Annotated in this window: 53 protein-coding genes and 1 pseudogene (2 of these 54 cut by a window edge); 30 read left to right on the forward strand and 24 right to left on the reverse strand. The window is 72.8% G+C overall.

The window, feature by feature from the left end:
• The 4 genes from ACFYXA_RS10390 to ACFYXA_RS10405 all read right to left on the reverse strand — a co-directional run.
• Positions 1-773, reverse strand: the 5' portion of a protein-coding gene (locus ACFYXA_RS10390) for an electron transfer flavoprotein subunit alpha/FixB family protein (protein WP_351088966.1). Its footprint begins 190 nt before the window's first position; 773 of the gene's 963 nt are visible here — the first part of the coding sequence; its start codon is at positions 771-773; the stop codon falls past the left edge of the window.
• A 48-nt stretch (positions 774-821) separates the two neighbouring features.
• A complete protein-coding gene (locus ACFYXA_RS10395; RefSeq protein ID WP_351332618.1) occupies positions 822-1,610 on the reverse strand; it encodes an electron transfer flavoprotein subunit beta/FixA family protein in 789 nt (262 codons plus the stop codon).
• 221 nt (positions 1,611-1,831) lie between these two features.
• Entirely contained in the window at positions 1,832-2,341 is a 510-nt protein-coding gene (locus ACFYXA_RS10400; RefSeq protein WP_389030566.1) for a flavin reductase family protein, read from the reverse strand.
• Positions 2,342-2,549: 208 nt separating this feature from the next.
• Complete coding sequence (locus ACFYXA_RS10405; RefSeq protein WP_389030569.1) at positions 2,550-2,963, reverse strand: thioredoxin family protein; 414 nt, start codon at positions 2,961-2,963, stop codon at positions 2,550-2,552.
• Positions 2,964-3,038: 75 nt separating this feature from the next.
• Here ACFYXA_RS10405 and ACFYXA_RS10410 point away from each other — a divergent pair, with 75 nt between their 5' ends.
• Together ACFYXA_RS10410 and ACFYXA_RS10415 are read left to right on the forward strand one after the other, a co-directional pair.
• The gene (locus ACFYXA_RS10410) at positions 3,039-3,455 is read left to right on the forward strand and encodes a DUF4395 domain-containing protein (RefSeq protein WP_352247004.1); all 417 of its coding nucleotides are present in this window, start codon (positions 3,039-3,041) and stop codon (positions 3,453-3,455) included.
• A 189-nt stretch (positions 3,456-3,644) separates the two neighbouring features.
• Positions 3,645-4,373, forward strand: a complete 729-nt coding sequence (locus tag ACFYXA_RS10415; RefSeq protein WP_351088959.1) for a lysophospholipid acyltransferase family protein — start codon at positions 3,645-3,647, stop codon at positions 4,371-4,373.
• A gap of 25 nt (positions 4,374-4,398) precedes the next feature.
• On the opposite strand, the pseudogene ACFYXA_RS10420 reads toward ACFYXA_RS10415, so the two are convergent.
• From ACFYXA_RS10420 to ACFYXA_RS10435, 4 genes and pseudogenes are all read right to left on the reverse strand, one after another.
• A pseudogene (locus tag ACFYXA_RS10420) lies at positions 4,399-4,971 on the reverse strand (transglutaminase family protein).
• 84 nt (positions 4,972-5,055) lie between these two features.
• Positions 5,056-6,126 (reverse strand): threonine aldolase family protein, encoded by a 1,071-nt coding sequence (locus ACFYXA_RS10425; protein WP_389030574.1) that lies wholly within the window; start codon positions 6,124-6,126, stop codon positions 5,056-5,058.
• The gene (locus tag ACFYXA_RS10430) at positions 6,123-6,869 is read right to left on the reverse strand and encodes an SDR family oxidoreductase (protein WP_351089768.1); all 747 of its coding nucleotides are present in this window, start codon (positions 6,867-6,869) and stop codon (positions 6,123-6,125) included. Before ACFYXA_RS10430 ends, ACFYXA_RS10425 begins: the two co-directional genes overlap by 4 nt.
• Positions 6,870-6,910: 41 nt before the next feature.
• Positions 6,911-8,308: a DUF6421 family protein gene (locus ACFYXA_RS10435; protein WP_389030577.1), complete on the reverse strand. Its 1,398-nt coding sequence runs from the start codon at positions 8,306-8,308 to the stop codon at positions 6,911-6,913.
• 248 nt (positions 8,309-8,556) lie between these two features.
• On the opposite strand from ACFYXA_RS10435, the gene ACFYXA_RS10440 reads away from it, so the two are divergent.
• Entirely contained in the window at positions 8,557-9,240 is a 684-nt protein-coding gene (locus ACFYXA_RS10440) for a glycerophosphodiester phosphodiesterase (RefSeq protein ID WP_389030580.1), read from the forward strand.
• Between the two features lie 48 nt (positions 9,241-9,288).
• Here the strand turns inward: ACFYXA_RS10440 and ACFYXA_RS10445 are convergent, their stop codons facing one another.
• The gene (locus ACFYXA_RS10445; RefSeq protein ID WP_389030583.1) at positions 9,289-9,828 is read right to left on the reverse strand and encodes a GNAT family N-acetyltransferase; all 540 of its coding nucleotides are present in this window, start codon (positions 9,826-9,828) and stop codon (positions 9,289-9,291) included.
• Between the two features lie 114 nt (positions 9,829-9,942).
• On the opposite strand from ACFYXA_RS10445, the gene ACFYXA_RS10450 reads away from it, so the two are divergent.
• Entirely contained in the window at positions 9,943-10,335 is a 393-nt protein-coding gene (locus ACFYXA_RS10450; protein WP_389030586.1) for a VOC family protein, read from the forward strand.
• A 40-nt stretch (positions 10,336-10,375) separates the two neighbouring features.
• Here ACFYXA_RS10450 and ACFYXA_RS10455 read toward each other — a convergent pair whose 3' ends face one another.
• The gene (locus tag ACFYXA_RS10455) at positions 10,376-10,858 is read right to left on the reverse strand and encodes a MarR family transcriptional regulator (RefSeq protein ID WP_352247101.1); all 483 of its coding nucleotides are present in this window, start codon (positions 10,856-10,858) and stop codon (positions 10,376-10,378) included.
• Positions 10,859-11,256: 398 nt separating this feature from the next.
• Entirely contained in the window at positions 11,257-12,999 is a 1,743-nt protein-coding gene (locus ACFYXA_RS10460) for an FUSC family protein (protein ID WP_389030589.1), read from the reverse strand.
• Positions 13,000-13,173: 174 nt separating this feature from the next.
• Between ACFYXA_RS10460 and ACFYXA_RS10465 the strand changes: the two genes are divergently transcribed.
• The 5 genes from ACFYXA_RS10465 to ACFYXA_RS10485 all read left to right on the forward strand — a co-directional run bounded on the left by ACFYXA_RS10465 (position 13,174) and on the right by ACFYXA_RS10485 (position 17,349).
• Positions 13,174-13,740, forward strand: a complete 567-nt coding sequence (locus tag ACFYXA_RS10465; protein ID WP_389030593.1) for a DUF5134 domain-containing protein — start codon at positions 13,174-13,176, stop codon at positions 13,738-13,740.
• 103 nt (positions 13,741-13,843) lie between these two features.
• Positions 13,844-14,779: a M56 family metallopeptidase gene (locus tag ACFYXA_RS10470; RefSeq protein ID WP_389030596.1), complete on the forward strand. Its 936-nt coding sequence runs from the start codon at positions 13,844-13,846 to the stop codon at positions 14,777-14,779.
• 83 nt (positions 14,780-14,862) lie between these two features.
• Positions 14,863-15,534, forward strand: a complete 672-nt coding sequence (locus tag ACFYXA_RS10475; protein ID WP_389030599.1) for a phosphatase PAP2 family protein — start codon at positions 14,863-14,865, stop codon at positions 15,532-15,534.
• Between the two features lie 112 nt (positions 15,535-15,646).
• On the forward strand, positions 15,647-16,339 hold the full coding sequence (locus tag ACFYXA_RS10480; RefSeq protein ID WP_389030602.1) for an HAD family hydrolase: 693 nt from the start codon (positions 15,647-15,649) through the stop codon (positions 16,337-16,339).
• A 260-nt stretch (positions 16,340-16,599) separates the two neighbouring features.
• A complete protein-coding gene (locus ACFYXA_RS10485) occupies positions 16,600-17,349 on the forward strand; it encodes a helix-turn-helix domain-containing protein (protein WP_352247015.1) in 750 nt (249 codons plus the stop codon).
• Here the strand turns inward: ACFYXA_RS10485 and ACFYXA_RS10490 are convergent.
• Positions 17,337-18,839 (reverse strand): hypothetical protein, encoded by a 1,503-nt coding sequence (locus ACFYXA_RS10490; protein WP_351332640.1) that lies wholly within the window; start codon positions 18,837-18,839, stop codon positions 17,337-17,339. The genes ACFYXA_RS10485 and ACFYXA_RS10490 overlap by 13 nt on opposite strands.
• Positions 18,840-19,038: 199 nt before the next feature.
• Between ACFYXA_RS10490 and ACFYXA_RS10495 the strand changes: the two genes are divergently transcribed.
• Positions 19,039-19,695, forward strand: a complete 657-nt coding sequence (locus ACFYXA_RS10495; RefSeq protein ID WP_389030607.1) for a DUF305 domain-containing protein — start codon at positions 19,039-19,041, stop codon at positions 19,693-19,695.
• A 250-nt stretch (positions 19,696-19,945) separates the two neighbouring features.
• The gene (locus tag ACFYXA_RS10500) at positions 19,946-21,289 is read left to right on the forward strand and encodes an FAD-dependent oxidoreductase (protein ID WP_389030610.1); all 1,344 of its coding nucleotides are present in this window, start codon (positions 19,946-19,948) and stop codon (positions 21,287-21,289) included.
• A 253-nt stretch (positions 21,290-21,542) separates the two neighbouring features.
• Here ACFYXA_RS10500 and ACFYXA_RS10505 read toward each other — a convergent pair whose 3' ends face one another.
• Both ACFYXA_RS10505 and ACFYXA_RS10510 read right to left on the reverse strand, forming a co-directional pair.
• A complete protein-coding gene (locus ACFYXA_RS10505) occupies positions 21,543-22,103 on the reverse strand; it encodes a DUF2087 domain-containing protein (protein WP_352247018.1) in 561 nt (186 codons plus the stop codon).
• A gap of 175 nt (positions 22,104-22,278) precedes the next feature.
• Positions 22,279-23,604, reverse strand: a complete 1,326-nt coding sequence (locus ACFYXA_RS10510) for a PHB depolymerase family esterase (protein WP_389030614.1) — start codon at positions 23,602-23,604, stop codon at positions 22,279-22,281.
• A gap of 374 nt (positions 23,605-23,978) precedes the next feature.
• On the opposite strand from ACFYXA_RS10510, the gene ACFYXA_RS10515 reads away from it, so the two are divergent.
• The gene (locus tag ACFYXA_RS10515) at positions 23,979-24,962 is read left to right on the forward strand and encodes a polysaccharide lyase family 1 protein (protein ID WP_389030617.1); all 984 of its coding nucleotides are present in this window, start codon (positions 23,979-23,981) and stop codon (positions 24,960-24,962) included.
• Between the two features lie 40 nt (positions 24,963-25,002).
• Positions 25,003-25,812, forward strand: a complete 810-nt coding sequence (locus tag ACFYXA_RS10520; RefSeq protein ID WP_389030620.1) for a pectate lyase — start codon at positions 25,003-25,005, stop codon at positions 25,810-25,812.
• Positions 25,813-25,928: 116 nt separating this feature from the next.
• On the opposite strand, the gene ACFYXA_RS10525 is transcribed toward ACFYXA_RS10520, so the two are convergent.
• Positions 25,929-26,672: a PaaX family transcriptional regulator C-terminal domain-containing protein gene (locus ACFYXA_RS10525; RefSeq protein ID WP_389030623.1), complete on the reverse strand. Its 744-nt coding sequence runs from the start codon at positions 26,670-26,672 to the stop codon at positions 25,929-25,931.
• A 72-nt stretch (positions 26,673-26,744) separates the two neighbouring features.
• Between ACFYXA_RS10525 and ACFYXA_RS10530 the strand changes: the two genes are divergently transcribed.
• Positions 26,745-28,406, forward strand: a complete 1,662-nt coding sequence (locus ACFYXA_RS10530) for an acyl-CoA dehydrogenase family protein (protein ID WP_389030626.1) — start codon at positions 26,745-26,747, stop codon at positions 28,404-28,406.
• 106 nt (positions 28,407-28,512) lie between these two features.
• A complete protein-coding gene (locus ACFYXA_RS10535; RefSeq protein WP_352247023.1) occupies positions 28,513-29,022 on the forward strand; it encodes a lamin tail domain-containing protein in 510 nt (169 codons plus the stop codon).
• Between the two features lie 139 nt (positions 29,023-29,161).
• On the opposite strand, the gene ACFYXA_RS10540 is transcribed toward ACFYXA_RS10535, so the two are convergent.
• Positions 29,162-29,746, reverse strand: a complete 585-nt coding sequence (locus ACFYXA_RS10540) for a hypothetical protein (RefSeq protein WP_389030631.1) — start codon at positions 29,744-29,746, stop codon at positions 29,162-29,164.
• A 277-nt stretch (positions 29,747-30,023) separates the two neighbouring features.
• Between ACFYXA_RS10540 and ACFYXA_RS10545 the strand changes: the two genes are divergently transcribed.
• On the forward strand, positions 30,024-31,109 hold the full coding sequence (locus ACFYXA_RS10545) for a WD40/YVTN/BNR-like repeat-containing protein (RefSeq protein WP_389030634.1): 1,086 nt from the start codon (positions 30,024-30,026) through the stop codon (positions 31,107-31,109).
• A 202-nt stretch (positions 31,110-31,311) separates the two neighbouring features.
• The gene (locus ACFYXA_RS10550; RefSeq protein ID WP_389030637.1) at positions 31,312-32,094 is read left to right on the forward strand and encodes a DUF1963 domain-containing protein; all 783 of its coding nucleotides are present in this window, start codon (positions 31,312-31,314) and stop codon (positions 32,092-32,094) included.
• A 219-nt stretch (positions 32,095-32,313) separates the two neighbouring features.
• On the opposite strand, the gene ACFYXA_RS10555 is transcribed toward ACFYXA_RS10550, so the two are convergent.
• Complete coding sequence (locus ACFYXA_RS10555; RefSeq protein ID WP_352247029.1) at positions 32,314-32,991, reverse strand: uracil-DNA glycosylase; 678 nt, start codon at positions 32,989-32,991, stop codon at positions 32,314-32,316.
• Positions 32,992-33,077: 86 nt separating this feature from the next.
• Here ACFYXA_RS10555 and ACFYXA_RS10560 point away from each other — a divergent pair, with 86 nt between their 5' ends.
• Together ACFYXA_RS10560 and ACFYXA_RS10565 are read left to right on the forward strand one after the other, a co-directional pair.
• Positions 33,078-34,121: an N-acetylglucosamine kinase gene (locus tag ACFYXA_RS10560; RefSeq protein WP_389030645.1), complete on the forward strand. Its 1,044-nt coding sequence runs from the start codon at positions 33,078-33,080 to the stop codon at positions 34,119-34,121.
• 159 nt (positions 34,122-34,280) lie between these two features.
• Entirely contained in the window at positions 34,281-35,204 is a 924-nt protein-coding gene (locus tag ACFYXA_RS10565) for a sirohydrochlorin chelatase (RefSeq protein WP_389030648.1), read from the forward strand.
• Between the two features lie 638 nt (positions 35,205-35,842).
• On the opposite strand, the gene ACFYXA_RS10570 is transcribed toward ACFYXA_RS10565, so the two are convergent.
• From ACFYXA_RS10570 to ACFYXA_RS10585, 4 genes are all read right to left on the reverse strand, one after another.
• Positions 35,843-37,342 carry an FUSC family protein gene (locus ACFYXA_RS10570; protein WP_389030651.1) on the reverse strand — a complete coding sequence of 500 codons (1,500 nt, stop codon included), beginning with the start codon at positions 37,340-37,342 and terminating at the stop codon, positions 35,843-35,845.
• Between the two features lie 278 nt (positions 37,343-37,620).
• The gene (secD, locus tag ACFYXA_RS10575; protein WP_389030654.1) at positions 37,621-39,903 is read right to left on the reverse strand and encodes a protein translocase subunit SecD; all 2,283 of its coding nucleotides are present in this window, start codon (positions 39,901-39,903) and stop codon (positions 37,621-37,623) included.
• A 581-nt stretch (positions 39,904-40,484) separates the two neighbouring features.
• Positions 40,485-41,150, reverse strand: coding sequence for a response regulator (locus ACFYXA_RS10580; protein ID WP_389030658.1), 666 nt, complete (start codon positions 41,148-41,150; stop codon positions 40,485-40,487).
• Complete coding sequence (locus ACFYXA_RS10585; RefSeq protein ID WP_389031681.1) at positions 41,147-42,100, reverse strand: HAMP domain-containing sensor histidine kinase; 954 nt, start codon at positions 42,098-42,100, stop codon at positions 41,147-41,149. Before ACFYXA_RS10585 ends, ACFYXA_RS10580 begins: the two co-directional genes overlap by 4 nt.
• 312 nt (positions 42,101-42,412) lie before the next feature.
• On the opposite strand from ACFYXA_RS10585, the gene ACFYXA_RS10590 reads away from it, so the two are divergent.
• The 4 genes from ACFYXA_RS10590 to ACFYXA_RS10605 all read left to right on the forward strand — a co-directional run bounded on the left by ACFYXA_RS10590 (position 42,413) and on the right by ACFYXA_RS10605 (position 44,593).
• On the forward strand, positions 42,413-42,739 hold the full coding sequence (locus tag ACFYXA_RS10590; protein ID WP_389030661.1) for a TraR/DksA family transcriptional regulator: 327 nt from the start codon (positions 42,413-42,415) through the stop codon (positions 42,737-42,739).
• Positions 42,740-42,789: 50 nt separating this feature from the next.
• Positions 42,790-43,161 carry a TraR/DksA family transcriptional regulator gene (locus ACFYXA_RS10595; protein WP_389030664.1) on the forward strand — a complete coding sequence of 124 codons (372 nt, stop codon included), beginning with the start codon at positions 42,790-42,792 and terminating at the stop codon, positions 43,159-43,161.
• Positions 43,158-43,985: a hypothetical protein gene (locus tag ACFYXA_RS10600; protein ID WP_352247039.1), complete on the forward strand. Its 828-nt coding sequence runs from the start codon at positions 43,158-43,160 to the stop codon at positions 43,983-43,985. Before ACFYXA_RS10595 ends, ACFYXA_RS10600 begins: the two co-directional genes overlap by 4 nt.
• A gap of 200 nt (positions 43,986-44,185) precedes the next feature.
• Positions 44,186-44,593, forward strand: a complete 408-nt coding sequence (locus ACFYXA_RS10605) for a VOC family protein (RefSeq protein ID WP_389030668.1) — start codon at positions 44,186-44,188, stop codon at positions 44,591-44,593.
• A gap of 11 nt (positions 44,594-44,604) precedes the next feature.
• On the opposite strand, the gene ACFYXA_RS10610 is transcribed toward ACFYXA_RS10605, so the two are convergent.
• Both ACFYXA_RS10610 and ACFYXA_RS10615 read right to left on the reverse strand, forming a co-directional pair.
• Entirely contained in the window at positions 44,605-45,267 is a 663-nt protein-coding gene (locus tag ACFYXA_RS10610; protein ID WP_389030671.1) for a phosphoribosyltransferase, read from the reverse strand.
• Positions 45,254-45,943, reverse strand: coding sequence for an alpha/beta family hydrolase (locus tag ACFYXA_RS10615; RefSeq protein ID WP_352247106.1), 690 nt, complete (start codon positions 45,941-45,943; stop codon positions 45,254-45,256). Before ACFYXA_RS10615 ends, ACFYXA_RS10610 begins: the two co-directional genes overlap by 14 nt.
• Positions 45,944-46,016: 73 nt before the next feature.
• On the opposite strand from ACFYXA_RS10615, the gene ACFYXA_RS10620 reads away from it, so the two are divergent.
• From ACFYXA_RS10620 to ACFYXA_RS10630, 3 genes are all read left to right on the forward strand, one after another.
• A complete protein-coding gene (locus tag ACFYXA_RS10620; RefSeq protein WP_352247043.1) occupies positions 46,017-46,472 on the forward strand; it encodes an archease in 456 nt (151 codons plus the stop codon).
• Between the two features lie 74 nt (positions 46,473-46,546).
• Positions 46,547-47,692 carry a CapA family protein gene (locus tag ACFYXA_RS10625; protein WP_389030677.1) on the forward strand — a complete coding sequence of 382 codons (1,146 nt, stop codon included), beginning with the start codon at positions 46,547-46,549 and terminating at the stop codon, positions 47,690-47,692.
• A 100-nt stretch (positions 47,693-47,792) separates the two neighbouring features.
• Positions 47,793-48,272, forward strand: coding sequence for an Lrp/AsnC family transcriptional regulator (locus tag ACFYXA_RS10630; RefSeq protein WP_130440345.1), 480 nt, complete (start codon positions 47,793-47,795; stop codon positions 48,270-48,272).
• Positions 48,273-48,331: 59 nt separating this feature from the next.
• Here ACFYXA_RS10630 and ACFYXA_RS10635 read toward each other — a convergent pair whose 3' ends face one another.
• Positions 48,332-49,147 (reverse strand): LysR family substrate-binding domain-containing protein, encoded by an 816-nt coding sequence (locus ACFYXA_RS10635; protein WP_389030681.1) that lies wholly within the window; start codon positions 49,145-49,147, stop codon positions 48,332-48,334.
• A gap of 58 nt (positions 49,148-49,205) precedes the next feature.
• Here ACFYXA_RS10635 and ACFYXA_RS10640 point away from each other — a divergent pair, with 58 nt between their 5' ends.
• The 4 genes from ACFYXA_RS10640 to ACFYXA_RS10655 all read left to right on the forward strand — a co-directional run.
• Positions 49,206-49,604: a DUF5997 family protein gene (locus ACFYXA_RS10640; RefSeq protein ID WP_389030684.1), complete on the forward strand. Its 399-nt coding sequence runs from the start codon at positions 49,206-49,208 to the stop codon at positions 49,602-49,604.
• A 196-nt stretch (positions 49,605-49,800) separates the two neighbouring features.
• Complete coding sequence (locus ACFYXA_RS10645) at positions 49,801-50,190, forward strand: cold-shock protein (RefSeq protein ID WP_130440339.1); 390 nt, start codon at positions 49,801-49,803, stop codon at positions 50,188-50,190.
• A gap of 264 nt (positions 50,191-50,454) precedes the next feature.
• Positions 50,455-51,309 (forward strand): DUF4132 domain-containing protein, encoded by an 855-nt coding sequence (locus ACFYXA_RS10650; RefSeq protein ID WP_389030688.1) that lies wholly within the window; start codon positions 50,455-50,457, stop codon positions 51,307-51,309.
• A protein-coding gene (locus tag ACFYXA_RS10655) for a hypothetical protein (RefSeq protein WP_389030691.1) crosses the window boundary here: on the forward strand, positions 51,306-55,606 show its 5' portion. 829 nt of this gene lie beyond the right edge of the window; 4,301 of the gene's 5,130 nt are visible here — the first part of the coding sequence; it begins with the start codon at positions 51,306-51,308; its stop codon lies off the right edge, out of view. The genes ACFYXA_RS10650 and ACFYXA_RS10655 overlap by 4 nt, the downstream gene beginning before the upstream one ends.

The raw sequence follows: 55,606 nt of genomic DNA on the forward strand, positions 1-55,606 counted from the left end.
TGCGGCGAGACCGACTTGCCGGTCTGGCCGACCTGGTTGGTGTGCGGGTACCAGCCGGCGTCGACGGCGGCGCGGGAGGCGCCGACGGCCGCGCCGAGGGAGTCGGCGAGGGCCTCGATGATCGAGAAGTTCTCCGCGCCGTTGACGCCGCGGCCGCCGGAGACGACGATCGCGGCCTCGGTCAGCTCCGGACGCCCGGTCGACTCGCGCGGGGTGCGGCCGGTGACCTTGGTGCCGGTGGCCTGGGCGGAGAAGGTCACGCTCAGCGCCTCGACGCTGCCGGCGGCCGGCGCGGCCTCGACGGCGGCGCTGTTCGGCTTGACGGTGATGACCGGGGTGCCCTTGGAGACACGGGACTTGGTGGTGAAGGACGCGGCGAACACCGACTGGGTGGCCACCGGGCCCTCGTCGCCGGCCTCGAGGTCGACGGCGTCGGTGATGATGCCGGAGCCGATGCGCAGCGCGAGCCGCGCGGCGATCTCCTTGCCCTCTGCGGAGGAGGGGATCAGGACGGCGGCCGGGGAGACGGCCTCGACGGCGGCCTGCAGCGCGTCCACCTTCGGTACGACGAGGTAGTCGGCGTACTCGGAGGCGTCGTGCGTGAGGACCTTGACCGCGCCGTGCTCGGCGAGCGCGGCGGCGGTGTTCTCGGCGCCGGCGCCGAGGGCGACGGCGACGGGCTCGCCGACGCGGCGGGCGAGCGTCAGCAGCTCCAGGGTGGGCTTGCGGACGGCGCCGTCCACGTGGTCGACGTAGACGAGGACTTCAGCCATGGGATTGCTCTCCTGCGAAACGAAGTTGAGGGGCGGTCGGCGTGGGCTCTAGATGAACTTCTGGCCCGCGAGGTAGTCGGCGAGCTGCTTGCCGCCCTCGCCCTCGTCCTTGACGATCGTGCCGGCGGTGCGCGCGGGGCGCTCGGACGCGGACTCGACCTTGGTCCAGGCGTTCTCCAGGCCGACCTCGTCGGCGTCGATGTCGAGGTCGGACAGGTCCCAGGACTCCACCGGCTTCTTCTTGGCGGCCATGATGCCCTTGAAGGACGGGTAGCGCGCCTCGCCCGACTGGTCGGTGACCGACACGACGGCCGGCAGGGAGGCCTCGAGCTGCTCGGAGGCGGCGTCGCCGTCGCGGCGGCCCTTGACGGTGCCGTCCTCGACGGAGACCTCGGACAGCAGGGTGACCTGCGGGACGCCCAAGCGCTCGGCCAGCAGGGCCGGGACGACGCCCATGGTGCCGTCGGTGGAGGCCATGCCGGAGATCACCAGGTCGTAGCCGGCCTTCTCGATGGCCTTGGCCAGGACCAGGGAGGTGCCGATGGCGTCGGTGCCGTGCAGGTCGTCGTCCTCGACGTGGACGGCCTTGTCGGCGCCCATCGACAGCGCCTTGCGCAGCGCGTCCTTGGCGTCCTCGGGGCCGACGGTCAGAACGGTGACCTCGACGTCGTCGTCGGAGTTCTCGGAGATCTGCAGCGCCTGCTCGACGGCGTACTCGTCGAGCTCGGAGAGCAGACCGTCCACGTCGTCCCGGTCGACGGTCAGGTCATCGGCGAAGTGCCGGTCGCCAGTGGCGTCGGGCACGTACTTCACAGTGACAACGATCCTCAAGCTCACGCCGGCTCTCCTACTGCAATCGTCAGTTCTCGGCTGCCTTCTTGCAGGCAGCATAGGCGCTGCAAGCGGCCGATCCCGGTCGGGGCGGCCCGCGCTCCGACCGAAATATTACTCGCCAGTACACCCAGTTCGTTCCCGCTAAGCAAGCGCTTTGAACTGTGACCTGTGCAACGCAGCGTAATCGGATCCCGGCCGCTTCGCAGACGAGCGGGCCCGCGGTGTCAGTCCCGCAGGGCCGTGAACCCGCCCTCGTGGTAGAGCAGCGGCCGCCCCGCGCCGGCCGGGTCCCCGACGACCACCTCCGCCAGCACGATGCGGTGGTCCCCGGCGGGCACGCGCGCGACGACCCGGCAGACGAGCCAGGCGAGCACGTCGTCCAGGACGGGAACGCCCTCGGGGCCCTCGCGCCAGGCGGTGGGCGCGCCGAACCGGTCGGCGCCGCTGCGGGCGAAGGTGGCGGCCAGCTCCCGCTGGTGCTCGCCGAGTATGTGCACGCCGACATGGTCGGCGCGGGAGAGAGCCGGCCAGCTGGACGCGCCGGTGCCCACGCCGAAGGAGAGCATCGGCGGCTCGGCCGAGACGGAGGTGAGCGAGGTGGCGGTGAATCCGACCGGGCCGCTCTCGCCGGGCGCGGTGATCACGGCGACGCCGGCGGCATGGCGGCGGAAGACGGAGCGCAGCAGGCCGGGTGAAGCGATCTGGGTGGTGCTGAGGCCGGACGTGGCCGTCATGAGGCAATCCTTCTGCGGGAGGGGACGAGCGGGGTCGCGGGGGCTCACCGGCCCGGACAGCGCGCGCTCGCGGTCCGCACGAGGTCGACGTGGACCCGTGCATGGAGAAGGAGTTCCTGCTGCATACGGTCAGGCTGACGATAGGTGACATGCGCAGTCAAGTCCGTCCCGGCATCCGGGAGCCGTCGCGCCGCGCCCGGCACGGGCCTCATACGGCCTCTCCGAGGGCGGCGATGACGTCGGCCTTGCGGGGCTGTCCGGCGGCCCGGCGCACCACGCGGCCGTCCGCGTCGAGGACCAGCACGGTCGGGGTCTTGAGGATGCCGAGGTCACGGACGAGGTCGAGGTGGGCCTCGGCGTCGATCTCCAGATGGGCGACGCCCGGGACCATGCCGGCGACCTCCCCGAGGACACGGCGGGTGGCCCGGCAGGGGGCGCAGAAGGCGCTGGAGAACTGCACGAGCGTGGCCCGCTCGCCGAGTTCCCCGCCGAGCCGGCCGGCGTCGAGCCGCTGTCCCTCGTCGCGTCCGCGCACGCGTACTCTCCCGTTCCGCCGTCGGTGCAGCACTCCGTAGGCGCTCGCCGCCGCGAGCACCGCCACGCACACCATGAGTCCCGTCATCCCCAGCACCAGCGTTCATCAGACCGCAAAGATTCCCGGCTCCCGGGGGTGTTCCCGTTGCGGAATGCTTGATTCATGGACATCGACGCGAGGGGGCCGCGCTTCGGGGCGGCCGTGACGACCGTGGTGCTCGCGGTCGTGCTGATCACCGGGAGCGCCTGGCTGCTGGCCTGGCAGACGCTGGCGTTCGCGCTCGGCGCGGCGGGCGGCGTCGGGCGCTCGCCGTACGGGTGGGCCTGGCGGGTGGCGGTGCGGCCGAAGCTGGGGCCGCCGACGGAGTTCGAGCCGCCCCAGCCGCCGCGGTTCGCGCAGGCGGTGGGGCTGCTCTTCGCGGGTGTCGGACTCGTCGGCTTCACACTGGGTCCCGCATGGTTGGGGCTCGCGGCGACCGCGGCGGCGCTCGCGGCCGCGTTCCTCAATGCTGCTTTCGGGTACTGCCTGGGCTGCGAGATGTACCTGCTCGTCCGCAGGTCGGCGGTACGAGCGAAGTAAAGACGATCTAAAAGCACAGGTCGGTCAGGGGGCCGAAGTGACGAGGATCTCGCGGTTCGGGGGCACCAGGGCTGGCTCCCGAGCCGTTCTTCGGGCACGATCTGCGACAAGCCGTTAACCTACGGCTGCGTAACTTTGCCCCTCGGGACACCACCCGCGGGCAGAGAGAAGGAAGGGTTCGCCCCGCCCATGGCAGAGCTTGTCTACCGCCCCGTCGTCGGCCTCGCCCAGACCTTGTTCAAGGTGTGGGACCTCAAGATCGACTGCAAGGGGTCGGAGAACATCCCGCGCTCGGGCGGAGCCGTGCTGGTGAGCAACCACATCAGCTACCTCGACTTCATCTTCGACGGCTTCGCCGCGCTGCCGCAGAAGCGTCTGGTGCGGTTCATGGCGAAGGAGTCGGTGTTCCGGCACAAGATCTCCGGACCGCTGATGCGCGGCATGAGACACATCCCGGTGGACCGCAAGCAGGGCGAGGCCGCCTACGCGCACGCCCTGGACTCGCTGCGTTCCGGCGAGATCGTCGGCGTCTTCCCCGAGGCCACGATCTCCGAGTCGTTCACGCTGAAGAGCTTCAAGTCGGGCGCCGCCCGACTGGCCCAGGAGGCGGGCGTCCCGCTGATCCCGATGGCCGTGTGGGGCACGCAGCGGCTGTGGACGAAGGGGCACCCGCGCAACTTCAAGCGCAGCCACACGCCGATCACCATCCGGGTCGGGGAGGCGATCGAGGCCTCCCGCGACAAGTACGCGGGGGCGATCACCCGGCAGCTGCGCGAGCGCGTCCAGGAGCTCCTGGAGGCCGCGCAGCGCGCCTATCCGGTGCGCCCGAAGGACTCCGAGGACACCTGGTGGATGCCGGCCCACCTCGGCGGCACGGCCCCCACCCCCGAGCAGGTACGCGCGGCCGAGGCCCGCTGACCTCACCCGCGCGCGGCGCGCCGGCTCACAACGCGGTGAGGAGCGCCTCCCAGAGGCGGGGGCGTTCCGGAGCCGCCTTCAGCACGCTCAGCACGCCCGGATGCGCAGCGGCGTACAGCACCGGGTGGTCGTACTCTCCGGCCTCGACATCGGGCGTGAAGGCCAGCTGCTCGCCGTTCAGCGAGAAGCGGGCGTTCACGCCCGGTTTGTTGCCGCGCGGGTCCTGGCGGTGCCAGGCACCGTGGAAGCGTACGGCGACCAGTCCGTGCACCACGTCGAGCTTCTGATAGCACAGCGCCGTCGGGATGTCCTCGGCCCGCAGCAGCGCGGTCAGGGCGTGGGCCTTGGCTTAGCAGACGCCGGTCCGCTGCTCCAGGACGTCGGAGGCGCGCCAGGTGACGCGCGGGTCGCCGGAGTCCTGCGAGTGGGGGATGGTGTCGCGGACGTAGGCGAAAGCCAGGCGCGCATAGGCATACGAGTCCTCCGCCTCCGCAGCGAGACGTGCGGCGGTCTCCCGGACCAGCGGATGGTGATGGTCCATGACCTCGTCCGCGGCCAGATAGGCGGACAGGTCGGGGTTCTCCTGGATCAGCTGCATGGCGCGAGAGCATAGGAGAGCGACCACCCGAAGACCAATGCTTTTTCGGGTGGTCGCATACCTATGCAGTTGTGGAGGGGCCTCTCAGCGGGCCATTTCCTCCTTCAGGGCGGCGAGGAACGCGTCCACGTCGTCCTCCGTGGTGTCGTAGGAGCACATCCAGCGGACGACGCCGGCCGGCTCGTCCCAGAAGTAGAAGCGGAACTTCTTCTGCAGCCGCTCGCTCACGTCGTTGGGCAGCTTGGCGAACACGGCGTTGACCTGGACCGGGTAGAGGATCTCGACGCCGTGCACGGAGCGGACGCCCTCGGCCAGCCGCTGCGCCATCTCGTTGGCGTGGCGGGCGTTGCGCAGCCACAGGTCCTTGGCGAGCAGGGCCTCCAACTGCACCGACACGAAGCGCATCTTGGAGGCGAGCTGCATGGACAGCTTGCGCAGGTGCTTCATGTGGCTGACGGCGTCCTGGTTGATCACCACGACCGCCTCGCCGAACAGGGCCCCGTTCTTCGTCCCCCCGAGGGAGAGGACGTCGACGCCGACCGCGTTGGTGAACGTGCGCATCGGCACGTTCAGCGAGGCCGCCGCGTTGGCTATGCGGGAGCCGTCGAGGTGGACCTTCATCCCGCGCGCGTGGGCGTGGTCGCAGATCGCGCGGATCTCGTCCGGGGTGTAGAGCGTGCCGAGCTCGGTGCTCTGGGTGATCGAGACGACCTGCGGCATCGCGCGGTGCTCGTCGTCCCAGCCCCAGGCCTGCCTGTCGATCAGCTCGGGCGTGAGCTTGCCGTCCGGCGTGGGCACCGTGAGCAGCTTCAGTCCGCCCATGCGCTCGGGCGCGCCGCCCTCGTCCACGTTGATGTGGGCGCTCTCGGCGCACACCACCGCGCCCCAGCGGTTTGTGAGCGCCTGCAGCGCGAGGACGTTGGCGCCGGTGCCGTTGAAGACCGGGAAGGCCTCCGCCGTGGGGCCGAAGTGGCTGCGGACGATCCCTTGGAGGTTCTCGGTGTAGTCGTCCTCCCCGTACGCGACCTGATGGCCGCCGTTGGCCAGCGCCAGGGCAGCCATCACCTCCGGGTGCGCCCCCGCGTAGTTGTCACTGGCGAATCCGCGGACCTGCGGGTCGTGACGGCGGCGCGCGTCGGTCTTGGAAGGGTTCACGGCTTCTCGGTGAGCCACAGACGGTGTCCGTTCACTTCGGCGGCGGACTTCTGCCAGACGTCGGCGACGGCCTCGGCCAGGTCCTTGACGTCGGTGAAGCCCGCGAACTTCGCGTTGGGTCGCTCGGCGCGCATCGCGTCGTGCACCAGCGCCTTCACCACCAGGATCGTAGCCGCGGAGGTGGGCCCTTCGGGGCCCCCGGCCTTGCGGAAGGCGTCGGCCAGCGCGAGCGTCCACGCCTCGGCGGCGGCCTTGGCGGCGGCGTACGAGGCGTTGCCCGCCGTGGGCTTCGTCGCGCCGGCGGCGCTGATCAGCACGTAGCGCCCGCGGTCGCTGCGCTGCAGCGCGTCGTAGAAGGCCAGCGAGGTGTGCTGCACGGTGCGGATCAGCAGGAGTTCGAGGAAGTCCCAGTCGTCCAGGCTGGTCTTGATGAACGTCTCGCTGCCGCGCCAGCCGCCGACGAGGTGGACCAGGCCGTCGACGCGGCCGAAGTCCTTCTCGATGTGCGCGGCCCAGTCGCGGGTGGACTGGAGGTCGAGCAGGTCCACCGGCTCACCGGTGACGCTGGCGCCACCGGAGGCGTAGCGGGCCGCGTCCACGGCCTCCGCGAGCCGCTCGGGGTCGTTGTCCGCCCCGACTACGGTCGCGCCGGCCTCGGCCAGGCGCAGCAGCGCGGCACGGCCCGCGGGTCCGCCCGCTCCGGCCACCGCGATGACCGCACCGCTGAGAGCCCCGTTCCCCATGGTCTTCGCCTCCTGAGCAGTGTTCTCGGTACGCAGGTCGCTCACGCGGCGATCCGCTCGGCGCCGTCCGCCGTGATGCCCTTGGTGGAGGCGATCACGTTCTTCAGCTTCTTGGACAGGGCCTCATAGAACATGCTCAGGGGAAACTCGTCGGGAAGCACGTCATCGACGAGCTTGCGCGGCGGCTGGCTCAGGTCGAGGGCGTCGGGACCCTTGGCCCACTTGGAGCCGGGGTGAGGGGCGAGGTAGGTGGAGACCAGCTCGTAGCCGGCGAACCAGTGGACCAGCTTGGGGCGGTCGATGCCGTCGCGGTAGAGCTTCTCGATCTCGCCGCACAGCTCGTTGGTGACCTTCGGGGCGCGCTCCCAGTCGATGTGCAGCTTGTTGTCGGTCCAGCGCACCACGTCGTGCTTGTGCAGGTACGCGAAGAGCAGCTGGCCGCCGAGGCCGTCGTAGTTGCGCACGCGCTCGCCGGTGACGGGGAAGCGGAACATGCGGTCGAACAGCACCGCGTACTGCACGTCGCGGGCCTGCGGGACGCCGTCCGCCTGGAGCTTGACGGCCTCCTTGAAGGCGGTGAGGTCGCAGCGCAGCTCCTCAAGGCCGTACATCCAGAACGGCTGGCGCTGCTTGATCATGAAGGGGTCGAAGGGCAGGTCGCCGTGGCTGTGGGTGCGGTCGTGGACCATGTCCCACAGGACGAAGGCCTCCTCGCAGCGCTTCTGGTCGTGGACCATGGCGGCGATGTCCTCGGGCAGTTCCAGGCCCAGGATGTCGACGGCGGCATCGGTCACCCGGCGGAAGCGGGCGGCCTCGCGGTCGCAGAAGATGCCACCCCAGGAAAATCGTTCCGGCGCCTCGCGGACGGCGATGGTCTCCGGGAAGAGGACGGCGGAGTTGGTGTCGTAGCCCGAGGTGAAGTCCTCGAAGGTGATGCCGCAGAACAGCGGGTTGTCGTAGCGGGTGCGCTCCAGCTCGGCCAGCCAGTCGGGCCACACCATGCGCAGCACGACCGCCTCGAGGTTGCGGTCCGGGTTGCCGTTCTGCGTGTACATCGGGAAGAGCACCAGGTGCTGGAGGCCGTCGCGGCGGTTCGCGGCGGGCTGGAAGGCCAGCAGGGAGTCAAGGAAGTCCGGCACCTCGAAGCCGCCCTCGGACCAGCGGCGCAGGTCCTTCACCAGGGCGCGGTGGTAATCGGCGTCGTGCGGGAGCAGCGGGGACAGCTCCTCGACCGCGTCGACCACCTGACGCAGAGCGTGCTCGGCGTCGGAGCGCTCGGGGGCGCCCTCGGCCGCGAAGTCGATCGACCCGTCCTTCGACTGCCAGGGGCGGATCCGCTCCACGGCATCCTTGAGCACGGGCCAGGCCGGGTGGTCCACCACCCTGACCGCGGGAGGAGCCTGGTCCTCCGAACCCACCTGCACAAGAATTTCCGTCATGTCCCATCCCTCACTGGAGAACCTTGCGTACGGACACCGTAGACATACGAGGTTTCTTCCAGCAAGAGGGAGTGCGGGAAATCATCCTGCACACCCCCATGGTCACCGCTCTTTTTCCTGTTTCCCTTCGCGTATGCCATGACTTTCGCCACGGTCGACGGGGTAGGCGACCGTCGGCGCAGACATCTGCCCGCGCCGGCGCCCGGCCGCGGGTCCCGGCGTAGCCGACGACGAAAGCGAGTCCAGTCGTGAACCTCCTCACCATCGGCCACCGCGGAGTGATGGGCGTCGAGCCCGAGAACACCCTCCGCTCGTTCGTCGCCGCCGAGCGGGCCGGCCTGGACGTCGTGGAGCTCGATCTGCACCTGAGCAAGGACGGCGCGCTCGTGGTCATGCACGACGCGGACGTGGACCGCACGACCGACGGCAGCGGGCCGGTCGCCGACCACACGCTCGACGAGCTGCGCGCGCTCGACGCGGGGCGCGGGGAGCGGGTACCGGTGTTCGAGGAGGTCCTGGAGGCGGTGTCGCTGCCGGTCCAGGCCGAGATCAAGGACGTGCGGGCGGCACGGGCGCTCGCCGAGGTGATGCGGGCGCGCGCCCTGGTGGACCGCGTCGAGGTGTCCTCGTTCCACGACGAGGCGGTCGCCGAGATCGCCCGCCTGGTCCCCGGGGTGCGCACCGCGCTGGTGGGCAGCCGGTACGGCGTCGACATCGTCGACCGGGCGGTGGCCGTGGGGGCCGCGACGGTGTGCCTGGACATCCGGCGGCTCACCCTGGAGATCGTCGAACGGGCCCGCGCCCAGGGCCTGCGGATCTTCGGCTGGGTGGTCAACACGCCGGAGCACCTGCGGCTCGTACGGGCCCTGGAGCTGGACGGCGCGACCACCGACCGGCCCGAGATCAAGCAGGCGGGCCGTCTCACGGCGTGAGGGCCGTCACCGCGTCGGGCGGGCCTTCCCCGTGTCAGCGGGTGGCGGTCAGGCGAGTTCCTTGACCAGCAGCTCGAACTGGAGGTCGTCGCGCTGCGGGATGCCGAACCGCTCGTCGCCGTACGGGAACGGCGTCATCCGGCCCGTACGGCGGTAGCCGCGCCGCTCGTACCAGGCGATCAGCTCATCGCGCACCGAGATCACCGTCATGTGCATCTCGGTGGCGCCCCAGGCCTCGCGGGCCAGCTGCTCGGCCCGCGTGAGGACCGTCCGGCCGAGACCCGAGCCCTGCTCGGCCGGGCTGACCGCGAACATCCCGAAGTAGGCGTGCTCGCCGCGGTGTTCGAGCTGGCAGCAGGCGACGATCCGGCCGTCCCGCTCGGCGACCAGGACCTTGCCGTCGGGCGACTTGACGATCTCCAGGACGCCCTCGGGGTCGGTTCGCTGCCCCTGGAGTATGTCCGCCTCCGTGGTCCATCCGGCCCGGCTGGAGTCCCCGCGGTAGGCCGACTCGACGAGGCCGACCAGCGCGTCCACGTCGGTGTCGACGGCGTCGCGGAAGGTGAGCGCGGTGGCGGTGGTGTCCATACGGCGGTCTCCGGTCTGCGGTGTCGTTCGGGGCGCGGCTCGCGCCGTGCGCCCGGCGGGTGCAGCGCCGAGCCTAACCCGGCACCTGCTGAATGGCCCCTATGCTCCCGTCGCATGGTGCATGTACTCAGCAGCCGGATCCTGCTCCACCCCACCGACCCGGAGCGTTCCCGCGCCTTCTACGGGGAGCAGCTCGGCCTCGCCGTCTACCGCGAGTTCGGGACGGGGGTGGAGCGCGGCACCGTCTACTTCCTCGGCGGCGGCTTCCTGGAGGTCTCGGGGCGCGCGGAGAGCCCGCCGGACCCCGCCGTGCGGCTGTGGATGCAGGTCGCGGACGTGGCGGCGGCGCACGAGGAGCTGCGCGCCAAGGGCGTGCGGGTGGTGCGGGAACCGGTGCGGGAGCCGTGGGGCCTGGTCGAGATGTGGGTCGAGGACCCGGACGGGACGCCGATCGTGCTGGTGGAGATCCCGGCCGACCATCCGCTGCGGTACCGGCCGGGCCTGTGAGCCCACCTGGTCCCCGGGGCGTTGCGTCGGCGCGAGGGGGTCAGAGGGTGAGGGTCCGCATGTGTCCTTCCAGGCGGCTCAGCAACTCGCCCAGCAGGTTTGCCAGTTCGCCCTGCCGGGTGCCGTCCAGGGCGGACAGTACGGCCCTCTCGTAGGCGAGTTGCTCGGGCAGGACGCCGTCGACGAGGTCACGGCCGGCGTCGGTGAGGCGTAGATGGGCGACGCGGCGGTCGCGGGCGTCCACGCGGCGCTCCACCAGGCCGCGTTCGGTCAGCTGCTTGACGCGCTTGGTGACGGCGGCGCCCGAGGAGAAGGTCTCCCGGGCCAGTTCACCGGGGGTCAGCTCGTGGCCGGTGCGGCGCAGCGCGCCCAGCAGGTCGAACTCGGGCCGGCTGAGACCGGCACGGCGCAGCGGGGCGTCCTCGGCCTGCTGGAGGAGGGCCGCGCAGCGGTTGACCCGGCCGATGATCTCCATGGGCCCGGTGTCGAGGTCGGGCCGCACGGCTCGCCACTGCCGGACCACGGCGGCGACGGTGTCGGCGCGGAGGCCTTGGGCGGACGCCTGCGGTTCGGCGAGCCGGGGGCCGGGGGCGGACGCCGGTTGTGCGGTGTCGGCGGTCTGCTGACTCGCGTCCGGGTGGGTCCCCCGGTCCGTTTCGGCGGTCTGCTGCTCCGCCTCCGCAGGAACCCCCGGGGCCGTGTCGGCGGACTGCTGCCCCGCCTCCGCAGGAACCGCCGGGGCCGTGCCGGCGGTCTGTGGCCCGCGCGCGTCGGCGGGCCCCGCCTGGCCCCGGCCTGAAGTCGGCTTCCGGAGCGCCGGGGACGCTTCATGCCGGGGCTTGTCCGTGCTCGGTGCCCGGCTCCCGTCCGGAGTCGCCTCGCGCTCGCCCTCGCCGCCCGTCGGCCGTCCGTGGGTCGCCGTCATGGCCGTGTGGCCTCCGCTTCTGTGCTCGTGTCCCTGACCGCGGTCCGGGCCAGGAGTTTCTGGCGGCGGGCCGTCGCCGCGAGCGTACGGTGTCCGGCTTGTTCGACCGCCATCACCCGCTCCTCGGGAAGGGCGCGCTGCCACCACTCGCCGGCGGCGGCGTCAGCGGTGGTGCGCAGGTGGACCAGGGCGGCCGCGAGCGAGCGGCGGGCGGGCTCCAGGGCGTCCGGAGCGGGATGCGGATGCGGATGCGGATGCTGCTGCGAACCGGCCAGGAGTAGGGCGACGTCCTCGCGGGCGCGCTCGGCGGCTGTCAGGGCCTGCCCGAGACGGTCGCCGGCGCGGCGGTTGGTGACGGCGACTGCGGCGGCGAATCCGACCAGCGCGCCGACGAGGGTGTCCACGACCCGCTCGGTGATCAGCTCGCCCGCGTCCTGGTGGCGGGCGAACTCGGTGATCAGCAGGGCCATCGGTGTCACACAGACGCTGCCGAGCCAGTAGTTGCGGCTGATCAGCGCCTCGGCGCCGAAGTTCAGGGCCAGGCAGACGAGGACCAGGGCCGCCTGGTGGAGGTGGGCCAGCGGGACGAGGGCCGCGTAGGCGAGCACGCCGACGAGGTTGCCGACGACGCGCTGGAGGCCCCGGCTCCAGGTGAGGGTGACGTTCGCCTGGTAGAGGGACGCGGCGGTGACCAGGGCCCAGTAGGGCCGGCCGATCCCGAGGGCGAGCGCGACGTACCCGGCGAGTGCGCAGCCGAGGGCGGTGCGGACCGCGAGCGGGGCGAGGGGGCCGAGGCGACGCCACAGCGGGGGCTGCCCGACGGCGAGCGTGGCGTCCAGGCCCAGGAGTTCGTCGTCGTCGACGAGGTCGTCGGGGCGCGGGACCGTACCGGTGCCGCGCAGTTGCCGTGCCCAGGCGCGCAGCCGCTCCGGGTCGCTGTCGGCGGGCGCGGCGAGCGCGACCTCGGCACGGACCAGGAGCCGCTGCAAGGCGCGGCGGGGCTCGCTGTCGCGTGCCCACAGGAGGGTCTGCCAGGCGGCGTGCACGGCGGCAGCGGCGGCGGCACGCGCGCGCGTGTGCTCTTCGCGGGCGGCGGCCGGGCCGGCGACCGGGGTGCCGGCGGAGTCGCCGGGGCGGTGTGCGGCGGCGTACGCGGCGGCGTTCAGGGCCTGGGCCGTGGCGCGGCGCTCGGGGCCGTGGGGGCGCACCCGTCCTGGGGCCATGCCGATCAGCCAGGCCCAGGCGCCCGCGGCGAGGGCCAGGCCGAGGTGCCCGGGGATCTGCTCGGGGGTCTGCGGCATGAACAGCGTGGCGGAGCTGATGAAGGTGAGGACGACGTTGCCCGGCGGTCCGACGCGGGTGGCGTCGCACAGCGCCTTCTGTACGGCGGCGAGCAGGGCGCCGACGGTGACGAGGACGACCGCGTTCGCGGTGAGCGACGCCGCGAGCAGGGCGACGGCGAGCCCGCCGGTCATGCCGAGCACCACCCAGGCCAGTGCGCGCGCCCGGGCCGCGTAGGGGCGGTTGTGGGCGTACAGGGCGCACAGTGACCCGGCCATCGTGTACATGGCCAGGTCGAGGCGGTCGAGGGCCAGCAGGGTGAGGTTGGGCGGGGCGACCGCGGCGACCACGCTCAGTGCGGGCTTGAACCAGATGTCGGAGGGACGGCCGAGCCGCAGGGCGCCGGCGAGCGGGAGGCGGGCCGGGGGACGGGGACGCCGAGGGGTCGCACTGCTCATGAGAACTAATTTAACAGGTGTTTTACTCGTGAAAGATGCACCTCCGTCGCACCAGGCCACCGCTCACCGGGCGCGCCCCACCGAACGCTCCCCGTGTACACCCGTGCGCTCGGGTGCGCGCCGCACGCCCTGGGCATCGCATCCCTCGACCGATCGTCGAGCGGGGAGGTGCGCGTGCACGGACCGGCTTCGCCCGGCTGGCTGCTGGTCGCGCTGTGTGCGGCCACGGGCGCCTACTGTCTGCTGCGCATGCGCAGCGGCGACGAGCGGCAGCGCCGCGCCGCGGGCGGCGAGGCGCTCATGGGCTTCGGCATGGCCGTGATGGCGGTTCCCGCGGCGGCGTTCACCCCGCCGGGGTGGGCATGGCCGGTGTACGCGGCGGTCTTCGGCGCCGCCGCGCTGCGCGCGCTGTGGGCAGCCCGTTCCGACGCCCACCACCTGCACCACCTGGTGGGTTCCTCGGCCATGGTCTACATGGCGGTGGCGATGGCCTCGCCCGCCGCGCACCACTCCCCCGACCACGCGGACGCAGGCGCGGCCCACGGCGGCTCGGGGGTGCCGCTGCTCACGGGCGCGCTGCTGCTCTACTTCGCCGCGTACGTCCTCGTCTCCGGGGTGCGGCTGCTGCCCGCGGCCGACGGGCCGGCGGGCGTCGTCGCATGGGGCGACCGCCCCGAACTCGCGCGCGCGTGCCGCCTGTCGATGGGCATCGGGATGCTGGCGATGCTGCTGACGATGTGAGCGCGCAACCTTCCCCCACCACCGACCGGACAACCGTGGTGTGCGTCACTTTGCCCCGGTGAGCCGTACCCGAGCGCGGTACGCCGCTCATAGGGTGCTGCCCATGATGGTCCCCGCAGTCCTGCTCCTGCTCGGCGCCCTGACCGCCGTGGCCGGTCCTCGGCTGCTCGTCCGGGCCGACTGGCCGGACCGTGAACCGGTGGTGGCGCTGTGGACGTGGCAGTGCGTCGTGGCGGCGGTGCTGCTGTGCTGCGCCCTGTCGATGACGCTGAGCGCGGCGGCGGCCTGGCAGGCGGTGCGCGGGCACGTCTTCGCGTCAGCCCCGAGCGGCGTCGTGGAGGCGTACGCGCTGAGCGCGAGCGGGCCCTGGGCGGCGGCGACCGCGACGGCTCTGGCGTGCGCGGGGCTGTGGAGCGGGGCGATGCTCGTACGTGAGGTCGCCCGCGCGCGGTCGGGGCAGCGCCGCCGTCGGGCCGAACTGCGGCTGCGGGCACCGCTGTTGCCGGGCGAGGCGGCGACCACGGGACAGCTGGTGGTGCTGGAGGACGAGCGACCCGAGGCGTCATGGCTGGCCGACGGAACGCCTCAACTCGTGGTGACGACAGCCGCGTTGCGCCGACTGAAAGGCCGTCAGCTCGATGCGGTGCTTGCCCATGAGCAGGGGCACGCCCAGGCGCGGCACGACTGGCTGCTGCACTGCTCGGCCGCGCTGGCGAACGGGTTTCCGCAGGTGCCGGTGTTCGCCGCGTTCCGCGACGAGATGCACCGCCTGGTCGAACTGTCCGCCGACGACATGGCCTCCCGCCGCTTCGGCCGGCTGACGACCGCGCTCGCCCTCGTCGAACTCAACGAGGACCGGGGTGTCTTCGGCCCCTCCCCCGCCCCGCACGCGCACGTGCCGCTGCGGGTACGACGGCTGCTGACGCCTCCGGACCGGCTGAGCGCGTCCCGCCGACTCGGGCTGACGGCGACGGCCGCGCTGGTTCCGGTGATCCCGGTTGCGGTGACGCTGGTACCGGGACTGCGGGCGCTCGGCTGAGGCGCGCCGCACGGGAGAGCGGGAGGGTCCACGACCGGCCCCCAGGTAGGCTTCGAACTTCCGACTCGGGCAAGGATCAGGGCATGCACTCGCCGTCCGTCGACTCCCCGCCCGCCCCCTCGCCGTACCGCACGGCACTGCGCGCCGCGCTGGCCCTGGGGCTGTCCTCCCTGCTGCTCATGCTCCTTGTCGTGGCGGAGTGGCGTCCGCTGATGTCCGTGGACGGCGACATCGCCCGCACCACCCACCGCTGGGCCGTCGCCGACCCCGACGTGACACAGGTCTGCCGGGTGCTCACCGACTGGGTCTGGGACCCGCTGGTCATGCGGCTGCTGTGCGCGGCGGTCGCCGTGTGGCTGGTGTGGCGCCGCGGCGCGTGGTGGACGGCGGCGTGGCTGGTGACGACCTCGGCGGTGGGCACCGTCGTCCAGCAGGTCATGAAGGCCGCCGTCGGCCGCGCGCGCCCGGTCTGGCCGGACCCGGTCGACTCCGCCCACTACGCGGCCTACCCGTCCGGCCACGCCCTCACGGCCGTCGTCGCCCTCGGTCTCGTCCTGTGGATCCTGCGCCGCGAGAGCGTGAGCGCCGCCCTGTGGCGTACGGCTGTCGCGGTGGCGGCGGTCTCCGCGGTGGGCGTGGGCCTGACCCGGATCTGGCTGGGCGTCCACTGGGCCTCGGACGTCCTGGGCGGCTGGCTGCTGGGCGCGTCGCTGGTCGCCCTGGCGATCGCGGCCCACGTCCGCTGGCGGCCGTGACGCGCCGCGACGGCGATGCCCTCAAGGTCCCGCGGGCGTACGACGGCCGGTCAGGCCCGAGGTCCTTTCCGCCTCTGGAAGGCCGACTCGCCGGCTCCGTAAGATCGATTGCATGACCACAGCTGTGCTGTTCGACTTCTCCGGCACCCTCTTCCGCATCGAGTCCACCGAGGCCTGGCTGCGTGCCGTGCTGGACGCTGCCGGTGCCGCGCCGGACGAGGAGGAGATGGCGGACGCGGCGCGGGCGCTGGAGGCGGCCGGAGCGCTGCCGGGCGGCGCGCCTCCCGTGCGGGTGCCCGAGGAGCTGGTCGGGCTGTGGCGGGACCGGGACCGGAGCGCCGAGCTGCACCGGGCCGCCTACACCGGGCTCTCCCGCCAGGTCCCGCTGCCCGGCCCGGCCCTGCACGACGCGCTGTACGACCGGCACATGACGCCGGCTGCCTGGACCCCGTACCCGGACGCCTCCGAGGTGCTGGGCGCGCTGCGCGAGCGTGGGATCCGGGTGGGCGTGGTGAGCAACATCGGCTGGGATCCGCGGCCGGTGTTCCGCGAGCACGGTCTCGACCCGTTCGTCGACGCGTACGTCCTGTCGTACGAGCACGGCGTCCAGAAGCCGGACCCGCTGCTGTTCGCGACGGCGTGCGAGAGGCTCGGTGTCGATCCGCGGACGACGCTGATGGTGGGCGACGACCGCAGGGCCGACGGCGGTGCCGCGCAGTTGGGCTGCGCGGTCCACTTCGTGGATCATCTGCCGGTGGCGGAACGGCCCTGCGGGCTGCGGCCGGTGCTGGAGCTCGTGGGCTGAGACGGCGGCGGTGGGCCCGGATCGGCGGGGCGGGGACCGTGCACGCGGTGCATGGAACCCTGCCCGGCAGCCCTCCGCTGTCCGGACCCCCTCCGCGCCGGAAGGAGCCTCAGGCCACTATCGGGGAGAAAGCGCGCCCACTCTGGACGATCCCCCGCGTCGCCCAGAGCAGGCGGCAGCCCGGCACGGTTCCGAGCGGAGCCCACCGGGATGTCCCTGACTATAGTTGGCTGGCAGCCAGCCAACGCAGGAGTTCCAGGATGTCCCCGCGCAGCGCCTCGGTCAATGAAGAATTGCGGCGGCGTTCCCGGGAGCGACTGCTGCAGGCGGCGGTGGAGTTGGTGAACGAGCGCGGGTACGAGGCGACGACGCTCGGCGACATCGCGGACCGGGCGGGCTCGGCCAGGGGCCTGGTGTCGTACTACTTCCCCGGCAAGCGGCAGTTGGTCCAGTCGGCCGTGCACCGCTTGATGCACCGCACGCTGGAGGAGGCGCTGGAGCGGGAGCCGCGTACCGAGGACGGCCGGGAGCGGCTGGCGCGGGCCATCGACGCGATCCTGGGGCTGGCGCGGGACCGGCCCGTGCTGATGCGCCAGCACATGGCGGGGCTGCTCCAGGCGGAGGGCTTCGTGCGGTGTCCGGAGCAGCGGCGGCTGGCGGAACTGCTGCGGGACACGGTGGCCCGGCACGGCTCGTGCGACGTCGACACCGACTACCCGGTGCTGCGTTCGCTGCTGATGGGCTCGGTCTACGCGATGGTGCTGCCCGATGTGGGGATGCCCCTCCCGCCGGTGCGCGCGGAGCTGTTCACGCGCTACCGGCTCGGGTGGGGACAGGGGGTCCCGCCGGACGCCGTGGCGCCCGGCGGGACCTGTGAGACGGACCTGTCACGCTTCTTCGCGACGGGACGGCCTGCCGGGAGTCCGCCGGCCGGGGTTCACCCCGCCGAGGCTCGGACCACCGGGATTCAGCCGGCCGGGATACAGCCGGCCGGGGATCAGTCGAAGTAGTCCGGCTGGGTCTGGACGTTCAGTTCGGGCAGGTGCACGCGCTTGGCCGGGTTCGTGCGCTTGTCGTCGATCTTCAGCACGTCGAAGCCCTTGGCGATGTCGTTCGAGTAGATGTAGCCGTTGTAGTAGTACGCCGACCAGGGGCCGGCGGTGGTCAGCCGCTCGGTGTCAACCGGACCGCGCTCGAAGTAGGCGATCTCCTGCGGGCTGGCGGAGTCGGTGAAGTCCCAGACGGAGACGCCGCCCTGGTACCAGGCCTGGACCATGATGTCCTTGCCCTCGACCGGGATCAGCGAGCCGTTGTGGGCGACGCAGACCTCGGTGGGACCCTGGTGCCGGGGGATCTTGAAGTAGCTGCGGAAGACGAGCTTGCGCTTGTCGCCCTTGCCGACGATGTCGTAGATGCCGTCGGCGCCGCGGTTCGGGCCGATCTCGGCGGTGCAGGTGGCCGCGCCGCCGCCGCCCAGCTCGTCGGTGAAGACGACCTTGTTCGCCTTCTGGTTGAAGGTCGCCGAGTGCCAGAACGCGAAGTTCACGTTGTCCTGGACCCGGTCGATCACCTTGGGCTTCTCCGGGTTCTTGATGGAGAACAGGATGCCGTCGCCCATGCAGGCGCCGGCCGCGAGGTCCTCCTCCGGCAGCACGGTGATGTCGTGGCAGCCGGTCGTCTTGGAGACGCCCGGGTTGGTGGGTCCGCCGGGGTTGCCGCCGCCGTCCGGTCCCTCACCGGGGAAGAGGACGGGGAAGCCCACGACCGCGGCCTTCTCGGGCGCCTTGCGCGGCACCTTGATGACCGAGATGCCGTCGTGCGGGGGCTGGCAGTCGGGGTAGGCGGCGTTGGGCGAGTACGAGGAGACGTACACGTAGACGTTCTTGCGCTCGGGCACCAGCGTGTGGGTGTGCGAGCCGCAGGCGGTCTCGACGGCGGCGACGTACTTGGGGTTCTGCTTGTCGCTGATGTCGAAGACCTTGATGCCCTCCCAGGAGGACTTCTCGGTCGCGGGCTGGGTGGTGCTGTTGCAACTGCTGTCGCTGCGCGAGGAGTCGGTGGACAGGAACAGCAGGTCGCCGGAGACGGAGATGTCGTTCTGCGAGCCCGGGCAGAGCACCTGGGCGACGGTCTTCGGGGCCTTCGGCTTGCTGATGTCGAAGATCCGGAAGCCGTCGTAGTTGCCGGAGAAGGCGTACTTGCCCTGGAAGGCGAGGTCGGAGTTGGTGCCGGGTAAGGCGTCCTTGGGAACGTTCGCGACGTGCTCGATGTTGTCCGAGTGGACGATCTCGTCCTTGCCGGGTATCTCGCCGGCGGCGATCGCCTCCGCGGCCTCGGCCTGCGCGCGCTGGGACACTTCACGTTCGACGGCCGGGCCGTCCCCCGGGTCCGGGGTCGCCGCGGCCGGGGCCGCGGTCAGCAGCGCGGCCATGAGTCCGGCACAGGCGGCGACGACTCCCAGTCGTCTGCGCCGCGTTCGGGATTCGTTCAACAGGGTCACTGCGTCCTCCCTTGATGCCGTTCGCTCGGGAACGGTTCACGGTCCTCCGAAGTATCGTCTTCATCATGCACAGATCAACAGGCGGCAACGCACTCGTAATGAATGTTTTCGATCAACGTGGTCCAGACTCCCGGTAGACCGCACCACGGTCCCGCCAGGTCCGCCCGGGTCGTCAACCGGCCCTCACCAGGAGGTTGTTGTGCTTTTACGTCGCGCGCCCCTCGTCACCGCCTCGCTGCTCGTGCTCGTCCTCGGCGGTTGCGACTCCGGGCCGGACGACAAATCCGATGCGGCGAGCGGGCCTTCGGTGATCGCGCCGGGCAAGCCGGGCGAGGCGAACCGGACTTTGTCGCCCGGGGAAGCGGCGGCGCACCGCGCGGAGGACGACACCCCGAACTCGGCCGACGTCTCCTTCGCCCAGATGATGATCGTGCACCACGCACAGGCCCTGGAGATGACCGCGCTCGCCCCGAAGCAGGCCGAGTCGGCGACGGTCAAGTCGCTCGCCGCCCGGATCACGGCCGCGCAGGGGCCGGAGATCGCGGCCATGAAGAGCTGGCTCGGCAAGTACGGCAAGGCGGAGGCGGGCGGCAAGGCGGGCGACGGGGGAAACGCGCACCATCACGGCGCGATGCCCGGGATGGCGACCGAGGCGCAGATGAAGCAGCTCCGCGCGGCCGACGGCAAGGCCTTCGACAAGCTGTTCCTCGCCTTGATGATCACCCACCACGAGGGTGCGCTCACCATGGCTGCGGACGTCAAGGCCCAGGGGAACAACATCCGTATCGAGGAGATGGCGGACGACGTGGTCGCCGAGCAGACCTCGGAGATCTCCCGCATGCGCACGATGCTGTGACCGGCGGGGCCCGGGCCGGCGGGCATCGCCGGCGCTCGGGGCGACGGGGCGGCGGGGCGGCGGGGCGGCGGAGGGCCGTGCGGCCGGACGGGATCCCAGCCGCCGCACGTGACGTAACGATATGGTCACCCTCCGTGCGGGCGGGCGTACGCGCGTGTGCCGGTCGCGGCACCCTGTCAGGGGAGCCGCGGCGGTGCGATGCTGGAAGTGCCGGCGCATCCCTCCGTCCCTCGGGGTAAGGAGTCCGGCCGTGCTGCGTGTCGCCGTCGTCGGCTCCGGGCCGAGTGGTGTCTACACCGCCCAGAGCCTCGTACAGATGGACCAGGAGGTCCTCGTCGACGTCCTGGACAGGCTGCCGTGCCCGTACGGGCTGGTGCGGTACGGGGTCGCCCCGGACCACGAGAAGATCAAGTCCCTCCAGCAGAACCTGCGCACGGTGCTGGAGCACGCGCGCGTGCGCTTCCTCGGCGGGGTGCGGGCCGGGGCCGGCGGAGTGCCCGTGGAGCGGCTGCGGGAGCTGTACCACGCGGTGGTGTACTGCGTGGGCGCCGCGACGGACCGGCGGCTCGGCATCCCCGGCGAGGACCTGCCCGGCAGCTGGTCGGCGACGGAGTTCGTGTCCTGGTACAGCGCCCACCCGGACGCCGGCGCCGACGGCTTCCTGACCGGCGCGCGCTCGGCCGTGGTCGTCGGCGTGGGGAACGTGGCCGTGGACGTCACCCGCATCCTCGCGCGCGGGGCGGCGGAGCTGAGCCCCACCGACATGCCGCAGGCGGCGCTGACCGCGCTGGCCGCGAGCGAGGTGACCGAGATCCACATGGTGGGGCGGCGCGGCCCGTCCCAGGCCCGCTTCACCACCAAGGAGCTGCGGGAGCTGGGCTCGCTGGCCGACACCGACGTCGTCGTCGACGAGGCGGAACTCGCCCTCGATCCGGCCTGCGCCGACCCGTCCGCCCTGCCGGCCGCCCAGCGCCGCAACGTGGAGGTCCTGCGCGGCTGGGCCGCCGTGCCGCCCAAGGGGCTACGACGCCGGATCCGCCTGCGCTTCTTCCTGCGGCCGGTCGAACTGCTCGCCGAAGCGGGCCGCGTGGCCGCCGTGCGCTTCGAGCGGACCGCGCCGGACGGACGGGGCGGGGTGACGGGCACGGGCCGCTACGAGGAGGTCGCGGCGCAGTTGGTGCTGCGGTCGGTGGGGTATCGCGGGGTGCCCTTGGAAGGGCTGCCGTTCGACGTGGAGCGCGGCACGGTGCCGCACGTCGCGGGGCGTGTGGTGCGTGAGGGCGTGGTGTCGCGGGGCGAGTACGTCGCGGGCTGGATCAAGCGGGGCCCGACGGGTGTCATCGGCACGAACCGGCCGTGCGCGAAGGAGACGGTCACCTCGCTGCTCGCGGACGCCCCCGCCCTCGTCGCGCGGGAGCTGCCCGGCGATCCCCTGGTCGCCCTGCGCGCCGAAGGCGCCGAGCCCGTCGAGTGGCCGGGCTGGCTGGCGATCGAACGGGCCGAGGCGGAACTCGGGGCCTCACTGGGCCGAGGCGTGGTCAAGCTCCCGGACTGGGCCGCACTGAAAGCAGCAGCGACCCACCCGAACCACTGACTCCCTGCGCCCAGCCATCGGCGACTTGCGAGAGCGCGGCGACACCCCGCCGACCACCGGACCGCGCACCACGCCGGTGCCGGACCGCGAACTCAGCCGTCAACCGCGGGCAATCGTGCCGCCAAGGGCGGCACGGGTGGGCGCGGCGGCACCCCGCCAACGCCGGGCAGCGCAACCCACCCCCCGGCATCAACGCCGGACCGGGCACCCGTCAGGCCGCCCGACCCCGCCTCCGGGGGCGGGCACCCGCCGTTCAGGCGAGCAGCGCCGTGTCCTCCGGTGAGCGTCGGTAGACGCCGTCCTGGCGGTCGAGGTGATGCAGGTCGACGAGGTGGCGGCGCAGGGTCACGTGGTCGACGCCCTCGTCGGGGCACCAGGCGCGCAGCCGGTCGTCGACCTCCCGCTCGGAGTACTCCCGTCCCGCCTCGAAGCTGCGCTCGGCGACATGGCGCAGCACGAGCTTCTTGCGCTCCCACTGCGCGGGCAGCCGCACCAGCCGCCCGTCGCGCACGAACGTCCGCAGCAGCGCCTCGACGCGCTCGTCCCCGGTGCCGTGGTCGCGCGGCGGCTCGCCGCTCGCGGCCGTCTCCCGGGCGAGGTCGCGGAACAGGTCGTACGCGACCGCCAGTCCCCCGTCGTCCGACACGACGACCTCGCGGTCCTGCAGCCGGCGCAGCGCGGCGAGGGTCTCCTTGGCCGACAGCCCGGCCCGCTCGGCGACCTCGGCGGGACCACGCGCGCCCAAGGCGACGGCGGCGAAGGCGCGCACCTTCTTCTCGTCGGCGAACAGCCTCATCACGTCGTCGGACGTCATCCTCGGGTCTCCTTCCGCCGGGCCGGTGCCCGGGACCCGGGGGACGCTACCCCTCGGCCTTCACCGGCCGCCCGGCATTTTCCACCGCCCCACGACGAGCGCGCACGCGCACGCGTGCGGCCCCCGGCCGACGGTGACGAAGGGGGGCCGCACGCCGCACAGAAGGGACGGTGCGTCAGCTCGTCGTGCAGACAGCCCCGTTGAGGGTGAAGGCGGTCGGCGCGGCGCTGTCGCCGGTGTGGTTCGCCTGGTATCCGATGGTGACGGTGGCGTTCGACGCGAGCGTGCCGTTGTACGGCGCGTTGGTCGCGGTCACCGCTCCCGCGGCCGGTGCGTACGTGGCGCTCCAGCCGCCGGTGATGCTCTGGCCTGCGGGCAGGGTGAACCCGAGCCGCCAGCCGCTGACGGTGGTGGTGCCGGTGTTGGTCAGGGTGATCGAGGCGGTCAGGCCGGTGCTCCAGGCGCTGGTGGACGCGGTCACCTTGCAGGGCCCGGCCGGGGGCTCGGGATCGGGTCCGGGGCCGGGGCCGCCGCCGGCGTCCAGGCCGAAGAAGGTGATCACGCGCGCGCCCATGCCCCAGGCGTACACGTTGTGCCCGACGCCCCGGAGGCTGACGGCCTCGACGGCGGCGCGGTCACCGGTGCCGCCGTAGCGGGTGCGGGTCCAGCCGGACTGCGGGGAGTCGGTGGCGGCCGGGGTCTGGGAGAAGCCCCGCACGTTGGTCCACTGCTTGATCATCTCGCCGAAGTTGGGGTAGCGCAGCACGTCGTCCTCGGTGCCGTGCCACAGCTGCATGCGCGGCCGGGCCCCGGTGTAGCCGGGGTAGGCGCCGCGGACGAGATCGCCCCACTGCTGCGGGGTGCGGCTCACGGTGCCCTGGGCGCAGGCGCTGTTCCACTCGGAGCCGTCGGTGGTCGCGAAGCAGCCGAAGGGGACGCCGGCGAAAGCCGCGCCGGCGGCGAAGACGTCGGGATAGTCGCCGAGGAGGACGTTGGTCATCATCGCCCCGGAGGAGATGCCGGTGACGTACACGCGCGTGGGGTCGGAGGAGTAGTGGGCGCCCACCCAGTCGACCATGGACTTGATGCCGACGGGGTCGCTGCCGCCGCCGCGCCGAAGGGCCTGGGGCGAGGAGACGTCGAAGCACTTGCTGCTGCGGGTGACGGACGGGTAGACGACCACGAACCCGTACCGGTCGGCGAGTTGGGCGTACTCGGTGCCGGAGTACATGGCGGGTCCCGAGCCGGTGCAGTAGTGGACGGCGACGAGGACCGCGGGGCGCGCGGCCACGTTGGCCGGCACGTACACGTACATCCGGAGGTTGCTTGGGTTGGCGCCGAAGCCGGTGACCTCGGTGAGGGCGGCGGCCGGCACAGGCGTCTGCGCGGACCGCGGGCTCGCGGTGGCGGTGGGGGCGGCGAGAAGGGCGCCGGTGAGCAGGAGCACCAGCGCGGCGAGCGCCGAACGCAGCGCTCCTAGAGGCGGGTTGAGGGTGTGCACGTGCTGGTCCTTTCTGACGGCGGCTCAGTGCGCGAAAGGTGGCTCAGCAGGCGGTCCGCCCGGCCGGCGGCACGGACAGCGGGGTCCGGCGCCGAATGGAGGGCGTCCGCACGAATGGTGGCATGCACACGCCCGTCATGGAAGCGCTCCCACGCCACCTCTCGGCACCCCCGCACCGAGGACAAGGAGTAGCTGAACGCGTTCCGCGCAAACCGTTGACTAGAAAGCGCTTGCCCTCTACGTTCCGTTCAGCACTGTGGACAAGCAGCTCACACAGGCCCCCACCAGACCACTCTGCCTGCGTATGACGTTCAGCAGTCAGCACATCATTCACGTATACGACCGAGCAAGCCCTTTCGAAGGGACGCACCCGCATGCGTACAGGCCCCCCACATACACGCGCGCAAAGGTCCTCTCCGACGGCGACGGCGCTCGCGCTCGCGCTCGCCGGCGTGACGGTCCTCGCCTCCCCCCAGCAGGCCGGCGCCGCGGACAGCGCGCCGATCGGCTTCGGCGCCGGGACGACCGGCGGAGGCGGTGCGGCAGCCGTCACCGTCTCGACGCTCGCTGCCTTCAGGACGGCCGTCACCGGCAACGCGGCCAAGGTGGTGAAGGTCAACGGTCTGATCACGCTCAGCGGTCAGGTCGACGTCGGGTCCAACACCACGGTTCTGGGCGTCGGTTCGTCGTCCGGGTTCACCGGCGGCGGACTGCGGTTGAAGAAGGTCACGAACGTCGTCATCCGCAACCTGAACATCAGCAAGCCGCTGGCGCCGTCCGACGGCGTCACGGTGGAGTCGTCCACGAAGGTGTGGATCGACCACAACTCCTTCTCGGCGGACCGCGCTCACGACAAGGACTACTACGACGGCCTGCTGGACATCAACCACGGCTCCGACAACGTGACGGTGTCCTGGAACACCTTCAAGGACCACTTCAAGGGCTCGCTCGTCGGTCACAGCGACAAGAACGCGAGCCAGGACACCGGCCACTTGAAGGTGACGTACCACCACAACCACTTCAGCGACGTCTACTCGCGCATCCCGAGCCTGCGCTTCGGCACCGGACACTTCTACGACAACTACGTCGTGGGCGCCGACACCGCGGTGCACTCCCGGATGGGCGCGCAGATGCTGGTGGAGAACAACGTCTTCCGCTCGACCAAGATCGCGGTCACCACGAACCGCAGCAGCGACGTCGACGGGTTCGCCAACCTTCGCGGCAACGATCTCGGCGGAGCCGCGACCGAGATCTCCCGGACCGGCACGTTCACCAGCGCCCCGTACAGCTACACCGCGGAGCCGGCCTCGTCCGTCGTCGCCTCGGTGACGGCCGGCGCGGGCGCCGGAAAGCTCTGACCTCCCCCACATCCCCCCAACAGGAAGAAGGATTCGGGACATGACTTCTTCGTCACGCTCGCGCACCCGCGTGCGCGCGCTGACCGGCACGCTGGCCGCCCTGGGCCTGTCGGTTGGCATGATCATGGCGGATGGCGCGCTCTCCACTCCGGCCGTCGCCGCCACCTGGCCCTCCGCCAACGGCAGCCAGGGAGTGTCCTCCACCATCCAGGTCTCGGGCACCAAGGACTACGGGATGAAGCGCCTGTACGGCACCGGCGACCTGGGCAGCGGCAGTCAGGACGAGGACCAGGGCCCCATCCTCGAACTGGCCCCCGGCGCCGTCCTGAAGAACGTCATCATCGGCGCCCCCGCCGCCGACGGCGTCCACTGCAAGGGCAGTTGCACCCTGCAGAACGTCTGGTGGGAGGACGTCGGCGAGGACGCGGCGACGTTCCGCGGCTCCTCGTCGTCCAACGTCTACACCGTCTCCGGCGGCGGGGCGAAGGAAGCCAGCGACAAGGTGTTCCAGTTCAACGGCGCCGGGACGCTCAACATCTCCGACTTCGCCGTGAAGAACTTCGGCACCTTCGTCCGCTCCTGCGGCAACTGCTCGACGCAGTACAAGCGGACGATCAACCTCAACACCATCGAGGTGAACTGGAAGGGCGGCAAGCTCGCTGGCATCAACACCAACTACGGCGACAGCGCGTCCCTGAAGAAGATCACCATCATCGGGGACGGCAGCAAGAAGATCATCCCGTGCCAGAAGTACATCGGGAACAACACGGGCAAGGAACCGACGACCAACGGCACCAACGCCGACGGAACGTACTGCAAGTACTCCGCTTCCGACATCACCTACAGGTAGCCCCCCACGGTGAAGGCGGCCGTACGGAGCGCTCCCCACACAGCGCTCCGTACGGTCGCCGCACGTGCGCCGGGCATCAAGCACCGGATGCCGGGCGGCCGTTCGCCGCCCCCGTCTCACGCCCGCACCGCCTCGGCCACCTCCCGCCGGTAGTCCGCGTAGGCGGCCCTCAGATCGGCGCCCGGCCAGCCGTCGGGGAGCAGCCGGGGCGGGAGAACCGGGTCGGCGAGCAGGTGGCGTACGACGGCCGCGTAGGCGGTGAAGCGGTCGGCCGGGCCGGGCGCCCGGCCGATGTGCGCGAGCAGGGCCCGGGCAGTGGCCGCCCAGGCGTCCAGCGGCCAGAGCGTTGCGGCCAGCCGGCGCTCGGGCAGACCGGGGCGGGCGGTGTAGTGCTGCGCCACCTCGCGCAGGTCGTCCGGCAGGGCCCGGGCGAGGTTGGCGGGGCGCAGCCAGACGCCCTCGCGCAGTTCCGCGAGGCGCAGAGCGGTCAGGCGGGCGCGCAGTTCCGCGCGTTCGGCGGGGCCGCGACCCGAGGCCGTGATCACCACCATCTCCCAGTCGCCGTCCCACGCGCGCGTGGCCGGGCGCACCGCGTCGTCCTGGCGGCGCTGCCGGGCCAGCAGGCGGTCGCTCAGGCGGTAGCCGGTGTCGGTGCGCCGCAGGTCGCCGGCGGCCGCCATGCGGCTCAGCGCGGCCCGCAGCGTGGAGCCGCCGACTCCGAAGGGCTCCACCGCGCGGATCAGCTCCCGCACCGGCAGCTCCGGCGGATGCGTGCCGAGCAGCAGGCTCAGCACGACCGACCGCGCGGACAGGGGCCGCAGGTCGACCTCGCCGGGCTGCGCTGACACGTTCATCCGCATGGTCACGTACCTTACGTGCGCCTACCGTGTTGCACTATTGCTGCGGCCGCAGCGGGAGTGCAACATGGGCGTATGGTCTCGACACTCCCGCACGAGCGGTCCGGCACCCACGACGTCACCAACCAGGCCCCGCCCCTGGCCCCTTACGACGCCTCCGAGGACACCGCCCTCCTGGAGGGACTGCGCCGGGAGGGCGCCGGGTGGGCCGAGGAGGACGTCCGGCGGCTCGGGCTGCTGGCCGGCGGCCCGCAGGCGCAGGAGTGGGCCGAACTCGCCAACCGGCACGAGCCCGAGCTGCGCACCCACGACCGCTACGGCCACCGCGTGGACGAGGTCGACTTCCATCCCGGCTGGCACGAGCTGATGCGGGTCGCGGTCGCCGAGGGCCAGGCGGGCGCGCCCTGGGCCGACGCCCGGCCGGGCGCGCACGTGGCCCGCACCGCCGGCGGACTCGTGTGGGGGCATACAGACGCCGGACACGGCTGCCCCACCTCGATGACGTACGCCGCCGTCCCCGCGCTGCGCCGCGAACCGGAGCTGGCGAAGGTGTACGAACCGCTGCTGACCAGTCGTCACTACGATCCCGGGCTGCGGGTTCCGACGGGGAAGCGGGGCCTGCTGGCGGGCATGGGGATGACCGAGAAGCAGGGCGGTTCCGACGTCCGCACCAACACCACGACGGCCACGCCCACGGCCGAGCCCGGGGTGTACACCCTGCGGGGCCACAAGTGGTTCACGTCGGCACCGATGTGCGACGTGTTCCTGGTGCTGGCCCAGGCGCCGGGCGGGCTGTCCTGTTTCCTGGTGCCGCGCGTGCTGCCCGACGGCAGCCGCAACGCCTTCCGCATCCAGCGACTGAAGGACAAGCTCGGCAACCGCTCCAACGCCTCCGCCGAGCCGGAGTTCGACGGGACCGTGGCCTGGCGGGTCGGAGAGGAGGGTCAGGGCGTGAAGACCATCATCGAGATGGTCAACTGCACGCGTCTGGACTGCGTGACGATGTCGGCCGCCCTGATGCGCAAGACGCTCGTGGAGGCCGGCCACCATGTCCGCCACCGGGCCGCGTTCGGGGCGCGGCTGATCGACCAGCCGCTGATGCGCAACGTCCTGGCCGACCTGGCGCTGGAGTCGGAGGCCGCGACCGCCCTGACCCTGCGGCTGGCCGGCGCCGCCGACCGCGCCGTGCGCGGGGACGCGCGCGAGCAGGCCTTCCGGCGGATCGCGACCGCCGTCGGCAAGTACTGGGTGACCAAACGAGGTCCGGCCTTCACCGCGGAGGCGCTGGAGTGCCTGGGCGGCAACGGCTACGTCGAGGACTCGGGGATGCCGCGGCATTACCGAGAGGCGCCGCTGCTGTCGATCTGGGAGGGCTCGGGGAACGTCAACGCCCTCGACGTGCTGCGGGCGCTGACCCGTGAGCCGGCCACCGCGGACGTCCTGTTCGACGAACTGGCGTCGGCGCGGGGCGCGGACGCCCGGCTGGACGCCGCGGTCGACGCGCTCCGCGTGCGGCTCAGCGAGGGGACCGAGGGCGGCGCGCGCCGGCTGGTGGAACGGATGGCGCTCGCTCTCCAGGCGTCCCTGCTGGTCCGGTACGCCCCGCCGGCGATCGCCGACGCCTTCTGCGCGACCCGGCTGGGCGGCGACTGGGGTCACGCCTTCGGCACCCTGCCGGACGGGCCGGGCGGCGCGGACGTCGACGGCATCCTGGGAAGGGCGCTGACCGAACGATAGCTCCTGACAGGTCAGCACTTCACATTTCGCGCACATTTCCCACACGCGGTGATCACCTTGGATATGCTCCCCGTACTTCAATCGCACCATCAGGGGGCATTTCCTCATGCGCATACGCACTCCTCACGCGCTGACGGCCGTGGCCGCGGCAGGCGCGGTCGTCGCGATCACCGCGGTCACCGCCGTTCCGGCCCAGGCCGCCGAGTACTCGTCCCCGCTCAAGGTGAAGGGCGTGCAGTACGACGCCCCCGGCGCCGACTCCAACCGGTGCTCCGGCGGGAACGCGAAGAACGAGTACCTGACGATCAAGAACTACTCGCGGACCGCGAAGGTCAACCTCAAGGGCTACGCCGTCAAGGACGCCAGCGGCAACAAGTACACCTTCACCGCCAACCACACCCTCGAGCCCGGCGACTACGTGACGTTGCGCGGCGGCCGCGGCACCGAGTCCGACGCCGGAAACGTCGCCTACCGCCAGAACTGCAACTTCATCTGGAACAACGACAAGGACACCATCTACCTGCTCAAGCCGGGCGGCGCCGCGGCGGACACGCACGCGTACACCAAGCGCGCCAACGACGCGGACGGCAACGGGTACATCACGTACCACGGCTGATCCGAGGACGCCCCGAGCGGCGCGTCGGCCCCTGCGCGGGCCGGCGCGCCGCTGTCGTGCGGGGTCGCGCCGCTTCCCGTGGGACGGACGGAGCGGGTGGGTGCCCCGGTGGTCCGCCGCGGGCCACCGGGGGTCCGGGTCAGCCCGTGGGCTTGCCGCGCAGGGCGTCGAAGCGGGCCCAGTCCGTGTCCCACTGGTCCGTGCGCCGGCGTTCGAGGCGGGTGCGCAGGACGCGGGCGCCCGCGAAGGGCAGGGTCGCCGCGCCGGCGCCCGCCAGGACGCCGACGAGGGCGGCGCGCACGCGCGCCTGGTCGGCGGTGGTCGGCTTGGTGACCAGGCGGCCCTGACGGTCCGTCCAGATCGTGACGCGGGTGCCGGCCGTGCTGCCGGGAGCGACCCGGACCTGGCCTGCGTGGGCGGAGCCGTCGGGGGCGGTCCAGTCGACCTTGGCCCACACCCGGTCGCCGCTGGCGGCGCCCGCGTGCGCGGACGCCTTGCCCGGCGCCTGCTCGGTCAGCCGTCCGGCGACGGCCCGCCACTCGACGCGCTCCCGGGCGAGCCCGTCTTCGACGGAACGGGCGGTCGCCCAGCCGGCCAGGACCCCGGCGAGAACGGTAAGCGCCCACGCGCCGAGCACCACCCAAGCCTCCACCACGTCGGCGCGACGCCTGAGCGGGTTGCGCCGCCAACGCCACAGCCACACCTTCGGACCACGGAACGCCATCGAAGGCTTCCTCCTCATGAGCGCGCGAACATCCCGGCGCCCTCCCATACGGTGCGGGCGGTCCTGATGCTCAGGGCGAATCCCTCCCACCCGCCAGTTCCACGCTCTCGCCGGTCCAAGCCCCGGCTGCGGCGAATGTGGCCGAGACCATGCCGACCTTTCCCGCCATCGCCGCCGTGACCTGCGTCGACGCGCTTGAGCGGGTGACTGTCAGTGGTGGGGTGCAGACTTGCCGATGCCGGGACAAAGCCGTCGCGGCACAGCGGAGGTGATCGCAATGACAGAGGTACTGCTCGCGGTGGGGACGCGAAAAGGCCTGTTCATCGGCCGCAGGCGCGGGGACGCCTGGGAGTTCGACGAATCGCCCTACTTCAACGCGCAGGCGATCTACTCGGTCGCCGTCGACACCCGCGGTGACCGCCCGCGGCTCCTCGCCGGCGGGGACAGCGCGCACTGGGGTCCGTCGGTGTTCCACTCCGACGACCTGGGCCGGACGTGGACGGAACCGGCGACGCCGGCCGTCAAGTTCCCGCAGGACACGGGGGCTTCCCTGGAGCGGGTGTGGCAGCTGCACCCGTCGGTGGCGGAACCGGACGTGGTCTACGCGGGCACCGAACCGGCCGCGCTGTACCGGTCAGAGGACCGCGGGGAGAGCTTCGATCTGATCCGCCCGCTGTGGGAGCACCCCACGCGCTCGCAGTGGGTGCCCGGCGGGGGTGGGGAGGGCCTGCACACGGTGCTCACCGACCGGCGCGACCCACGCCGGGTGACGGTGGCCGTGTCGACGGCCGGCGTGTTCCGCACGGCCGACGGCGGTGCCAGCTGGGAGCCCTCCAACTCCGGGGTCTCCGCCGTGTTCCTGCCCGACCCCGACCCGGAGTTCGGCCAGTGCGTGCACAAAGTGGCGCGGGACGCGGCCGATCCGGACCGGCTCTACCTGCAGAACCACTGGGGCGTCTACCGCAGCGACGACGCGGGCACGCACTGGACGGACATCGGCGAGGGGCTGCCGTCCACCTTCGGCTTCGCCGCCGCCGCGCACCCCACCCGCGGGGACACGGCGTACGTCTTCCCGATCAACGCGGACGCGGACCGGGTGCCCGCCGAGCACCGCTGCCGGGTGTTCCGCACGGCGGACGCGGGCCGCACCTGGGAGCCCCTCACGGCGGGCCTGCCGCAGGAGGACCACTACGGCACCGTGCTGCGCGACGCGCTCTGCACGGACGACGCGGACCCGGCCGGCGTGTACTTCGGCAACCGCAACGGCGAGGTCTTCGCTTCGGCCGACGACGGCGACACCTGGCGGCAGCTGGCCTCCCACCTGCCGGACGTCCTCTGCGTACGGGCAGCGGTGGTCGGATGACCTCGGCGTGACTGTCCGGCGACGCTTCGACGGCGTCCGCGCCGGGCGGGACCGGCGGGCGGCGTCCTGCTACTCGAACTCCACAGCGGCGCTGGAACGGACGCTGCCCTTGCGGACCTGGTCCAGCGCCTGCGCGAAGTCCTATGCCGGGAACTTCCGCACCGACGAACGGATGTCGGTACCTCCTGGCACGATCACGCGCATGACAGCGATCGACGAGCGACTCGTCCACGACACGGCCCAGCGGCACGGCGTTCCGAACACCGTCGCAGCCGAGCTGCTCGCCCACTCCCGCCCGTGCGTCTACCTGCTCCCGCTCGGAGACCTCTCCCCGGCGCAGCAGAAGACGGCCCGCCCGGCCGCGCGCACGGGCGGACTGCCCTCGCTTCCCGACGACGCCGACCGGCACCAAGGCATGGAACCCCTCATCCTGACCGTCGACTGCGCGGCCCTGCCGCACGGCGCCCTGGACATCGAGCTGCCCACCGACGGCCATCTGCTCTTCTTCTCCAAGATCGAGTACGAGCCGGAGAACTCCTCGGTGCTCCACGTGCCCGCGGGAGCACGGACCACCGAGCGCCCCGTGACGTACGACGTCGACGGCGAGACCGCGCAGCCCACGGTCTACGAACCGCGGACGCTCTACCCCGTCGTCGGACTGACCCTGCACAGCGACTGGCAGGACGCCCCCGCGTGCCGCGCCTTCCTGAACGCCGCCGACGGCAACGAAGGGGTACTGGACATGTTCGAGGAGACCGTCCGCGAACTGGCCGCCGGTGGGGCGCAGTTCGGTGTCTGCGCCCAGCTGGGCGGCTTCTCCGCCCCTTACGACATGGCCCCCGACGAGGGCGACCTCGTCCTCTTCGCTCAGGTTGCCGGCCAGGTGGTCGACCCCGACGCCTACACCCTCAACCTGATCACAGGCACCCGGCAGGACATCGCCGCGCGCCGCTACACCGCCCTGACGTACACGCAGCAGTGCTGATGGGCACCGCGTGGGGCGTGATCCCCGGTTCCGACTCGTCCGCGCGCCGGTGTGAGCCCGGCCGCGCGGCGGGATCCGCGCGGCTCACCCTCTCTCCCGCTCGGCCGGACCCTGGCGGCCGTGGCCGGGTGGGCGCATGGCGCGACGGCCATGCTCCACGGAAGGTCGTGGACGGACGGTCGTGCTCCACGGCAGTCGTGCTCCACGGACGGTCGTCCTCTAAGGCAGTCGCCAGTCCACCGGCTGCGCGCCCTGCCGCAGCAGCAGGTCGTTGGCACGGCTGAACGGTCGCGAGCCGAAGAAGCCCCGGTCCGCCGACATGGGGGACGGATGGGCGGACTCGATCGCCGGAAGATCCCCCAGCAGCGGACGGAGATTGCGCGCGTCACGGCCCCACAGGATCGACACCAGCGGCTTGCCGCGAGCGGCCAGCATCCGGATCGCCTGCTCCGTGACCTCCTCCCAGCCCTTGCCCCGGTGCGCCGCGGGCTTGCGCGGGGCGGTCGTCAGCGCCCTGTTGAGCAACAGCACGCCCTGCTGCGTCCACGGCGTCAGATCGCCGTTCGACGGCCTGGGCAGCCCGAGGTCGGAGTGCATCTCCCGGAAGATGTTCTCCAGGCTCCCCGGCAGCGAACGCACGTCCGGCGAGACCGCGAAGCTCAGTCCGATCGCCATCCCGGGTGTGGGGTAGGGATCCTGCCCCACGATCAGGACACGGACGTCGTCGAAGGGCTGCTGGAAGGCCCGCAGGACGTTCGCCCCGGCCGGGACGTAGGTCCGGCCCGCCGCTATCTCGGCCCGGAGGAAGTCCCCCATGGCCGCGATGCGTTCGGCCACAGGTTCGAGAGCCTTCGCCCAGCCTGCTTCGACAAGTTCATGCAAGGGTCGTGGTGCCACGACGCCTTACTCTACTGGTGGGCGCGGCGCCCCGGTGCGACATGCAAGCCCTCACCCACGGCCGGTGTCCGGGAAGGAGGGGCCTGTTGCATCCCGACGGTGACCTGACGCCGCGGACGCGGCAGGGCGTGCTGCCGGTCGCGCGCGAGCACGGTGTTCTCGCCGTGGACTCGGGCGGCTCCGGTCTGCGGGTCGCACTCGGCACAGCCGGACGCGGGACCGTGGCGCAGCGGTCGTCGGCCGTCCCGGTGCGCACCGGCGGGCAGGGGATCGACCCGGCGCATCTGATGGAACAACTCCTGCCGCTGGTGAGCGCGTTGACGGCGGAGACGGGCATTCAGCGGTTGGAGACGGCGGTCGTCGGAGCCGCCGGGTTCAGCACGCTGGGCGACGCGCTGCGCGCCGCACTGCCGTCCGTCCTGGCGCGGGAGTTCGGCGTGCGCACCACGGCCCTGGCCGCCGACGCCGTCACCGCCTACGCCGGCGCGCTCGGGCAGCGGCCGGGCGCGGTCCTCTCGGCCGGCACCGGGCTGATCGCGGTCGGGACGGACCTGAGTGCGTGGCGGCGGGCCGACGGCTGGGGTCATCTGCTGGGCGACTGCGGCGGTGGCGCGTGGATCGGCCGGGCGGGCCTGGAGGCGGCCCTGCGTGCGCACGACGGCCGCTCCGGGGGCTCCGTCGCGCTTCTGGCCTGTGCGCGGGAGCAGTTCGGCCCCATGCGCGGGCTGCCCGGGCTGCTCTACCCGCGCCCGGACCGTGCGGCCGTCCTCGCGTCGTTCGCCTCGCGGGTGGCCGAGTGCGCCCCGGGTGACCCGGTCGCTGCGGACATCCTGCGGGCGGCGGCCCGGCACATGGCCGACTCCGCCGCCGCCGTCTGCCCGGAGGGCGGGGAGCCCTCCCCCGGCGATGCGGTGTGCGTCGCCGTCACCGGCGGCCTGCTGAAGCTGGGCGACCCCCTCCTCGTACCGCTGGACGCGGAACTGGCGCGGAGGCTGCCGTACGCGCGCCGGGTGCCGGCGGAAGGCGATCCGCTGCACGGCGCGGTCCGTATCGGCATCGCGCTGGCGACGGACGCGCTCACCCTGCCGGATGACCAGACGATGATGTATGTGACGAACCACGAGGCCTGACAGGAAAGGGGGATTGGCCCCCTTCGGGGGCAAGTCGTCCGAAAAACACGCTGATCACTTCTGATCCGTACGTAACTCATCAGACAAAACAGGACGGATACCGCTCACCTGCACCCTCCCCGAACAAGGGAGCCCAAGAAGCCAGTAACATGCGGCGCCATGAGCTCCCCCACTGGGCCCGCGTCCGGCCTGCCTGTACGAATGCCGCGCCCCCGCCAGCCCGGGCGGCACCGCCGACCCGAGCCGCTGGCGGCTCCCGAGGGCGCGCCCGCGCTCGTCCTCGCGGTGCCGGGCACGCCGAGCACCGCCACCCGCGGTCTGGCCGAGGAGGTCGTGAGCATCGCCCGCTCCGAGCTCCCCGGCCTCGACGCGCGCATCGGGTACGTCGACGGGGGCGACCACGAGTTCCCCAGCCTCCAGGCCGTGCTGGCGTTCGCCGCCGAGGAGCGCACCGCCCGCTACGAGCAGGCGGTCGCCGCCGGGATGGACGTCAAGGAGCCCGACGGCCCCGTCGCCGTCGTGGTGCCGCTGCTGGCCGGCCCGGACAGCGCGCTGCTGCGCCGGATCCGCCAGGCCGTCATGGAGAGCCGGATCGCCGCCGAGCTGACCGACGTCCTCGGCCCGCACCCGCTGCTCGCCGAGGCGCTGCACGTGCGGCTGTCCGAGGCCGGCCTGGCCCGCGCCGACCGCGCCCGCCTGTTCACCGTGGCGACGGCCGCGGACGGCATCATCCTGGCGTCCGTGGGCGGCGACGAGGCGGTGCAGGCCGCCGGGATCACCGGCATGCTGCTCGCCGCGCGTCTCGCCGTACCGGTGATGGCCGCGGCGCTCGACGAGGAGGGCTCCATCGCCTCCGTCGCCGAGCAGCTGCGTTCCTCCGGCTCCCAGCAGCTGGCCCTCGCGCCGTACCTCATCGGCCCGGAGATCGACGCCACGCTGCTGGAGGAGGCCGCCAGGGAGGCGGGCTGCGCCACCGCCGACGCGCTCGGCCCGTACCCGGCGATCGGCAAGCTCGCTCTGGCCAAGTACACGACCTCGCTGGGCATCGCCCCGCAGCAGCCGCAGGGGGCACCGGTCCGCTAGCACGCGTCGCGCGCGCCGCCCGCCCGACACGACGAAAGGGCCCGCTTCCGATACGAGGAGCGGGCCCTTCGTGCTGCGGTGAAGCGGGGCGCTGCGCCGGGGCCGTCAGCGGGCGGGACGGGGCTTGTTCGGGGCTGTGCAGGTGGGCCAGGGCGGAGTACGTCGCCGGCGCGGCGTGCGCGGTGTGGATCAGGCGGTCAGGGCGGCCGTCGGCGAGGGCCTCGACCGCGTCCTGGGCCCGCCAGCAGGCGGCGGCCGGGCGGGCGTCGTGGGAGGCCTCCGGCGGCCGCGACGGCGACCGGGCCGCGGATCTCGCGGGCGCAGGGCGTCGAGGAGCGCGAGGAGCCGGCGGGCGGCGCTTTCGGCCGAGCAAACGGGGTTGAGCGGGGGTGGACGAGCGGGGCATCGGACAGCCCCACCCGGCCGAGCAAGTGCTCCGGCCCGGCGACACGTCCGACCGGGTCCGCCGTGTCGTCGTCGGCGAGGCGTACCGCGGCATCGGCGGTGCGTGCGTGCACGCAGTGCAGAACCCGCTGGATCCAGGCGTCAATGACGGCGTGGTTCGTCACCGGCGGCACGAACAGCTGTAGGCCGTCCGGCAGCGGGTGCCGCGCTTCGGCCGACGCTCTTCCTCCCGATCAAGAACGGACGAGTGAAGGACGCGGAGCCGACGCGAGCGGCATCGCCAGCTCCGACAGAGCTTTCTCCAGGCCGCGCAGGTGCACGAGGGCCGACTCCGTCTCGTCCCGCCGAGGTCTCTCAGCGGTGGCGGGCTCCACTCCCCTGCGTCCCAGGTCACTCGCATTGAGTGCTTCCAGCGCGGCCTCGACTCGCCGGCAGGCGGCCACCAGGTCGGCGTCGTGCGACGCGACGGAATCCGCAGCGACGGCCACCAGACCCCGCACTTCGCGGGCGCAGTCGTCGAGCAACGCGATGACCTGACGGGCACGGGCCTTCCGAGCACGGAAGGGGCTCAAAGGGTGCACCAACGGAGCGAGAGCCATCCGTACCCGGCCGAGCAACAGATCCAGTTCGGCGGCGTGCGGGGCCGGGTCGCCCTGCGGGTCGCCGGCGAGGCGGGCGGCCGCCTGGGTGGTGGCCGCGTGGACGCAGTGCAGTGCCCGCCGGATCCAGGCGTCGTTCGTGGCGTGCGTGGTGACCGGCAGGACGAGGGCCACGGCCAGCGCGGCACACAGCGCGCCCACACCGGTCTCTGCGAGACGGAGGCCGAGCAGGCTGGGGTCCAGCACGCCCAGCAGGCCGTAGAGCAGGCTGACCATGACCGTCACCGCCAGCATCATCCAGGAGTAGGAGACGGGGGCGGTGTAGAAGATGCCGAACACGCAGACGGCGATGAGGGCGGCCGTCGGGGCGGGGGCGCCGTGCAGCGGGCCTGCGACCAGCAGGCCCACGGCGACACCGATCACGGTTCCGAAGATCCGGCGGAAACCGCGGACGAGGGTTTCGCCGCGGGAAGCCGTGTTGACGAAGATCCACCAGGCGGCGCCGACGGCCCAGTACCAGCGCTCTTCGGAGACAAGCTGCCCGACCAGAAGCGCGAGAGTCGAGGCGGCGGTGACCTGGAAGGCCTGCCGGGTGGTGGGCCGCGCCAATCCGGTGCCGGGCAGGGCCGGTGGGGCCAGCGCGGGTGGGGTGTGACGCTCGATGGGCCAGAGTACGAAGCGCGTGGCGCCGGCCGTGACGAGGGCAAAGCCTATGGCGGTGTACAACTCGGGCAACTGCGCCGGACCCGCGTGCAGGAACTGCGTGATGAAGAAGTTCATGAACGCGAAGATCCCCAGCGCGTGGCCCCGCGGGCCCCAGCGGCGGGCGTAGACCCCGAGAAAGACGATGGCCAGGAACGCGGCGTCACGGGCCGGGGTGAGGCCGTGCAGTGCGGTGGCGAGCGCCAGCACGGGGAATCCGGCGACAGGAAGCAGGGCGGTGGTGAGCCGTTGGTCGCGGACGGTCGCGTCGGTGACCGTGAAGAGGGCGAGCAGCGCCGCGAGCCCGCCGGTGATCGACGCGGTGAGAGACAGCCCGCAGAGTTCGGAGACGGCGACCGCGGCGGCGACACCGATGACGGCGCGGGTCGCGTTCCGCAGCCTGGAGCGCCCCGGGTCCGGAGCCACGAACATCCTTTTCACGGCGGTGCGCCGCCCCCCTCATGGTGGTTCGCGTCCTGCCGGCGGTCGTCCGGGGTGGCGCACGACGAGCAGGCACGACGAAGGTGCCGCGGTCCGGACCCGGCCTCGTCGCCGTCCGGCGCTACGCGGCACCGTAAGTTACATGGATGGGACAAAGCTAAACACCTCCAGACCCATTGGCTCAACCGGCTCCCCACCGACTGCGCCAATGGCACAGCAGGTCGGCTCCGGGACCGGCCGATGGAGGCCCAATGGATCAGACTTCTCACTCACGTCGAGACGCGTCGCCCGGCGGAAGAAGCACGCTCGTCGTGGCTCGCCCGGGTGCGGCGCTTGTGCAGTTCGATCGCCAGCGGCGTGGCCGTGAACATCGAGGAGTAGGTGCCCACCGCGAGGCCGATGAGGAGGGCGAGGGCGAAGTCGGTCAGGGTGTCGCCGCCGAGCAGGGCCAGTGCGGTGAGGATGAACGCGGCGCCCATACCGGTGTTGACGGTGCGCGGCAGGGTCTGCAGGATCGCCCGGTTGGCGATGCGGGCGAAGCGCGTGGTGGGGTCGTGCCGGCCGAGTTCCCTGATCCGGTCGAAGACGACGACGGAGTCGTTGACGGAGTAGCCGATGACGGTCAGCAACGCGGCCAGGAAGACGCCGTCGACCGGTCTGCCGAGCCAGGCGAAGACGCCGACGAGGATCACGACGTCGTGGGCGAGGGCGGCGACCGCGGAGGTTCCCAGCAGCCAGCGGAAGCGTGCCGCGAGATAGACCAGCTGGGCGGCGAGGGCGACGGCGAGGGCTATGAGGGCGCCTTGGCGGAGTTCCTTGCCGAGGCTGGGCCCGACGGCTTCGTCGCGGATCTTGTCGGCTCGGTGGGCCAGGTCGGTGATGGCGTCGGTGATGGTCTCTGCCTGGGTGTCGCTCACGTGGTGGGTGCGGACCGTGAGCCGGTTCTCGCCGGAGGTTTGGACGACGGCCCGGGGGAATCCCGCGTCGGCGAGCACGGTGCGGGCGTGGTCGGGATCGACGGGGGTGGCAGTGGTGTATTCGACGATGCGGCCACCGGTGAATTCGACGCCCAGCTCGAGGCCGCGCAGCGCGATGCCGGAGGCGGCCAGAACGAGTGCGGCGGCGGAGGCGGCCAGCCATCGGCGCGGGTGACGCATCAGATTCGGTTCGGTGCGGGCGAGGCGGTCGCGGACGGTGCCGGTGTGGGCGATGCCGGTGAGGCGGGGTCGGCGGCGCAGACGGGGGCGGGCGACGGCGTGGTCGGCGAGGGCCCGGGTGATGACGAGGGCGCTGAGCATGGAGGCGAGGACGCCGATGCCCAGCGTGACGCCGAACCCGCGCACCGGTCCGGAGGCGAGGAGGAACAGCAGACCAGCGGCGATGAGAGTGGTGATGTTGGAGTCGGCGATCGCGCTGAAGGCCCCGCGGAATCCGGCGGTGAGGGACGATCGCGGGGTGGGGCGGTGACGGGTGGCGTACTCCTCGCGGGCGCGTTCGAAGACGAGCACGTTGGCGTCGACCGCCATGCCGATGGCCAGGACGAAGCCGGCGAGGCCGGGCAGGGTGAGGGTGGCGCCGAGGGCGGCGAGGACCGCGTAGGAGATGAGGCCGTAGCAGGCCAGCGCCACGGTGGCCAGAGCGCCCAGGAGACGGTAGACGGAGATGATGAACAGCGACGTCACCGCGGTGCCGATGCCGGCGGCCCAGGCGCTTGCCGTGATCGCTTCGGCTCCCAGGGTGGGGCCGACGGTGCGCTGCTCGACGGTCTCGACCGGCACCGGCAGAGCGCCGCCGTTGATGAGCAGGGCCAGCTCTTTCGCTTCGCTGTCATCGAACGTTCCGGAGATCTGGGTGGAGCCTCCGCTGATGCCGGACCGGCATGCGACGGACGGGTCGACCTGCGGCGAAGAGATGATCTTGTCGTCCAGGACGATGGCGACCCGGCGGCCCGGATACCCGGGCGCGTGACAGGCGGCTTCGCCGGTCAGGCGGGCCCAACCCGCTTGGCCCGCTCCCCTGAAGTCGACGGTGACGTGCCAGCCCGCACCGCCCTGCTGGTCGAAGCGGGCGGCTGCCTTCTCCACGTCGTCCCCGGTCAGTGAGGCCGCCTGAAGGCGCAGAAGTCGGCCGGACCCGTCGGCCATCACCTGCTCGCGGGGCCGCTCGGGCAGCGGAGTCGGCTTGTCGTCCGCGGCGGCTGCCGTACCGAGCACCTGGTGGAAGGTGAGCTGGGCGGTACGGCCGAGTACGTCGGCGGCCTCCCGTGGGTCCTGCAGGCCGGGCAGTTCGACGATGATCCGGTCGCTGCCGGAGCGGGCGATGGTGGGTTCGGCGACGCCCAGCGCGTCGATACGGCCGCGCAGCACCTCCACGGTGCGGTCCGTGGCCTCGCCGTCGGCATCGGCAGCGGCGGTGGGGCGGGTTTCCAGCACGATCTGGGTGCCGCCTCTCAGATCGAGTCCCAGGTGGACGGGCACGGTGAGCGCGACGTACAGGGACAGGGCGACGGCGGCGAGGGCGATCAAGCCTCTGACGTGCGGGGATCGGTTCACAGGGGCCTCCGGCAGGCATGCCGCGGCCGGCACGGTGGCTGCGGCGGAGAAAGGAGAGGAAAGGATTCAGATGCCGGACAGGAAAGGCGGCGCCCTCACCGCCTGACGATGTGCCGGTTGCTCCGATGCGGGCGGGCCCACCGCCGGAAGCGGAGACCGCGCGGGCTGGAGCGGGCCGGTCGCCGTGCCGGGCGACGCGGCCGGATCGGACACCGGCGCATGGCGATCGCCTGGGGCATCCCGTTGGCCGCGGACGGCAGCGATGGAGACAGCCGGGTCGGCACGGTCGGCATGAGGCTCACCGTGCCCCGACGACTTCTCCTCGGCCGCGAGCAGCGCACCGACCGGTGCGGGGTGGTGCGCGCCGCCCAGGGCGGACGGGTTGAGCAGGGCGATGAGTACGGCGAGCAGGACGGTCCGGACCAGGCCCGGACCAGGGCCTCGGGTGCGCGGGACGGTGTGCGTGAAGCGGGCCACCACCGCCCCCTCTCCCTGTCGATGGTCTGTTGTCCTGGACGGACCGGGTGCTCAAGGCCCCGGCTGAGGAGCACGCGGCCGGATCCGCGAGGCGGCCGGCAGGCTCAGGCCTGAATGAGGCCGGCGCGGATCGCGTAGCGGGTGAGTTCCAGCCGGTCGCGCAGGCCCAGTTTGTGCAGCAGGTTCTCGCGGTGCCGGTGGACGGTCTTGATGCTGATGAAGAGCATCTCGGCGATCTCCTTGGAGGAGTGGCCCTCGGCCACGAGTTTGAGCACCTCCTCCTCGCGGGGGGTCAGCACCTGGTCGGAGGGCTCCTCGCCGTTACGGACCCGGTCGAGGTAGTTGCGGATGAGTGCGGTGACCGCGCCCGGATACAGGAACGGCTCGTCGCGCATGGCGGCGCGGCACGCCGCCACGAGGTCGCGGTCGGCCACGGACTTGAGCACATAGCCGCTGGCGCCGGCCTTCAGCGCCTGGAAGAAGTACTGCTCGTTGTCGTGCATCGTCAGCATCAGCACCCGCACGTCGGGCTTGAGCGCCAGGATCTCCCGGGTGGCCTGCAGGCCGGTCATTCGTGGCATGGCGATATCCATCACCACCAGGTCGACCTGCTGCGCGCGTGCTATCTCCATGGCCTCCGCGCCGTCCCCGGCCTCGGCGACGACCTCCAGGTCCGGCTCCCGGTCGAGGATGAGGCGCACCCCGCGGCGTACCAGCGCATGGTCGTCGGCGAGGAGGATACGGATCACGGATGTGTGGGGCGTGGTCATCGCTGCTTCCTGGGGAGGGGCACGGTCAGCCGGACCGTGGTGCCGGCCTGCGGCTGGGAGGTGACATCCAGGGCGGCCCCGATCAGCAGGGCCCGCTCGCGCATTCCGCGGATTCCCGCCCCTTCTCGGGCGACGCCGGTTCCGCGGCCGTCGTCGGAGACCGCCAGCACCACCGCTCCGTCGGTGCGGTGCAGGCTCACCTCGACCTGCCCGGCCTCGGCGTGGCGTGCCGCGTTGGTCAGGGCTTCCTGGGCGACGCGATACAGCACCAGTTCCGTCTGCTGGTCCAGCAGGGGCAGGTCGGTGTCGAAGCGGCGCACCACACGCAGCCCTACATGGGTGGCGAACTCACTGGTCAGCGAGGTGAGGGCGCTGACCAGTCCGAGGTCCTCGAGCACGCCGGGCCGCAGCCGACGTACGAGACGCCGTACCTCGTCCAGGCTCCCCCGGGTGATCTCCTGCACTTGCCGTAGTTCACCGCTCAGGGGCTCGTCCGCGTCGTCGGCGGCTCGCTCCAGCGCCAGCAGGATCGCCGTCATGCTCTGCCCCACCTCATCGTGCAGTTCCTGCGCGATACGGCGTCGTTCCGCTTCCTGCGCGAACAGGGCGCGGGCGCTGCTGGACGCCCGCTCGTGCTCAAGGCGCTCGAGCATGGCGTTGAAGGTGCGGATCAGTTCGGTGGTCTCTCCACGGCCCCCTTCCGGCAGCCGTTGCCCCGGGCGCAGCAGATCGACGGTGGTCATCAGCCGGGTGAGCCGGTCGAGCGGTGCCAGGCCGATCCGCAGCAGGGCCGCGTTGGCGACCAGCATGACGACCATGCCGGCCACGAGGACGACCGCCTCGGTCAGCACCACCGGTACCGACACGGTCACCGGAGCCCACAGCAGAAGCGCGGTGGCGCTTCCCAGCACCACCGCGTTGAGCGCGAAGATCCGCCAAAACAGCGACACCTGGATGACGCCTTTCTGCATGCGACACGACTGCCGTCTCTACTGTCGGTCACCGCGCGACCCGGGCGCGAACCGAGGGCACCGGCCCTGACCGGCCTGCCGTCCAGGCTGCCCGCTGCCGGTTCCAGCGGCCATGGGCACCGATGCCCATTTCCCGCACCTGGCCCGCCCACGCCGCGACGGGCCGACGGACACGCCGCGGATGGGTATCGCGCCCGATGTCCTTCACGCGGCGACGCGGCCACATTGGAGGCCCGGACCTCCGCCCCTGACACCTTGTCCGACGCCCACTGCTGGAAAGAAGGATCCGCCATGTCACTCGATACCACCCGGACCGAATCCCGTCGTGAGCGGCTGACGGCGCACGAGGCCCTCCAGCGCCTCGAACACGAACGCGCCTCCCGGCTCACCCAGCTGCAGGCCATCGGCCAGGCCGGGCCGGACGCGGAGGAACAGGTGATGTCCGCACAGAAGGCCACCGTCCGGCGGGTCCTCACCGAGATCGAGGCGGCCTTCCAGCGCGTCCAGGACGGCAGTTACGGCACGTGCCGCACCTGCGCCAAGCCCATCCCCGTCGAGCGCCTGGAGATCCTGCCCTACACACCGTTCTGCGTCCCCTGCCAGCGCAACACCGCCTGACAGCCGACCGTCCGCCCTCCCCTCTCCCGCCCTGCCCAAGGGGTGAACCGGTGAACCACCAGATCATCGACGACCGCGACACCACGCTCTCGATCGAGGACGTCGCCGCACTGCGCGCGAACCTGCACGAACAACGTCTGTTCCGCCAGGAGCAGTTGCAACAGCTCTCGGCCCCCGCCACGACCCGCGCCGACGCGCGTCCCGAACGGCAGGCCGCATCCCAGATCGAGGTCCGCGTCCAACTCGCCGCCTACGCCCGCATGGTGCTGGCTGACGTCGAGGCCGCCCTCACACGTATGGGCCAGGGCCACTACGGCACCTGCGGTCTCTGCCGCGGGTCCATCGCCCGCGAGCGGCTGATGATCGTGCCGCAGGCCCGCTACTGCGCCCGATGCCAGCAGGTCAGGGAGGCCGGCCGATGACCACCGCACCCGGTCACCGCCCTCACGCGGCCCGGCACCGGCCGTGGCCCTGGTGCCGGGAGTGCACCGGCATCGCCCTCGACCTGGGGGGCGCCCGCACCCGCGCCTGGCTGTCCGGACGGCGACGGATCCTCGACGTGCCCACGGTGGCCTTCTCGGGCGATGGCGCCACCTGCCCTGTCCAGCGCGGCGCCATCGTCGACACCCCCGCGGCCGCCCGCATGCTCGACCGGCTGCTCGGCCACCGCCTGCCCCGCTTCGGCCACCCTCTGCTCATCCTGACCACGCCCGTCCTGGGCGGCATCACCTTCCGGGCCCGGGCCCGCACCGCGGTCGAGGTTCTGCGCCCGCGCACCGTCCTGACCGTCCCCACCGCGCGCGCCGTGGCCATGGCCGCGGACGACGACCTGTCCCGCCCCCTGCTCGTCGTGGACGTCGGCGCCCACCTCACCGAGGTCACACTCCTCACGGACGGTGCGGTGACCGACGCCCGCCACACCGCCCTGGGCACCGGCGACCTGGACGGCCTCACCCCGCCTGCCCGCATCACCGACGCGGTCGTCGCGATGGTGAGGGCCGTGCTGGACGAGGATCACACCTCCCAGGCGCTCGACGCTCTCCAGCGGGGTGTGCTCCTCGCCGGCGGGGGCGCGCTGCGGCCGGACGTGATCGGCCCCCTCACCCACCGGCTCGGCACTCCCGTCCAGCCCGTCCCGGCCCCGCACACCGCGGCGGTACGCGGCGCCGCAAGGCTCCTGCAGGCCGCCCACGCCCATCCCTCCACCACCGCGCCCCATGACACACCGCCGACGCGCTCCGCATGACGCGTCACCGGCAAGTCCATGCACCGTCCAGTACGGCCACCGCACCGCCCTGGCCCACGAAGGCGACGTCACCGCCACCGCCGTCCCTCCGGCACCGACCGCGTGACCCGCCCTGGCGGGCGGCGCGACGAGGGGTGAGTGTCAGAGGCTCGCGCTAGTCTGCGCGCATCGACCGTTTCGCCCGTTTCAGGAGGTTTCTCATGGGTTCACGACTCAACCCGTACCTCAGCTTCGCCGGTGACGCCCGCCAGGCCATGGAGTTCTACCAGGAGGTCTTCGGCGGAACGCTGACCGTGAACACCTTCGGGGAGTTCGGCAAGCCGGACGCCCCCGAGGCCGACAAGGTCATGCACGGCATGCTGGAGACGGGGAGCGGCTTCACCCTGATGGGCGCGGACACCCCGCCCGGGATGGAGCACGTGCCGGGCAACAACTTCTCGGTGAGCCTGAGCGGCGACGACGAGGCCGAGCTGCGCGGCTACTGGGAGAAGCTGTCCGCGGACGGCTCGGTGGCCGTCCCGCTGGAGAGGCAGATGTGGGGCGACGTCTTCGGCATGTGCACGGACCGCTTCGGCATCCCGTGGATGGTCAACATCACCGGAACCTGACCCCGCGCGGCTCAGGCCCGGCCGGGATGCCGTCCGCCGGCCGTGCGCAGGGCGTCCAGCACGTCGTCGTCCGAGAGCTGCTCGAAGTCCTCGTACCAGAGTCCGACGGCCATGAAGGTCACCGGCTGGTACGGGCAGACCACGTCGTCGGCCTCGGGCCGCAGGAGGGTCACCGCCTCCGGTGAGCCGACCGGCACGGCCAGCACGGTCCGCCGGGGCGCCAGCCTCCGTACGGCGCGCAGCGCGGCGCGGGCCGTGCCGCCGGTCGCCAGTCCGTCGTCGACGACGATCGCGGTCCGTCCCCGCAGGTCGGGGGCGGGGCGGCCCTGCCGGTAGAGCCGTTCGCGGCGCTGGAGCTCCCGGCGTTCACGCTCGACGACCGGGGCGAGCCGGCTCTCGGTGAGGCCGAGCCGTTCGAGGGCCGCCTCATCGTAGAGCACGTCCCCGCCGGCGATCGCGCCGACGCCGTACTCCTCCTGGTGCGGCGCGCCGATCTTGCGGACGACGAGCACGTCGAGCGGGGCGTCGAGCGCCCGGGCGACCTCCACGGCCACGGCGACACCCCCGCGCGGCAGGGCGAGGACGACGGGATCGGGCAGGGCGCCCTGCTCCCGCATCGCCGAGAGCAACTCGGCCAGGGCGCGTCCGGCCTCGGCCCGGTCATGGAACCGCATGACGGCCTCGTTCCCCGCGAAGCGCCCTCAGGCAGTCGTCGCACCACTCCTTCGTCGCCGCCGCGACCTCCTCCAGCGCGCCGGGCTCCTCGAACAGATGGGTGGCGTCCGGCACGACGCGCAGGGCGTGCGGGGCGCGCAGCCGCCGGGCCGCCTGCTCGTTGAGCCGGAGCACCTGCGGGTCCCGGCCGCCCACGACGAGGAGCACCGGCGCCCGTACGCGGCTCAGGGCGGCTTGGGCGAGGTCGGGCCGTCCGCCGCGGGACACCACGGTCAGGACGCGGTCGGGGCGTTCGGCTGCGGCCACGAGAGCCGCCGCGGCCCCGGTGCTGGCGCCGAACAGGACGAGTGGAAGCCCGCTGAGGTCGGGTTCCGCCGTCAGCCAGTCGACGACGGCGGTCACACGCCGGCCCAGCAGCTCGATGTCGAAGCGGTGTGCGCCCGTCGCCAGGTCCTCGCGGCCCTCGCTGTCGGTGAGCAGGTCGACCAGCACGGTGCCCAGTCGGGCGGTGCGCAGTTCAGCGGCGACCATGCGGTTGCGGGGGCTGTGGCGGGAGCTGCCGCTGCCGTGGGCGAAGAGCACCAGCGCGCGGGCCCGCGTCGGCGCCTCCAGTTCACCGGTGAGCGCGCCGCCCGCGACAGGCACCCGGATGAGTTCGGAGATCGTCGCCCTCACCTCCTTCCTCGGATGATCCACCGGGTCCCGGGTACCCGCATCGGCGAAGCGCCCTCTCCCCGAGGTGGTGGTCATGGTCGGCGACGCCGATGACGACAGGCAGGCACGGCGGTTCGGTTCGAGCGGCCACCGGGCGGTGCAGCACGAGGAGGACGTCCGCATCGATGCTTGGGGCACGAGCCGTGAGCGCTGCCTGGTGGAGGCGGCGCTGGGGATGGTGGAGTGCTTCGCCGACATCACGGCGGTGCGGCCCACGGCCGTCGAGCGGTTCCAGCTGGCCGAGTGCAGCGACGACGACCTGCTGAGCGCGCTGCTCGACGAGGTGGCCCACCGGCTGGAGGCGTGCGGGCAGGTGCCGGTCGACGTGGAGGCGGAGACCACCGACGACGGGATGGACGTGAGGCTGGCGTTGGTGGCGCTCGCGGACGTGGAGGCCGTCGGCCCCGTGCCGAGCTGTCTCGGATGGCACGAGCTGCGCATCGGCCCGGACCCGTACGGCTGGTCGTGCGCGGTGACCGTCGAGGTGTGACGGCCCACGTCGGAGGCTTGTGCGTCGTCCCGGGCGGCCGGGCGGGGCGGGTGGGCGCGGGTTACCTTGGGGGCATGGGCGGCGGCGTGGTGACGCTGTTTCTGTGCGGTGACGTGATGCTGGGACGCGGCGTCGACCAGATTCTGGCGCACCCCGGCAGTCCCGTGCTCCGCGAGGACTACGTGCGGGACGCCCGGTCCTACGTCCGGCTTGCGGAGGCCGTCAACGGGCCCGTCCCCGCCCCCGTCGACCCCGCGTGGCCGTGGGGTGAGGCGCTCGGGTGGCTGGCGGAACGGCACCCGGACGTGCGCGTCCTGAACCTGGAGACGTCCGTCACGCGCGGCAGCGCCTTCGCGCTCGACAAGGCGGTCCACTACCGGATGCACCCGGCCAACCTTCCCGCCCTCGCCGTGGCCCGCCCCGACGTGTGCGTACTGGCCAACAACCATGTCCTCGACTTCGGCCGCCCGGGCCTCGAGGAGACGCTCGTCTCCCTGCGCGGCGCCGGTCTGCGCACGGCGGGCGCGGGACGGAACCCGGCGGAGGCGTACGCGCCGGCGGTGGTGACCCTTCCGGACGGCGGACGGGTGCTGGTGTTCGCCCTCGCGGCGCCCTCCGCCGGAGTGCCGCCCTCGTGGGCCGCCACACCGGGCACGTCCGGAGTGGCCTACGTCCCCGAGCTCTCGGCCGGCACGGCCGCCGCGGTGGTGCGTCATGTGGGGCGGGCCAAGCGTCCGGGCGACCTCGCGGTCGTGTCCGTGCACTGGGGCTCGAACTGGGGGTACCGCGTCGCCCGCGAGCAGGTCCGCTTCGCCCGCCTGCTGGTCGACGGGGGCGTCGACGTGGTCCACGGCCACTCCGCGCACCACCCGCGCCGCCCGGAGGTCTACCGCGGCCGGCTCGTCCTCCACGGCTGCGGGGACTTCATCGACGACTACGAGGGCATCGCCGGCTACGAGGAGTACCGCGCCGACCTGCGGATCGCCTACCTCGTCACCCTGGAGGCCGGTGCCGGCGCGGCCGACCCGGGGCGGCTGACGGAGATGCGGATGCTGCCCCTGCGGGCCCGGCGGATGCGGCTGGAGCACGCGCCACCGGAGGACCGCGTCTGGCTGCGGGACGTCCTCGGCCGGATCAGCGACGGGGCGCGCGTCACCGCCGACGCCGACGGCACGCTCGTCCTGGCGCCCTCCGCCGTCGCACCCGGCGTGAGGCCATGAGCAGACGGCTCGCGAAGTCCCTGCCCAGCGGGCCATTGGTACAGTCGGCGGGGGTTCCGCGAGCGCGGCGGAACACCGACGCACGAGGAGGTCCGGCGCCATGGCCGTGGACGAGCTGGACACCCGCATCCTGCGACTGCTGTTGGAACAGCCTCGGACCAGCGTGCGGGAGTACGCGCGCGTGCTCGGCGTCGCGCGCGGCACGCTGCAGGCCCGCCTGGACCGGCTGGAGCGGGACGGCGTGATCACCGGAACGGGGCCCTCCCTCTCCCCCGCCGCACTCGGCCACCCGGTGCTGGCGTTCGTGCACATCGAGGTCACCCAGGGCCACCTCGACGACGTGGGCGACGCGCTGGCCGCCGTGCCGGAGATCGTCGAGGCGTTCTCGATCACCGGGGGCGGCGATCTCCTCACCCGGGTCGTGGCGCGTGACAACGCCCACCTGGAGGACGTCATCCAGAAGCTGATCAGTCTCCCCGGCGTGGTCCGCACCCGCACCGAGGTGGCGCTGCGCGAGCGCGTGCCGTACCGGCTGCTGCCGCTGGTGGAGTCGATCGGACGGTCCGCGCCGGGGCGTTGACCTGGCACGACACCCCGCGCGAGCGCGACGGGACGTTCGAGGCGCGCCCTGGACGCGCCCTAGGACCGGCGGCGCGGCTTGCCCGTGCTCCGCTTGGCGCCGCCGGACCTGGAGCCGCCGCCCTTGGCTCCCGTGCCCTTGGCGGCGCCGCTCCTCGCACCGCCGGTGCGGCCCTTCGCGGTGTTGCCGCCGCCGGTCGTCCTGCCCGCCGCCTGCTTGCGCGGCTCGCGCTTGTCGGCGGCCTTCGGCTGGGTCTGCTGCGGGGCACGTCCGCGCGTGCTGTTGACGGTGCGGCCGCGGACGATCCCGATGAAGTCCTCCACCAGGTCGGTCGTCGCGTCCTCCGGCCAGGACAGAGCGACGTCCGACCGGGGCGCGTCCACGAGCGTCCGGTAGGTCAGGTCACGGCGGTGGTGGAGCCGGGCCAGCGACTGCGGCACGGCCAGGACGCCGATGTTCGCGGCGACCAGTTCGACGGCGTCGGCCGTGGTCGCGGGGCGCTCGAAGGCGGCCTCGCCCGGCGGCCGGTCCCAGCCGAGGACGTCGTCCAGGGGGTGGAGGACCACCTCGTCGGCGAGGTCGGCGAGGGTCACCTCGTCCGCCGCCGTGAGCAGGTGGTCCTTGGGGAGCACGACGACGGTGGTCTCGGTGTAGAGGGGGATCGCGCTGAACACCGTCCGGTCGACCGGGAGCCGTACGAGGCCCGCGTCGGCGCTGCCGTCGCGCAGGGTGTCGAAGGCCTCGGCGGGCGTCACCTGGACGAGCGTGAGGGGGACGCCCGGGTGGCGTTCCTCCCAGGTCCGCACCCACTTGGCGGGTGTCACTCCGGGGACGTACGCGAGCCGGAACGAGGGGGAATCCGCCGAGTCGGTCATCCCGCCAGGTTACCGGCCCCGGTCAGGGGCTCCCCCGGCGGCCGATAGGCTGGGCGGCATGAAGTCGCAGCAGAGCACCCAGACGATGAAGCCCGCGACCGCGGCGAAGAAGCTGGGTGTGTACCTCCCCGCCACCCCCGCCGAGTTCCAGGAGGGTGTCGTCTCGCGCGCCGAGCTGAACGAGCTCCAGGCGAACCCGCCCGCATGGCTGCGCGCGCTCCGGGAGAGCGGCCCGCACCCCCGTCCCGTCGTCGCGGCGAAGCTGGGCGTGTCCATCGCGGGACTGGCCCGCGGTGGCGTCACCGAGGCGCTGACCACCGAGCAGATCGACGCCCTGAAGGACGAGCGGCCCGACTGGCTGGAGAAGGAGCGCGCGACCCAGGCCGAGGTCCGCAAGGAGACGGCGCGCCTGAAGAAGCGCGCCGCGGAGAAGGCCGAGCAGGCGCAGCAGTCGTAGCACGCGCGGGGGTTGCGCATGGGGGCGTGGCGGGTCCCCGCGACCCGTCCCCGCCGCCCGCCGGGTGTGCGGCGCCGGGCCGTCCGCCGCGCTGTACCGTGCACAGTGAGCCCGCGGGAGTCACTCGCGGGCCGTCGGGCGGGCTCCGCCTCGGGCGGGTCCCCGGCGTGGTGTTTCGAGGTTGCTGGGGGTTGGGATGGTTGCTGGTCGTGTGGTGCGCTTCGACAGCCAGCGCGGTTACGGGTTCATCGCGCCCGACGACGGTGGCGAGGACGTCTTCCTGCATGTGAACGACATGCTGATGCCCGAGTCGCAGGTGCGGCGGGGCGTGGTGGTGGAGTTCGAGATCGAGGACGGCGAGCGCGGGCCGAAGGCGTCCGGGGTGCGGCTCGCGCGAGGCGAGGACGGCAAGCCGCTGGCGGCCGACGACGACGTCCTGTGCGATGTGCTCAGCACGGAGGAGTTCACCCGGGACGTCACCGAGACGCTGCTGACGGCGGCGCCCTCGCTGACCGCGGAGCAGATCCTCCAGGTCCGCGGCGCGCTGGCGCAGTTCGCGAAGAACCACGGCTGGGTCGAGGGCTGACCGGGCGCCGACGCGGGGCCCGTGCGCCCCGCGTCCGGCGTGGCCCACGGCCGTCGGCGTGTCGCGGCTCCGCCTGACCTTCCGGCGATGACCGGAACCCGTCCTGCCGCAGACGTCCCCCTCTGCCGGTGGACACTCGCGGCAGGTCGCCGGCCTGCGCTTTCCACCTCCCCCACGGCCGGGCGGCCGCTTGCCCGGACCCCGTTGTCAGTGGCCTGATCTACAGTTCCCGACACTTGATCACTGCGGGTGCGGGAGGCACGCATGGGGTGGGTGTCGGCAGGCGACTACGAGGTCGCCCTCGACGACGGCGAGGTGGTGTGCCGCAACGCGGCCGGGCGGCGGTTGAAGTCCGTGCCGTCCAAGATCGCCGACGATCCGGCCGTGGTGGGACTGCGTCAGCTCGTCGAGTGGCTGGAGCGGCACGAGCAGCGGTGCCTGAGCGACGTCGAGCGGTGGATGGTGCGTTCGCTGCCGGTGCCGTTCGCCGTCCTCGCCCGGGTGTGGCCCGACCCGGCCTGGCAGTCCGCGCTGCGCGACCTCGTCGTCACCGGGGACGACGGCGAGGTGGCCGGTTTCCTGCGGGACGCCGACCTCGAGCGCGGTCTCGGTCTGGTCGACCTCGACGGCGACACCGTACGCATCACCCCCGAGCTGGTCCGGCTGCCGCACCCCGTGCTCCTCGAAGACCTGGAGGAGTTGCGGGAGTTCGCCGTCGAACTCGGTGTCGAGCAGCGTGCCCGGCAGCTCTTCCGTGAGGTCTGGCGCCGGCCCGCCGGGCTCGACGCCGAGGCCTCCTCGGTCGAGGAGTACGCGGGCGGCGTCTTCAAGCAGCTGCGTTTCCTGCACGGCCGGGCCGCCCAGCTCGGCTACCGCGTCCGGGGCGGTCACGCCGTCTGCTCCGTCCTGGAGGACGGCCGCGGCGTCGAGGCCCGGGTGTGGGTCGGCGACTACGACGGCTACGAGGAGACGGAGACCGGCCCGCTGGTCTTCACCGACCCCGCCGGCAAGGCGCTGAAGCTGGGTCAGGTCGGGCCGGTGGCCTGGTCGGAGGGCATGCGCATGGCGGCCGCGCTGTACGCCGGGCGCGACATCGAGGACGAGGAGCGGGCGGCATGACGACCTACGACGAGACCACGGCGGCCGCACTGCTCGACGCCGGCGCGGTACTGCCGCCCGGCTCCACCGACCGGGCCGACGCCGACGTCCTCACCGTCCGCACGTACACCCATGCGGCGCTGGCCGGCCGCAGCGTCGTGCGGCTCGTGCCGGGCACCCTCGGGGAGGCCGAGGACCTCGCACTGGACTTCCTCGGCCTTGTCCGGGAACCGGAGGCGCCCGAGATCGGCCAGGTCCGCAAGGAGACGCTCGGCTTCCCCGCGTGGGCGCTGGTCAACGACCCGGCCAACGGCCACCACGCGCTGGCGCTGGTCAAGGACGTCGAGCGGCTCGCCCGGCAGGCCAAGTCCCGCCCCGGCTCCGCCAAGGACGGCTTCGAGGCGCTCGGCGAGCGACTCGGGCGGGCCGTGCCGCACTTCCTGCCGACCTTCTACGAACAGGCCGCCCGGGTCTTCCTCCAGCACGAGAACACCGCCTACGCCGCCGCCTTCTTCGGCAAGGCCCGCGAGGCCGAGCGGGTGCACGCGCTGGCCGTGGACGAGGAGCGGCAGCGGGCGGTGTTCCTGGAGTTCGCCTTCGCCGGCGCGCTGACCGTCAAGGCGCTCAAGGAGCACGTGAAAGCGCTGGGGGCGCGGCTCAGCCCGGCCGAGGCGTGGGCGCAGTTCCGGCAGTTGGCGGTGGAGCGCTGCGCGGCCGGCATGCCGCCGTACGCGTCGCTGCCGCAGGACGCGCGCGGGCTGATCAAGGCCGCCGGCCTCGACCGGGCGGCCGAGGAGTGCGCCCTGGTCGCCGACCTGATCGCCTCGCCTGCGGCGGTCCGGGCACCCGCCTCCTTCTGGAACGCCTACCGGACGACCCTGAAAGCCCTGGCCGAGGAGCAGCCGGCGGTGAGGCGCCGACTGCTGGAGATCATGCCCGCGGGCCTGGGCCGTTCCGTCGCGGACGACGAGTCGTGGCTGGCGCTGCTCTCGGAGACCGGCGCGGATCTGCTGCTGACCGGTGCGGCGGACGGCCCGGACGCGGCGAGCGCGACGGCGGACGACCCGGACGCGGCCCGCGCGGCCGGCGCGGTGGCGGACGACGTGGACGCGGCGGACTGGCTCAGCCGCTGGTCGCTGCACCGCAAGCACGGCGCCGCGTTCAGCAGCCGCTCGCCGGCCACACTCGCGCTGGTGGAGCGGATGGCGCCGCGACTGCGCGCTCAGGGCCGCCCGGTGGACCTGTTCACCAGCCGCTGGCACGCGGGCGCCGATCTCGACCTGTTCGACCTGTGCGCGGCGCGGGACGTGCCGTTGACGCCGCCCGACGCCGGCCGTGACGTGTTCCTGCCGCTGGGGCCGTGGCTGAAGGAGACCCGGCCCGGACAGCGTGATCTGACCGCCCTCGCGGCGGACCCGCGCCACCGGCGTCTGCTGTACCGCTCGGTGGCCATGCTGAGCCGTCAACGCCCCGACGACCAGTTGGTGGAGGGGCTGGCCGGGCACCCGGTGCTCGCCGACGTGCTGCGGGAGTGGCTGGACGACTCGGCCGAGGCGCTGACGGCCGCGCGCGGCCTGCCCGCCGCGCGGGAGGCGCTGGACCGGCTGCGTCCGTTCCGCGCGGTCGCCGCCCGGGTCGCTCCGGCCGCCGTCGCCAGGGCCGCCGCCCACGAGACCGGGCCGCTGCTCGGCCGTACGCTGCGCGCCGGCATCCCGGACGAGCTGGGCTGGCCCGCGCTCGACGAGGCTCTGGAGCGGCTCGACGCCCGGACCCGGAGCGACCGCGAGGACGTCCTGCGCGTCGAGGAGGCCTGGCCCGCCCTGATCCTCTCGCGCCGGCACCTGGCGATGGTCGTCGGCCCGCAGGGGATCTGGCTGGAGCACGAGCTGCGGCTGCCCGTCGAGCTGGACCGCTGGCAGCGTCCGACGTTCCGCTACACGGACGGCGAGCTGCTGGTGATGTGGTGGCAGGACAACAAGCAGCGCGGCTACTGGTCGGCCCGGCCGCACGAGGTGTTCACCGTCGGCGGCGAGCAGGCCGCGCGATGGCTCGCGAGCGGGGACGCGGGCGAGCCCTCCCTGCCGCTGCCCGGCGGCGGTCGGGCCACCGGCGGGCGGACGCTGCACGCCGGCGACACGGTGGTGCCCGCCTCGCGCCCGATCCTCGGCGACGGCACCTCGTACTGGCGCCAGGGCCGGCAAGGGCGGCACCACGTCTGGCTGGAGTACGACCCGGCCACCGGCACGCACGGGCGTGCCTCGCTGCCCGCGTTCCTGCGGACCGGAATCCTGGAGGGCGCGAGCCTGCGGCAGCGGCACTGCGCGGTTCTGCCCCTCCAACCGGGCCTGGAGCAGAGCCCGTTCGGCACGGACGGCACGGTGCTCGGCCGCTGGGTGCGCACGGAGGGCGAGGGCGCCGAGGTCCGCACGGTCGCCGGGACGCCGGACGGGCGCACGGTCGCCCTGCCGGCGGCGCAGGAGCGCGGACAGGGCGTTCCGGTGGGCGCGCTGCGGCTGCCCGGGGGCGCCGAGCCCGTCGTCGTCGCCCTGCACCGGCAGATCGCCCTGTACGCCGGGGACGACACGTCCGCCGCCGGGGAGCTGGGGCGGCTTGCGCCGCTGGAGCGCGGTGGGGAGTTCGCCGCCGGCACCCGGCTCGTCCCGCCGGTCGACTTCTGGCACGCGCTGCGGCCACGGGACGAGCGGGCGTCGGCCCTGCTGCGCTCGCTGAGCGACGCCCGCGCCGCCGAACTGCTGAGCGCGGGGGCCGAGGCACTCGCGGAGCGCACGGCGCTGCTGAAGCGTGCGGCCCTGGCGGGGGCGAACGGCGCGACCACGGAAGGGACTTCCGCCGGTACGGCTCCGTCCTCCGGTGCCGTCGCCACCGCGGGCGGCGCCACCGTCGCACCTTCCGTCGAGGAGGTCCTGCGGGACGTCGTCTCCCGCTGTCTGCCCGACCTCGCCGAACCGCGCGTGCTGACCGGTGTCGCCTCGCTCGTGCGGGCGGTGCTGCGCCTGGCGGAGTCGACCGCTTCCTTCGTCGCACCCCCGGAGCGGCGTCCGCAGACGGACCGGCGGCGCACCGAGGGGATGTTCGCCGACCTCAGTCCCGAGCACGGCGACGACCAGACGCTGCGCGAGGCCGTCGCCGGCCTCGCCGACCAGCACGGCTGGTGGAACGGCAGGGCCAGTTGGACCGCGTTGCGGCAGATCCGCGCGGTGAACCATGTGCTGTCCGGGAAGCCCGCCGACGGCAAGCCGCTGCCCCGGCGCTCCGCGCTCGGCGCCGGCTGCGACGGGTGGCGCAGCGACGAGTTCACCGTCCCCGGCATCGGCCTGGTCTGGCCGTCCGTGCTGGGCGCGCTGCGCCCGCTCGCCTACCGCGCCGCGTCCCCGGCCCTCACCGAGGCGCACCGGGAGGCGCTGCTCCTGCTGTTCGAGGCGGTCGTGGACGGTCCGCTGGCGGCTTCGGGGGGCGGCGCGCTGCGCGAGGTCGTGCTGAGCGAGCCGCACGACAAGCAGGAGCGTGTCGGCCAGGTGCTGCGCCGTGAGGGCCGGACCGTCGTGATCCTGGGCTGCCAGAGCGTGGACCACGGGAGCGGGACGGTGAACTGGCTGGCCCTGGACCACGATCCGGCCGGTGCGTTCGGTGCGGTCGCGCACTTCGTCCTCACCAAGGAGACCGCGCGCCCGCCGCTGTTCGACGCCGAGGCGCTCGCCACGGTGACACGGCTGATCCGGGACAAGGGCGCCGCGCCCTGGCAGCCGGAGGCTCCGGCGGCCCTGGCGGATGCGACGCGGGGCGGGCTGGGTCCCGTGCAGGCCGCGTTGCTGCTCGTGGGGAAGCCCCCCGAGATCTCCACCGAGACGCTCACGGCGATCGGCCTGAAGCCGCGTCAGAGGACCTTCGGCGAGAGCCTGTTGGGCTCACTCGGGTCCGGTGACTGGGCGGCGCTGATCGGGGCGCTGCTGCCCGCGAGCCCCGGCGACCTGTGGGCCGCCGGTCCGGACACGGCGGCCGCGGGCCGGGTGTGGCAGGAGCGGCTCGGCGGGTTCGTGCGGCTGCCCGAGGACCTCGCGGCCGACCTCGACCTCACCGGCGTGCCGGCGGGGTCCGCCGAGGCCGTGCTCAATCCGGCGCGGACCCCCTGGATCAGCCGTACCACGGTGCAGCGCCCCGACAAGGGCGGCGAGCTCGTCCCCGACGACGCGGAGGCGCTGCCCGGGCGGTATCAGCTCACGCAGGCGGTGAGCGCGCTGGCCGGGCTCGCCTACGCGCTGCCGTACGGGCACCCGCTGCGCGCCGCGCTGCCCGAGGG

The sequence above is a fragment of the Streptomyces sp. NPDC002566 genome, assembly GCF_042889585.1.
In the GTDB taxonomy this organism is placed as follows: Bacteria; Actinomycetota; Actinomycetes; order Streptomycetales; family Streptomycetaceae; genus Streptomyces.

Coding starts and splice junctions, on each gene's coding strand:
- ACFYXA_RS10485 (WP_352247015.1), top strand. CDS start 16,600: ATGTCCCCGCGCAGCGCCTCGGTCAATGAAGAATTGCGGCGGCGTTCC.
- ACFYXA_RS10550 (WP_389030637.1), top strand. CDS start 31,312: ATGACAGCGATCGACGAGCGACTCGTCCACGACACGGCCCAGCGGCAC.
- ACFYXA_RS10405 (WP_389030569.1), bottom strand. CDS start 2,963: ATGACGGGACTCATGGTGTGCGTGGCGGTGCTCGCGGCGGCGAGCGCC.
- ACFYXA_RS10640 (WP_389030684.1), top strand. CDS start 49,206: ATGAAGTCGCAGCAGAGCACCCAGACGATGAAGCCCGCGACCGCGGCG.
- ACFYXA_RS10535 (WP_352247023.1), top strand. CDS start 28,513: ATGCGCATACGCACTCCTCACGCGCTGACGGCCGTGGCCGCGGCAGGC.
- ACFYXA_RS10470 (WP_389030596.1), top strand. CDS start 13,844: ATGATGGTCCCCGCAGTCCTGCTCCTGCTCGGCGCCCTGACCGCCGTG.
- ACFYXA_RS10580 (WP_389030658.1), bottom strand. CDS start 41,150: ATGACCACGCCCCACACATCCGTGATCCGTATCCTCCTCGCCGACGAC.
- ACFYXA_RS10480 (WP_389030602.1), top strand. CDS start 15,647: ATGACCACAGCTGTGCTGTTCGACTTCTCCGGCACCCTCTTCCGCATC.
- ACFYXA_RS10430 (WP_351089768.1), bottom strand. CDS start 6,869: ATGGGGAACGGGGCTCTCAGCGGTGCGGTCATCGCGGTGGCCGGAGCG.
- ACFYXA_RS10400 (WP_389030566.1), bottom strand. CDS start 2,341: ATGACGGCCACGTCCGGCCTCAGCACCACCCAGATCGCTTCACCCGGC.
- ACFYXA_RS10635 (WP_389030681.1), bottom strand. CDS start 49,147: ATGACCGACTCGGCGGATTCCCCCTCGTTCCGGCTCGCGTACGTCCCC.
- ACFYXA_RS10600 (WP_352247039.1), top strand. CDS start 43,158: ATGACCACCGCACCCGGTCACCGCCCTCACGCGGCCCGGCACCGGCCG.
- ACFYXA_RS10650 (WP_389030688.1), top strand. CDS start 50,455: ATGGGGTGGGTGTCGGCAGGCGACTACGAGGTCGCCCTCGACGACGGC.
- ACFYXA_RS10415 (WP_351088959.1), top strand. CDS start 3,645: ATGGCAGAGCTTGTCTACCGCCCCGTCGTCGGCCTCGCCCAGACCTTG.
- ACFYXA_RS10450 (WP_389030586.1), top strand. CDS start 9,943: ATGGTGCATGTACTCAGCAGCCGGATCCTGCTCCACCCCACCGACCCG.
- ACFYXA_RS10630 (WP_130440345.1), top strand. CDS start 47,793: ATGGCCGTGGACGAGCTGGACACCCGCATCCTGCGACTGCTGTTGGAA.
- ACFYXA_RS10410 (WP_352247004.1), top strand. CDS start 3,039: ATGGACATCGACGCGAGGGGGCCGCGCTTCGGGGCGGCCGTGACGACC.
- ACFYXA_RS10445 (WP_389030583.1), bottom strand. CDS start 9,828: ATGGACACCACCGCCACCGCGCTCACCTTCCGCGACGCCGTCGACACC.
- ACFYXA_RS10565 (WP_389030648.1), top strand. CDS start 34,281: ATGAGCTCCCCCACTGGGCCCGCGTCCGGCCTGCCTGTACGAATGCCG.
- ACFYXA_RS10625 (WP_389030677.1), top strand. CDS start 46,547: ATGGGCGGCGGCGTGGTGACGCTGTTTCTGTGCGGTGACGTGATGCTG.
- ACFYXA_RS10505 (WP_352247018.1), bottom strand. CDS start 22,103: ATGACGTCCGACGACGTGATGAGGCTGTTCGCCGACGAGAAGAAGGTG.
- ACFYXA_RS10645 (WP_130440339.1), top strand. CDS start 49,801: ATGGTTGCTGGTCGTGTGGTGCGCTTCGACAGCCAGCGCGGTTACGGG.
- ACFYXA_RS10515 (WP_389030617.1), top strand. CDS start 23,979: ATGCGTACAGGCCCCCCACATACACGCGCGCAAAGGTCCTCTCCGACG.
- ACFYXA_RS10545 (WP_389030634.1), top strand. CDS start 30,024: ATGACAGAGGTACTGCTCGCGGTGGGGACGCGAAAAGGCCTGTTCATC.
- ACFYXA_RS10530 (WP_389030626.1), top strand. CDS start 26,745: ATGGTCTCGACACTCCCGCACGAGCGGTCCGGCACCCACGACGTCACC.
- ACFYXA_RS10540 (WP_389030631.1), bottom strand. CDS start 29,746: ATGGCGTTCCGTGGTCCGAAGGTGTGGCTGTGGCGTTGGCGGCGCAAC.
- ACFYXA_RS10525 (WP_389030623.1), bottom strand. CDS start 26,672: ATGCGGATGAACGTGTCAGCGCAGCCCGGCGAGGTCGACCTGCGGCCC.
- ACFYXA_RS10435 (WP_389030577.1), bottom strand. CDS start 8,308: ATGACGGAAATTCTTGTGCAGGTGGGTTCGGAGGACCAGGCTCCTCCC.
- ACFYXA_RS10620 (WP_352247043.1), top strand. CDS start 46,017: ATGGTCGGCGACGCCGATGACGACAGGCAGGCACGGCGGTTCGGTTCG.
- ACFYXA_RS10610 (WP_389030671.1), bottom strand. CDS start 45,267: ATGCGGTTCCATGACCGGGCCGAGGCCGGACGCGCCCTGGCCGAGTTG.
- ACFYXA_RS10570 (WP_389030651.1), bottom strand. CDS start 37,342: ATGTTCGTGGCTCCGGACCCGGGGCGCTCCAGGCTGCGGAACGCGACC.
- ACFYXA_RS10590 (WP_389030661.1), top strand. CDS start 42,413: ATGTCACTCGATACCACCCGGACCGAATCCCGTCGTGAGCGGCTGACG.
- ACFYXA_RS10475 (WP_389030599.1), top strand. CDS start 14,863: ATGCACTCGCCGTCCGTCGACTCCCCGCCCGCCCCCTCGCCGTACCGC.
- ACFYXA_RS10460 (WP_389030589.1), bottom strand. CDS start 12,999: ATGAGCAGTGCGACCCCTCGGCGTCCCCGTCCCCCGGCCCGCCTCCCG.
- ACFYXA_RS10605 (WP_389030668.1), top strand. CDS start 44,186: ATGGGTTCACGACTCAACCCGTACCTCAGCTTCGCCGGTGACGCCCGC.
- ACFYXA_RS10520 (WP_389030620.1), top strand. CDS start 25,003: ATGACTTCTTCGTCACGCTCGCGCACCCGCGTGCGCGCGCTGACCGGC.